The following is a 55,887-nucleotide window of genomic DNA, read 5'->3' on the forward strand; positions in this document are numbered from 1 at the left end:
AGGGATCGGTGTTGAACAGGTTGTCGCAGACGTCTTCCAGCACGTCCCTGATCTGGCCGCCGGTCATCTCTTGCACATAGGTCTCGGGATAGGTGATTGCGGTCTCCGTGAGCAGGTCCTCCATGCTCAGCGGCTGGCCGGCGAGCGTGGTGACGCCCCAGCGAAAACCCGGCGACAGCGCGATCTCGGCGTCGAGCTCGCGGCGCAACGCGCTGCAGATCAGATCGTCCATCGGCCCGGAGAAATTGCCGCGGCGGTAGAGCAGGCGGTCGGGGGTTGCGAGTTGGCCCGACCAGTCGGCCACGTGTGGCGCCCGCACCTTGCCGATCAGCTCGGCCATCGCAGGATCCGGCTTCAAGAGCTCGGAATAGACCGGCAGCAAATGGTAGCGGAAGTCGCCGACCTTGCCCTTGTCGAGCGCGAGATCGAGCACGGCCACGAATTTTCCGTTGGAGCCGGCGTTGGTGACGAGCGTGACGCCGCCGGCATTCTTCACCGGGATTGGCCGCGGCACCGCGTCATGGGTGTGCCCGCCCAGGATGACGTCGATGCCGCTGACGCGGCTCGCAAGCTTGAGATCGACGTCCATGCCGTTGTGCGAGAGCAGGACGACGGCGTCGACCTTGTCGCCGCCGCGCAAGGCCTCGACATGCTTCTGCAGCTCCTCCTCGCGGATGCCGAACGTCCAATCCGGCGTGAAGCGCCTGGGATGGGCGATCGGTACGTAAGGAAAGGCCTGGCCGACGATGGCGACGCGATAGTCGCCGAGCTGCTTGATGGTCGACGGCTTGAACACGCGGCCGGTGGCGGGATCGAAGGCGCGCGCGTCGTTGAAGGCGGCCTCCTCGGTCAGGAAGACGTTCTGCGCCAGGAACTCGCCCCTGAAGCGCTCGAGATTGTCGCGCAGCGCCTCCTCGCCATAGGTGAATTCCCAATGCCCGGTCATCGCCTCGATGCCGAGCAGGTTGGCGACCTCGACCATGTCGCGGCCTTGCATGGTGTTGGAGAGCCCGGTGCCCTGCCAGAGATCGCCGCCGTCGAGCAGCAGCGAATTTGCTTCGCCGGCCTCGCCGCGCAGCCGGTCGATCAGCGTTTTCAGATAGGCGAAGCCGCCGAGCCTGCCGAAGCGGGGCGCGGCCTTCTCGAACTCGAAGCAGGTGAAGGCGTAGGCGTCGGCGCTGTCGGGCCGGATGCCGAAATGATCGAGGAAGGCGCGTCCGACCAGGTGCGGCGGCCGGCCTGTCATCTCGCCGATGCCGAGATTGACGCTGGGCTCGCGGAAGAACACCGGATTGAGCTGGGCGTGCGTATCGGTGATGTGCAGGATGCGCGCGTTGCCGAAGCGCTCGATGTCGTAGATGCCGGCATTATCGGCGCCGCGCGCGAGGCGCGGCAGGCAGACTGATGCGGCGGCGGCACCGGTGCCCTTCAGGAAGTCGCGGCGGCGGATCGCCATGGTGAAGTTCCCGCGCTCCCACTAGCCCGACAACGAACAGCGACCGGAAAGGTCCCAGCCGCGGGATCAGTCTAGCGGATTTCCATGGCTTTCCAGGCCTGTTTTTCGCTGGTCGCCTGGAGGATCGAGGCCTTCGCCAGCGCTTCGGCTTCCTTGGCGGCGGCGACGGCGCGGTCGAAATCGCCGCCGTCCGCGGCCTTTTTGGCGGCCGCCAGCGTCGCAACCGTCGTGGTCCATTGGTTGCGCAGGGAGGCGGCCTCCTTGCTCGCGGCTTCCGCCGCGGCGTAAGCCGCCTTGAAGTCGGCGTCGCTCGCCGCGCGAGCGGACGGCACTGCGGCCGTCACGAGCAGCAGGGCCAGTGCAATTGACCGGATCACCGTCATGGCCGCGCTCCCGGTCCCGCAATCGGCAGGCCGTTGCTGACATAGGAGAGGAAATATTCGAGGTCGCGGTACTCGTCCGATTGCGGTTCCAGCGGAACCGCGCGGGTCTGGCTGTTGCAGGTCACGAAGCGGCGGCTGATCGTGCCCATGCCGTTCCATTCGGAACGGTAGATCGGCATCGCGTTGAGGATACCCAGCGCCGGAGCCAGGATCTCGGCGCGGATGCGTTCGCCCGGGCTCTGCACGTGGCAGCTCGCACAGGAAAAATTCAACTGCCCGCGACGGGTGTAGAAATAGCGCTTGCCGTTCTCGTAAGCCTCGAGCGCGCGAGGATCGTCGGGGATCCTGATGTCAAAAGGCTTGCCGCGCGAAGTGAAGGCCATGTAGGCGGTCAGCGAGGCCATCTCGTCCTTGACGTAGGAATAGGGTGCCTCGCCATTGGCCTCGCGGCAGCGGTTGAGCGCCAACTCCAGCGTGACGACCTTGCCTTCCTTGGCGTCGAAATGGGGATAATTCTGGCGAATGCCGACGCCGCCGTTCGGGAAGCAGTCGGCGTAGGTCTTGCCGTTCTTGAACGGCTTGGCGAACATCTCCTTGCCGGCGTCGACCGCGAATTCGTACGGCGGGAACTCCTCCTTCTCGACCCACTGCTTGCGCATGTCCGCATTCATCGAATAGGGACCGTTGACGAAGTCGTCGAGCTTCACCTTGGGGAACTTGGCGGTGAAGTAGTTCCGGAATGCCTTGGCCTCGGTGGCGGGGTCGATCTTGTCGGCCGCAACCACGCGCGGCGCAGCGAAGGCGAGCGCCGCCAGCGCGACGAACGCGGAGCCAATCAGGACGGAGCCGCGCCGCTTCATCATCCGACCTTCGCGGTGGTCGTATCCGACGCACCCTTGTTGTCGACCCAGCTGATCCTGAGGTCGTCGCCCTTCTTGCCGCCCTTGAAACTGAACTTCACGTAGGGGTCCTTGGAGACCGCCGGGCCCCAGTCGGCGACGAAGACGTCCTTGCCGTCATGCTCGAACTTGAGCTGCTGGATGAAATGCGGCGGGATGATCTCGCCCTTGGCGTCCTTGACGAAGCCGGAATCCATGGGGTGCTGGATCAAGGCCTGCACCTCGGTGATGTCGCCGCTGGACGTGGCGCGCACGCGAATGGTCGATGCCATCTGTCTCTCCTTCGCCTCAGCCGCCGCAGCCGCCGACGGTGACCTTCACTTCCTTCACCGCGCTGTAGAGCTTGCCGTCGGCCTCGACGATCGCGACCAGCTTCGTGGTCTTCGCCATCTTCAGGCGGTTGGCGACGCTCGGGATCGTGCCCTCGGGGATCAGGTAGGACGCCGCCAGCGCGTTGGGATTCTCGGTGACCAGGAACGAGATCGAGCTCACTTTCTCCAGCGTCGTGGTCACCGAGATCGGCACCACGGCGCCGTTCTCGGCGATCTCGGGCGCATCGACCTTGATCTTGTCGGATGGCTCGGCGGTCTTGCCGTAGAGCGCCTTGATCGCGTCCGCCTCGCTCTTCTGCCTGAAGGCCTGTTCCGGATATTTGTCGTTGGCCGCCGCGCGGGCCCGTTCGGCGGCGAACGGAAGATTGCCGAGGCCGATCAGCGCAACGGAGGCTGCGCCCTTCAGGATCAGGCGCCGCGTCGCGCTCGCGCCGGTGGTTGCAGTCATCGGAAGTCTCCTGGGCGTCATCGGCCGTTACAGGGTCTGCAGGAAATCGACGATCGCGTTGATCTCCTGCTCGGTCAAAATTCGGTTGCGCCCGAACGGCGGCATCACGGTCTGCGGATTGCGCTTCGGCTCGTCGGTCACGATCGCCACGAGCGTGTCGCGATCGGGATACTTGGCCTTGATATCCTTCAGCGCCGGTCCGATCGTGCCGGGCAGGTCGCCGCCCTTGATGACGTGGCAGGTCAGGCAGTTGCCCTTGCCGCGATCGAAGGCGAGCTTCTGGCCCTCAGTGGCGGCCGATTGCGCCAGCGCCGGGCTCGTCCAGGCGCCGGCCAGGACGGCCGTTGCGAATGCAACGATCAGGGCAGGCTTCTGCGGAAAGGCGGTCAAGGCGTCGTCCCGAAGCGTTGTGTCGAGGGCATCTCGAGCGGAAATATACTTGCTCAAAGCACAAACGACATGGGCTGACAATCGAGACGATCCGCGCAAGCGAGGTGAGATTTAATTTGCTTCCGCACCGCAACCGGAGAGATTATTCGTTCTGCAGAATCGGCTGGAACGAGTGACTTTTTGCCGTCCTTCTGTTGGCTTTGTCGTCGTGTTTTTTTGATCCCCATCCCATTTTTTCCCGGGAGCCTCAATTGGCTGAATACGTGGTCGAATTCGGCAAGGACGGACGGGTCGAGCCCGACGGCCGCCTCGATGCCCCGGCGTTCCATCGCAACCATGAGCCGATCTGGGCGGCAATCGAGAAACACCTCGCAGGGCTTTCGGGCGATGCAGTCGAGGTCGGCAGCGGCACCGGCCAGCATGTGGTGTACTTCGCGCGCCATTCGCCCGGCCTCGTCTGGTGGCCGAGCGACCTCAACCTGCGCCATGTGAAGAGCATCGAGGCCTGGCGCGTCCATTCGGGCCTGCCGAACGTCCGTCGTCCCCTGCGGATCGACCTGCTGGATCCCGATTGGTGTGCCGAGATGAAGGACGGCCAGGGGCCGCACGACGTCGCGATCGTGTTCTGTGCCAACGTCATCCACATTGCGCCCTGGCGTGTGGCCGAAGGCTTGTTCGCGGGCGTCGGCCGCTATCTGCGATCCGGCGGAAAACTGTTCCTGTACGGGCCGTTCAAGCGCGACGGCAAGCACACGGCGCTCAGCAACGCGGTGTTCGACACCAGCCTGCGCGAGGGCAATCCCGAATGGGGGGTGCGCGACGTTGCCGATGTCGAGGGGCTGGCGACGGGCGCGGGCCTCGCCCTGATCGAAACGACCGAGATGCCGGCGAACAATCTCACGCTTGTGTTCGCGCGGGCGTAAGGCAGCGCGGTCGCGCCAGCGCACTCCCATGTGCATCTCGGGCATGGCTTGCGTTCATTTGCGCCGGTTGCCCGCACTCTTGCATCCCGCCATAGTGCGGGGAATCAACGCACCCAATTCCGCCGGGAATACCGATGCTCGACACGACTGTCGCCGACAAGATTGCCGACGACGCCCGCGTGCGCGCCAATGTGGTGCGGCTCGCGGCGGCGCAGGCGCTCACCGGCGCCAACTCGGCCGTGATCTTCGCCACCGGCTCGATCGTCGGCGCGACGCTGTCCCCCGACATGTCGCTCGCGACCGTGCCGCTGTCGATGTACGTGCTCGGGCTGGCCGCCGGCACGCTGCCGACCGGCGCGATCTCGCGGCGCTTCGGCCGCCGCACGGCCTTCGTCATCGGCACCGCCTGCGGCACGCTCACGGGCCTGCTCGGCTGCTACGCCATCTTGCACGGCTCGTTCGCGCTGTTTTGTCTCGCCACCTTCCTCGGCGGCCTCTACGGCTCGGTCGCCCAATCCTACCGATTTGCCGCGGCCGACGGTGCCAGCGCCGCGTTCCGGCCCAAGGCGGTGTCGTGGGTGATGGCGGGCGGCGTGTTCGCCGGCGTGCTCGGTCCGCAGCTCGTGCAGTGGACCATGGATTTCTGGCAGCCCTATCTGTTCGCCTTCAGCTTCGTGGTGCAGGCCGCCGTTGCCCTGATCGCAATGGGGATCGTGGCCGGCATCGACATCCCGAAGCCCGCGCCGGCCGACATGCATGGCGGACGGCCGCTGCTCAGAATCGTGCGTCAGCCGCGCTTCATCGCGGCGGCGCTGTGCGGCGTCATCTCCTATCCCATGATGAACCTGGTGATGACCTCGGCGCCGCTTGCGATGAAGCTCTGCGGCCTCAGCGTCAGCGATTCCAATTTCGGCATCCAGTGGCACATCGTCGCCATGTACGGGCCGAGCTTCTTCACGGGCGCGCTGATCGGCCGCTTCGGCGCGCCGAAGATCGTCGCGGCGGGCCTGCTCCTGGAAGCAGGCGCCGCGTCGATCGGCCTGTCCGGCATCACCGCGATGCATTTCTGGGCCACCCTGTTCGTGTTGGGCGTCGGCTGGAATTTCAGCTTCATCGGCGCCTCCGCGCTGGTGCTGGAGACGCACCGCCCCCAGGAGAAGAACAAGGTGCAGGCATTCAACGATTTCCTGGTGTTCGGCATGATGGCGATCGCCTCGTTCTCCTCCGGCCAGTTGCTCGCGAATTACGGCTGGTCGACCGTCAACATGGTGGTGTTCCCGCCTGTGCTGCTCGGGCTCGCCGTGCTGTCCTTCGCCTCGTGGGCGCGGCGTCGCAGGGCCCGGCTGGAAGCGGCCATGGGCGAGTTCCCCGACCCGATCTGAAATGGCGGGAGACTGGCAGCAGCCCTGATGCTTCGATCGCCGTCGAAATGATTTTCCGGTCCGGCGTTGTTACATGATGTTCGTCATGGATAGGCGGGTATGACGCTAAAGCGCGATGAGATTGGATGAATCGTCATCGCGCTTCAGGTTAATGTTTGAGCATGATCTTTTCGGAAAACCGCTGCGCACTTTTCCGGATCGTGCTTTGGGTCGGCGCTCGCGGGGGAAATCAAGGAGAAGCGCAAATGCTCGACAATCCCCGGCAGGCTGCGCCCCTCGACGAATCTTCGCTGCGCTATGGGGGCTGGCGCATCGTCGCGGCGTGCTTCCTGCTGGCGACGTTCGGCTGGGGGCTCGGCTTCTACGGCCAGAGCGTCTATGTCGCCGAGCTGCAGCGGGAGCACGGCTGGCCGGCCTCGCTGATCTCCTCCGGCACCACGTTCTTCTATCTGTTCGGCGCGCTGATCGTCGCTTTCGTCGGCGAGGCCGTGCGCAAGTTCGGGCCGCGGCTCTGCCTGATCGCCGGCACGCTCGCGATGTCGGCGGCGGCTCTCGCGATCGGCGCGGTGCGCGAGCCCTGGCAGCTCTATCTCGCGGATGCCGTGCTCGCCTTCGGCTGGGCCGGCACCAGCCTTGCGATGATCACCAACACGCTCAGCCTGTGGTTCGACCACAAGCGCGGCATGGCGATCAGCTTCGCGCTCAATGGCGCGAGCTTCGGCGGCATCGTCGGTGTGCCGCTGCTGGTCACCGCGATCGGCCATGTCGGCTTCTCCGGCGCGATGTTTATGGCCGCCGGCGCCATGGTCGTGCTGCTCGTGCCGGTGATCCTGGTCGTGGTGGGCCGGCCGCCCGATCGCCCCGGCTGGCATGCGGCGAGCGCGGCGAAGCCGCAGTCCTCATCGCAAATCCGCAAACGCGCCTTGCGCGACATCGGCTTCCTCACGGTGACCACCGCGTTCGCGCTGGTGCTGTTCGCCCAGGTCGGCTTCATCGTGCACCTGATCTCGTTCCTCGATCCCGTGATCGGGCGCGAACGCGCCGCCGTCGCGGTCGCCGTGCTCACCGCGATGGCGGTGGTCGGGCGCGTACTGTTCTCCACCGTGATCGACCGGCTCAATCAGCGCCTCGCCTCGAGCCTGTCGTTCCTGAGTCAGGCCGTCGCGCTCGCCGTCATCGTCAATCTGCACAATGACTACGTGCTGATCGCGGCCTGCGCGCTGTTCGGCTTCTCGGTCGGCAACCTCATCACGCTGCCGTCGCTGATCGTACAGCAGGAGTTCGATCCGCGTTCGTTCGGCGTGCTGATCAGCCTCAATACCGCGATCAACCAGGTCACCTATGCGTTCGGCCCCGGCGTGGTCGGCCTGCTGCGCGATCTCTCCGGCGGCTATGTGCTGCCGTTCTACGTCTGCATCGCGCTGGAGGTGGCCGCGGCGGTGCTGATCATGATGCGGAGACGGCGCGTGCGGCGAATCGTAGAGTCGTAGAGTGGGCAAAGCGAAGCGTGCCCACCACTTCACGCGCAATATGGAAAAGTGGTGGGCACGTCGCTAGCGCTCCTTTGCCCACCCTACAAATCTCGCAATGACGGCCGCACGGCTCTGCACCCTCACTTCAGCTCCGACACCTCGCCCTCCGGCAGGTCGAACTCGAAGGTGTTCAGCGTCATCGACACCATCGTGTAGTAGCCGCACAGGCCGATCACCTCGACCAGCCCCCGCTCGGTCAGCACCTTCACGGCCTCGTCGTAGAGCCCCTGCGACAGGCCTTTGCCCTCGTGCAGGGACTTCGCCACGTCGTAGATCATCTTGGCCGTGGGATCGCCGAATTCCGGCGTGCGCCGATCGCGGATCGCGTCGATGATCGCGGGGGCCATGCCCCCTTGCAGGGCCAGGCGCTTATGCGCATACCACTCGTAATGCGAAGTCCAGTGCCGCGCCGTGACCAGGATCGCGATCTCCGACAGTTTCGCCGGAAATATCGTGTCGAAGCGCAAGACGGCGCCGAGGCGAGTGGCGTGGCGGGCCATCTCGGGGCTGTTGAGCCAGGCCATCATCGGCGGCGGCGGCCGGCCGCGCTTGGACGCAATCGACTCCTCATAGGTCCGGCGCTGGTCTTCGCTCATTTCGCCAGGCGAAAGCAACTTCAGGCGCATCGTCGTTTCCTCTTTATTTTCAATCATCGCCGCGGCGCCGACTATAACGCAATGCCGATCGGCGTCAGCAGGCCCGGACGACGGAATCGGTTGAATTCCGCGGTCGGGTGGCTAAGGTCGCCCGCAACGCGACGACTTTTGATGGAAGCGCTCCATGACTGATGCAGAGACGGCCGACCTCGAACGATTCCGCGCCGAGACGCGCGCTTGGCTGGAGGCCAATTGTCCGACGGAGATGCGCAAGCCCGCTACCTCCGACGCCGACGTGTTCTGGGGCGGCCGCAACGCCAAGTTCGCCTCCGAGCCGCAGCGCGTCTGGTTCGAGCGCATGCGCGACAAGGGCTGGACCGTGCCGGACTGGCCGAAGGAATATGGCGGCGGCGGCTTGAGTCCTGGCGAGCACAAGGTGCTGCGCGCGGAGTTGGCAAAGATCGGCGCGCGGCCGCCGCTCTCGAGTTTCGGCATCTGGATGCTTGGACCCGCGCTCCTCAAGTACGGCACCGAGGCGCAGAAGAAGGAGTACCTGCCGAAGATCGCGGCGGGCCTGATCCGCTGGTGCCAGGGCTACTCCGAGCCCAACGCCGGCTCCGATCTCGCCTCGCTGCAGACCCGCGCGGAGAGCGACGGCGACGACTACGTCATCAATGGCCAGAAGATATGGACGTCGTACGCGAACTACGCGGACTGGATTTTCTGCCTGGTGCGCACTGACCCGACCGCCAAGAAGCATGACGGCATCAGCTTCATCCTGTTCGACATGACCTCGAAGGGTGTCTCGACCAAGCCGATCCTGCTGATCTCCGGTTACTCGCCATTCTGCGAGACCTTCTTCGACAATGTCCGGGTGCCGAAATCGCATGTCGTGGGCACCGTCAACCGCGGCTGGGATGTCGCGAAATATCTCTTGCAGCACGAGCGCGCGATGATCTCCGGCATGGGCGAGCGCGGCGTCGGCCGGCCGCTCGGCCAGATTGCCGCCGATTCCATCGGCACCGATGCGCAAGGCAGGCTCGATGATGCCATGCTGCGCGGCCAGATCGCGTCGTTCGAAATCGACGAGGCGGCGCTGGCGGCCTGCGCCGAGCGCGCGGTCGATCTCGCGAAGGCGGGCCAGGCGCATCCGGCATTCTCCTCGGCGATGAAATATTACGGCACCGAGCTCAACAAGCGCCGCTACGAGATCCTGATGTCGGCCGGCGGCGTCGATGCCCTGGAATGGGAGAGCGAGCGCTCCAGGCAGGGCGCCCGTCCGCGCGCCTGGCTGCGCACCAAGGCCAACTCGATCGAAGGCGGCACCAGCGAAGTGATGCTCGGCATCGTCGCCAAGCGCATCCTCGACCTGCCGGGGGCGTGAGGTTGCACGAACTTTACCACACGTCATTCCGGGGCGCCGCTCTTGCGGCGAGCCCGGAATCCATAACCACCAGTCGGGAGTATGGATTCCGGGCCTGCGCCTTCGGCGTATCCCGGAATGACGAAGATCAGATAGATTTCAAATCGGAAGCACCACCATGGCCCTCGTCCTCACCGAAGAACAAACGATGCTCCGCGACAGCGCGCGCGGGTTGATCGGCGACAAGGCGCCGGTGTCGCATCTGCGGCACTTACGCGATTCCAAGGACCCGATCGGCTTCTCCAAGGAGCTCTGGCACTCCTTTGCCGAGATGGGCTTTGCCGGCCTCCTGGTGCCGGAGGAATTCGGCGGCTCCGGGCTCGGCTGCGTCGAGGCCGGCGTGGTGATGGAAGAGATCGGCCGCACGCTGATGCCGTCGCCGTTCCTTTCGACCAGCGTCGTCGCGGCATCGGCGCTCGGCCGCGGCGGCAATGCCGCGCAAAAATCGGAATATCTGCCAAGAGTGTCCAACGGCTCGCTGCTCGCGACGCTCGCGATCGATGAAGGCGCAAAACATCGTCCGTTGCAGACGGCCTTGCAGGCGGTGCGCTCCGGCAACGGCTTCAGGCTGTCGGGCGCCAAGGCGCTGGTCGTCGACGGCCATGTCGCCGACCTCCTGATCGTCGCCGCGCGCACGGCAGGAGCCGCCGGCGAGCGCGACGGGCTGACGCTGTTCCTGGTCGATCCCAGGGCCAAGGGCGTCGCGATCGAGCGCACCGCGATGGTCGACGCCCATAACGCGGCGCGCATCGAGTTCGCCAATGTCGAGGTCAATGCCGACGGCGTGCTCGGCGAGGTCGACCAGGGCGCCGCGCTGCTCGACGGCGTGCTCGATATCGGTCGCGGCGCGGTGGCATCCGAGATGGTGGGCCTGAGCGAAGAGGTGTTCGCCCGCACCGTCGACTATCTCAAGCAGCGCAAGCAGTTCGGCAAGCTCATCGGCGAGTTCCAGGCACTGCAGCACCGCGCGGCCCAGCTCTATGTCGACATCGAGATCACCCGCGCCGCCGTGATGAAGGCGATGCAGGCGCTCGATGACGATCTCGCCAAGGCATCCTCCACTGTCGCCGTCGCCAAGGCGCGCGCCGGGACTACCGCGACGCGCGCGGTGCAGGAAGGCGTGCAGATGCATGGCGGCATGGGCATGACCGACCAGTTCGACATCGGCTTCTTCATGAAGCGCGCCCGGGTCTGCGAGGAATTGTTCGGCGATGCCAACTACCACGCCGCGCAATTGGCGCGGGCGCGGGGGTATTGAGGCGAGGGGTCGTCACACACCTGCCGTCATGGCCGGACAAGCCTCGCCATGACGACTGAAAGCAGCCTGTAGCCCGGATGAGCGTAGCGACATCCGGGAATGTCGCTGGTGGTCCCGCATGTCGCTTCGCTCATGCGGGCTACAGCCGTCCCTCCGCTCCCCGCAATGACGACTGAGCAAGCCTACCGCATCGGCGGCGCGTACTGCACGCCGCCGGCGTTCCAGAGCTGGTTCATGCCGCGCGGGATCTTGAGCTTGGACTCGGCGCCGATGTTGCGCTCGTACATCTCGCCGTAATTGCCGACATGGCGGATGATGCGCGCCGCCCAGTCCTTGGTGAGGCCGAGCTGCTCGCCGTAATTGCCCTCGGTGCCGACCAGCCGCATCACCTCGGGCTTCTTCGACTTCAGCGCCTCGTCGATGTTCTTGGAGGTGACGCCCAACTCCTCGGCGTTGATCATCGCGTACAACGTCCATTTCACGATCATCATCCAGTCGTCGTCGCGCTGGCGCACGACCGGGGCGAGCGGCTCCTTGGAGATGACGTCGGGCAGGATGACGTGGTCGCCGGGCTTCGAGAGGTTCAGCCTCAGCGCGTAGAGCTGCGACTGATCGGCGGTGAAGGTATCGCACTTGCCGGCGTCGTAGGCTTTCACCACGTCCTCCAGCTTGTCGAACTTCACCGCCTCGTACTTCATGTTGTTGGCGCGGAAATAGTCGGCGAGGTTGAGCAGCGTCGTCGTCCCCGACTGCACGCAGATCTTGCTGCCGTTCAGGTCGAGCGCGTTGTCGATGTTGCGCGAGCGCGGCAGCATGAAGCCCTCGCCGTCATAATAGGCGACCGCCGGGAAATAGAGGTCGTACTCGAGCTCGCGCGCCATGCTCCAGGTGGTGTTGCGCGAGAGGATGTCGACCTTGCGGCTCTGCAGCTCCTTGAAGCGCTCGCTGGCGTCGAGCGGAACGAACTTCGCCTTGCCCGGGTCGTCGAAGATCGCGGATGCCACCGCGCGACAGAAGTCGACGTCGAAGCCGCTCCAGTTGCCCTTGTCGTCGGGAATCGAGAAGCCAGGCAGCCCCTTGTTGACGCCGCACAGGACCTCGCCGCGCCGAATCGTCCGCTTCAGCGTGCGCGTGTCGTACATCTCGTAGATCACGGCGAGCGCGCCGACCAGCACGGCGATCGCGAGCCCGATCAGCAGGCCGCCTCGAAAACTGCGCATGATGTCTCTCTCGAAAAAAACCGGAAAAAGGAATTTGGGCGGAAGGTCGGACCGGGCCTACAGTTCGGGCTTCTGCCGCACGACCACCTTGGTGCCGACCGGGACACGGTCATAGAGGTCGCTCACGTCGGCATTGACGAGACGGAAGCAGCCGGACGATACCTTGGTGCCGATCGTGTCCGGCCGGTTGGTGCCGTGGATGCGGTAGACGGTGGTGCCGAGATACATGGCGCGGGCGCCGAGCGGGTTGCCGGGGCCGCCGGCCATGAAGCGCGGCAGATAGGGCTGGCGCTGGATCATCTCGGGCGGCGGGGTCCAGTCCGGCCACTCCTTCTTCTGGGTGATGTTCAGCAGCCCCTGCCACTGAAAACCGTCGCGCCCCACCCCGATGCCGTAGCGGATCGCGCGCCCGCCGGGCTGCACCAGGTAGAGATGCCGCTCCGAAGTCGAGATGATGATGGTGCCCGGCGCTTCCGTCGTGCGGTAGTAAACGACGGTCTTGCGCCATTCCGGATCGAGCTCGTAGCCGTCGTCGGCGACCAGTCCGGGCTCGTCGCCTCGGTCGGGCTGCTGGGCGGAGGCGTGCGATGTGGACAGCATCAGGCCGAGCGCGGCCACGAAGATTCCGGTCAGGCGACGAAAATCGGTCATGCAGGCTCTCCCCAGCTGCCACGAGGCAATCATCTGACCCATCAAAACCCAGCGGCGATTTGATGGCAAGTTCCGGGCGGCCCAGCTACCCACGTCACGAGAAGGCTTCGGTATTTTGACGCCGATCGACGCCATGGCCAGGGGGGATGGCCCCCGGACACAAAACGACCCGGAGGGGGGCATCCCGTCCGGGTCGTTGGAGGTCCTTGGGAGGTTTAAGCAAAACCGTATGAGAGTGTTTATAGGAGGGAAGTTTTTCCGCCTGATGTTGTGGTTTGTTTCAATTGTTTCGTCGCCGGTAACGCCTTCGTGTCCAGGAGAGGGCCGTTTTCAGGCCATATCCCATTGAAATCAAAGGCTTTCAGGCAGCGAAGCGGTCGACGCCGGCGCCCTTAAGCAAATCGGCCAGCTGCTTGCGGGCATAGAACATCCGCGTCTTCACCGTGCTTTGGGGGATGCCGATGATCTGGCCCACCTCCTCCACCGACTTCTCGTGGTAGTAGACGAGGTCGATGATCTCGCGATGCGCCGGCGACAGCTTTGCCACGCAGGCGCGCAGGATGGCGCTGGTGTCGGTGCGGTCGAGCGCGGTTTCCGGCGTGTCGTGCTCGTCCGGAATCTGGCGCACGTCCTCCTGGTCGATGTCCTCGAAGCGGCGCTGGCGCATCGCGGTCAGCGCCTTGAAGCGGGCGATCGACAACAGCCAGGTCGAGACCTGCGAGCGGCCCTGGAACTGGCCGGCGGTCCGCCATACGTCCAGGAACACCTGGCTGACCAGGTCTTCCGCCGTGGTGGCGTCGCGCACGATGCGGAGTATGAAGCGATAGACGCGCACGTTGTGGCGGCAATAGAGGATGTGCATGGCCGGCCGGCTGCCGTCTGCAATGCTTTCGAGCAGCATTTCGTCCGAGGTCGCCTGAGCGGCAATGATGCCCTGGCTGGCTTGGGCGTTGATGGCGATGACGTTCGGCATGACGGGCTCCCCTTGGCGCCGCAACCGGCGGCGCGTCTCGTGGGCCAAAGTGTTAATGAGCCAACGTTTCGGGACGTCTGCACGACAAGCGGAAAATGGTTTCGTGCGGTGCCGAATTGTTTCGTCGCAATGCTCGCGACGAAACATTCGGAGTAAAAAGGCGAGCAATTTCAATATACGGATCGGAACGAATCGTGGGGCGTGGCGTTCGGGGGCGACCCAAATCTCCACCGTCGTCCCGGACAAGCGAGCGTCAGCGAGCGCTGATCCGGGACCTATAACCACAGGACTGCGTTTGACGAGGACTCGCAGTCCGGTACCAGGACCGTCCTCCATGGAGAGATTCCGCGGTATGGGTCCTGGCGTTCGCCAGGACGACACGGAGCTTGCCCCCTACGCTTTCTCGCCCGCCGGCGAGAACAGATAGCCGCCGCCGCGGATGGTGCGGATCACGGCGGGCTTGGTCGGATCCGGCTCGATCTTGCGGCGGATGCGCATGATGCGGAGGTCGACTGCACGGTCGAAGGCCTCGGCGTCGCGCGCATTGGCCAATTCCAGCAGGCGCTCGCGCGACAGCACGCGCTTCGGATTGGCCGCGAACACCTTCAAGAGCCCGAACTCGGACGCCGTCAGCGGGTGCTCGTTACCCTCGTCGTCGCGCAAGGCCTGCGCTTCGAGATCGAGCCATTTGGTGCCGAAGCGCACCAGCTGGTCCTTGGCCGCCTTCGCAGGCGCGGCTTCCGGCGCGGCCGCCTTGACCGGCGTACTCCGCCGCAGCACCGAGCGGATGCGCGCCATCAATTCGCGCAGCTCGCAGGGCTTTGCGACGTAGTCGTCGGCGCCGAGTTCGAGCCCGACGACGCGATCGATCGGGCTCGCGGTTGCCGTCAGCATGATGACGGGCACGTTGATGCGGCTCTTGAGGTCGCGGATGATCGACAGCCCGTCCTCCTCGGGCATGTTGAGGTCGAGCACGACGAGGTCGGGCATGCTGCCCTCGATCGCCGAGCGCAGGCTCTTGCCGCCGTCGCACAGCGTCACGGTAAAGCCGTGCATCTTGAGGTAATCGCCGACCATCTCCCGGGCCGGGGCCTCGTCGTCGACGATCATGATGTGCTGGCTTCGGGTCATGTCATTCGGGTCAGGTCATTCTGATCTTGGCATTCGGATCACGGCGTTTCGGTCGCGGGCAGCGTGATGGAGAACGTCGCCCCCTTGCCGGGGCCGTCGCTTTCCGCGGTCACCTCGCCGCCATGCATGTCGATAATACGCTTGACGATGGAAAGCCCAAGGCCCGTCGAGCTCTCACCGGCGGTCGGCTTGGCCGACAGCCGCTGGAACCGGCCGAACAGGCGGCCCAGATCCTCCGGCGACAGGCCCGCGCCCTCGTCGCTGACGCGGATGACGGTGTCGCCGCTGTCATGGCTCACCACCACCGCGATCCGGCCGCCGATCGGGCTGTACTTGATCGCGTTGCTGATCAGGTTGTCGATCGCCTCGCGGATGCGGTCGGTGTCGCACATGGTGACGATGTTGGACGGCGCCGAGACGGCGATGGTCTGCTGCTTGTTGACCGCGAGCGGCTGGTTGGCCTCCGAGACCTCGCGGACCAGGGCGGCGACGTCGACCGGCTCGCGGCGGATGGTGATGTCGAAGGCGTCGGCCATCGCGTCCGAGATCAGGTGATCGACCATCGTGGTCAGCCGCTTGGTGGCGTCGCGGATGTGATCGACCTGCGCGATCACGCCGCCCGCCGACGCGCCGGCCGAGATCAGCTCCTTCAGCATCTCGGTGCGGCCGAGGATGACGCCGAGCGGATTCTTCAGATCGTGGGCGACCGTGCCCAGAATCTCGTTCTTGAAGCCGTTGGCGCGCTGCAGCCGCAGCCATTGCGCCGAGAGGCGACGGTTGGCCTGCATCAGCGCGCGGGTGCGCTGGGCGACGCGGTCCTCGAGCTGGGTGTTGGCGTCCTGGAGCTGCTGGTAGAGGATGACGTTGTCGAAGGCGATCGACAGCCGGCTGGAGAAGATCTCGACCAGCGAGCGGTCGGTCTCGGAGAGATCGCGCTCGGCCTGCAGCAGCACCACGACCTCGCGGCCGCTTCCGGTGCGCAGGTAGATGACACTGCGATGGTCGGCGAACTCGTTCTTGCGGCGCTGGAACGCGGCTTCCACCAGTTCGCGCAGGTCGGGATCGAGCGCCTTCGAAGTGGTGGTGCCGATGAAGCGGCTGTAGCAGCCGCTGCCTGCGAGCACGGAGAGCTCGGCGCCTTGCGCGCCGCCGTTGTCGCGCAGCACCAGGATGCCGGCGCAGTCGGCATTGAGCAGCGAGGCGAGCTGGGTCAATACGCCTTCGGCCAGCCGCTGCATCGACTTGAAGTCGTAGAGCGTGGAGGCGGCGTCGATGATGATCTCGAGCCCGCGCCGCGTCTGCAGCATGCGCTCGAGCTGCTGGTAGGAGCGCAGCGCCGCGGTGAGCGAGGTGAACAGCTTGTCGGCGGTGAGTTCCGTCTTCGCCTTGTAGTCGTTGATGTCGTATTGCACGATCACGCGCCGCTCGGGCGCCTGGCCCGGCTGTCCCGTGCGCAGGATGATGCGCACGGTCTCGTTCTTGAGCTCGTTGCGGATGAACTCGACGAGCTCGAGGCCCGCGACGTCGGTCTCCATGATGACGTCGAGCAGCACGGCGGCGATGTCGCCGTTCTCGCGCATCAGCTTGCGACCCTCGGCGGCCGAATAGGCGGAGAGGATTTCGAGCCCCAGGCCGTTCAGAGAGTAGTCGGACAACGCGAAGCGCGTGCCGTCATGCACCGCGGGATCGTCGTCGATGACGGCAATCTTCCACTTGCGCGCAGTCGTCTCCTCCGCGGCGGCCCCGGTGTCGTCGATCAGGTGGAGGACATCGTCCTGTTCGGCCATTGAGAAGTCCCGTCAGCCTCTGAGCCCTGCGCGCCGCCCTTGGCGACCCGCGGCATGATAATGCGAAAAGTAGTGCCTTGTCCCAGCTTGGATTCCAGCATCATCCGCCCGCCGAGCTGCTGGGTGACCAGGTTGTAGACGATATGGAGGCCCAGCCCCGTGCCGCCTTCATTGCGCCGGGTGGTAAAGAAAGGGTCAAAGGCCTGGCGCTGGACGTCCGGCGTCATGCCCGCGCCGTCGTCGGCGAAGATGATCTCGATGTCGTCGGTCCCGCGCGGCCGTGCCGAGATCGAGATGGTGCCGGCGCGGCCGCCGGCGAAGGCGTGGGTGGCGGCGTTGAGGAACAGGTTGGTCAGGATCTGGCCATAGGAACCCGGATAGCCGTCGAGCAGCAGCCCCTCGGGCACGTCGACGGCCAGCGTGATCGGCGAGCGCTTCAGCACCGGCCGCAGGCTCGCGATGATCTGGTCGGTGGCCTCGCTCAGCGAGAACTGCCGCCGTTCGGCATGGGAACGGTCGACCGCGACCTGCTTGAACGACTGGATCAGCTCGCCGGCGCGCTGCAGATTGGCGACGAGCTGCTGGGAGGCGTCGCGCGAGGACTGCACGAACTCCTCGAGCTGCGAGCGGCGCAGGGCCCCGTCGCCCTTCAACTGCGCCTCGAACATCTCGCTGCGGCGCGCCAGGCTCGAGGCCACCGTCAGACTGATGCCGATCGGGTTGTTGACCTCGTGGGCGACGCCGGCGACGAGCCCGCCGAGCGCCGCCAGCCGCTCGGCGTCGATCAGGTTCTGCTGCGCGGCATTGAGCTCGAGCAGCGCGCTTTCGGCCTTTTCCTTCGAGGCGCGCAGCTCGTCCTCGGCCTTGCGCTTGGCGATGGCGTTCTCGCGGAACACCTCGACCGCGCGCGCCATGGCGCCGACCTCGTCGCGCGCCCTGGTGCCCTGCACCTCGCGGTCGAGATCGCCCATGGTGATCGCGCGCATCGCCGTCATGATCTGCTGTAGCGGCAGCCGGATCGACAGCGCGATCAGCACCCCGACGGTCAGGATGATGCCGAGGAAGATCACCGCGATCGACAGCACGCGTCGCGATATCTCCGACAGGGTGCGGTCGAACGTCTCCTGCGCCTTCTGCTCGCGCTGGCGCATCTTGGTGGAGAGGTCGTCGATGGCGCCGATTGCTTCGGCCTGGCTCGCGTCGATCGTATTGCGCAGGAGCTCGGTGCGGCTCGTGAGCTGCTCGGAGAGCTTTGCGAAACCCTCGCGCAAAGCGGCCGTACGGTCGGCGAGCCGCTGCAGCGCCATCTTCTGCAGATCGTTGTCGGCGAGATCGATCATCACGGGGATCGTCTTCTCGATCGTCTCGGTGTTGCGGCGGGCATCTTCGGCCGCGCTCGGCGCCAGCGACAAATAGTAGGAGTTGGCGGCGACCAGCATGCCCGTGAAGGCCTCGCGCGACTTGCCGAGCGAGGGCCAGATCAGTGCGTCGCGGTGGCCGGTCGCGCCTTCGATGATGGAGTAGAGTCCGGCCATGTCCTTTGCCGGTCCCTGCACCTGCTCCTGATAGGTCCTGGCGATGGTCGCCTGCACGCTGCGCAGGTCGCCGAAGCCGTTGAGGAAGCGTTCGGTGGTGCGCTCGAGCTCCTCGACCGAGCCCGCCAGCATCGGGTCGTTGGCGGCGCGGTTGGTCAGCGTGCCCAGCACGGCCTCGCGCAAGAGCAGGATCTCGGCGAACAGGTCCGGGCTCGGCTGGTTGATGTAGCGATGGATCAGGTTCTGCAGCCGCCCGGTTTCGCTCTCGAGCAGCGCCAGGATGGTGTCGGACTCGCGCACCTGGCGGACGTCGTCCCTGGCCGAGCCCAGCACCTGGGTCCCGTTCCAGATCATCGCCACCAGCACGACGACGACGGCGGAGTTCAGCGCCGCGATCGACAGGATGCGCCAGCGGATCGGCACTGCGCGCAACAGGCCGACCAGGCGCACGCGCAGCCGTCCGATCGGGCCAGGCGACCGTTCAGCGGCATCGCTGTGCAGGAACCCGGCCAAGACGCGTCACTCCACCGTGCGCAGGTCGAGGATGATCCCGTCGACGGGGCCGTCCAGCACCTTTTGCGCGACGAAACGCACTCCGGTCCGCGATCGTTCGGCACGGCTCAACACAGGCACACTCAACCCCTTGGTGATGGAGTCTATGGCGGGACGAAAAGGTTCAATGCAATCTAGCAGAAGGTCGGGGGAAGGCCATCCGCCGGCGGCTGCGCCGATTGTGCAGTGCGACCACCGTTTCCCGATTGAAACCGCAGATATCGCGGCTTAAGCAGGACTTTTCTGCGGCGGGCCGACCAACGTTCGCATTGGCCGTTGCGACACGGGAAGATCGCGGTGAGTTCAGCATTGCGCCTCATGCAGGTCGTTGCCGCCGCGGCGGTCCTTGCGCTCGCCTCTCCGGTGCGCGCCGCCACCGACATCATGCTGTGGCACGCGATGTCGGGCGAGCTCGGCCGGCAACTGGAAAAGCTCACCTCCGACTTCAACACCTCGCAGTCCGACTACCGCATCGTGCCGAGCTACAAGGGCAACTACACCGAGACGGTGACGGCCGCGATCTTCGCCTTCCGCTCGCGCAGTCAGCCGGCGATCGTCCAGGTCAACGAGGTCGCGACCGCCACCATGACCGCCGCCAAGGGCGCGATCTATCCGGTGTTCGAATTGATGCGCGACCAGCACGAGCCGTTCTCGCCCGGCGCCTATCTGCGCGCGGTCTCCGGCTATTATCAGGACGCTGCCGGCAATCTCCTGTCGTTTCCGTTCAACGCGTCGACGCCGATCCTCTACTACAACAAGGCGATGTTCCGCGACGCGGGCCTCGATCCGGAAACGCCGCCGAAGACCTGGCCCGAGCTCGGCGCGGCCGCAAAGCGGTTGCGCGAGCGCGGCACGGCTTGCGGCTTCACCACGTCGTGGCCGTCATGGATCCACGTCGAGAATTTTTCTGCCTTCCACAATCTGCCGCTCGCGACCCGCGCCAACGGCTTTGCCGGGCTGGATGCGGAATTGACCATCAACAATCCGGGGGTGGTGCGCCACGTCGCCCGGCTTGCGGAGTGGCAGAAGGACAAGGTGTTCGACTACAGCGGCCGCGGGCAGGCGGCCGAGCCGCGCTTCCAGAACGGCGAATGCGGCATCTTCGTCGGCTCGTCGGCGACGCGGGCCGACATCAAGGCGAATTCGAAATTCGAGGTCGGCTACGGCATGATGCCCTACTGGCCCGATGTCGCCGGCGCGCCGCTGAACTCGATCATCGGCGGCGCCACGCTGTGGGTGCTGCGCGACCGGCCGCGCGACGAATACAAGGGCGTGGCGCGGTTCTTCGCCTATCTGTCCCAGCCCGGAGTGCAGGCCGCCTGGCACCAGAACACCGGCTATCTGCCGATCACCCGGGCCGCCTTCGAGCTGACGCGGTCGCAGGGATTCTACGAGCGCAATCCGGGAGCGGCGATCTCGTTCGAGGAGATCACGCTGCATCCGCCGACGGAGAACTCGAAAGGCATCCGGCTCGGCTCTTTCGTGCTGATCCGCGGCGCCATCGAGGACGAGTTGGAGCAGGCGTTCTCGGGCGAGAAGCCCGCGCAGGCCGCGCTGGATGCCGCAGTCGAACGCGGCAACAAACTGCTCCGCCAGTTCGAGCGCGCGAGCCCCGATCGGTAACGATGCCGACGAATTTGCCGAAGGTCGACGGCAGCCGGCAGCGCGCCCTGGTCAGGTGAAATCGGCGAGGATCTGCAGCAGCCGCGCCCGGTTCTGCTTGCCGAGCTTCTCCTCGACGTGACGCTCATGCTCGGCGGCCAGCCGCTTGAACTGGTCCAGCGACGCCTCGCCTTGCGCGGTGAGATGCAGGGCGTGCGAGCGGCGGTCCGATTTCGACTTGATCCGCTTCACGAGCTTGCGGCGCTCGAGGCTGTTCAGGAGATGCACGAGCCGCGCGCGCTCGATCCCGAGGCGTTTTGCCACCGCCATCTGCGTCAGCCCCGGATTGGCGCCGATCACCGTCATCACCGAATACTGCGTCGGTCGGATGTCGACCGCCGCCAGCGTCCGGATGAAGTCCTGGAAAATCCAGATCTGGAACCGCCGCACCGCGTAGCCGGCGTGACCGATCAGCGCGTCGAGCCCGATCTCGTCGCCGGCGGGCCTGGCCGCACCGTTGCCGGGTCGCTTGCGCATTGGCTTTGCGGTTCGCTCTGCAATGGCTGGCAAATTGGTCTCCGGTGTCACCGTACTAGTAGCGCCTCTCGGGCGTCGTGGAAAGAATGTTGTTGACGACAACAATTGTCGTGCCCAACATCATGGGAAAGGCGGCCCGGAACGAGGCCGATCCCGGCATGGGCCGCGCAAGGAGGAAACCATGATGATCGCCGCCCCCAGCGGAGCCGTCTCCGGCGATCTGTTCGCCGTGCCCAGGACCGTGGCCGAGCGTCGCGCCGACGGCAGCATCGTGCTGCGCTCGTCCGAGCGCTTGCGCGACGGCGCGCGCTGCATCGGCGACTGGCTGGAGCAGTGGGCAAGCCGGACGCCGGACAGGATATTCCTCGCCGAGCGCGGCAACGTCGAGGCGTCCTGGAGCACGGTGAGCTATGCGCAGGCCCTGCAGCAGGTGCGGTCGATCGCATCCTGGATTCTCGCGCACGGCCTGAGCGCGGAGCGTCCGCTGGTCATCCTGTCCGACAACAGCGTCGATCACGCGCTGCTGGCGCTCGCCGCCCAGTACGTCGGCGTGCCCTCGGCCGCGATCTCGCCTGCCTATTCGCTGATGTCCAGGGATTTCGACAAGCTGAAAAGCATGATCGCGCTGCTCGAACCCGGTGCGATCTATGTGTCCGGCACGAAGCCGTTCGCCGCGGCGCTCGCCGCCATCAAGCCGCTGCATCGCGCAACGATCATCAGCGGCAATCCCGACGACGCAGATGCTCTGTCCTTCCGCACGATCGCGGCGACGCCGGAAACATCGGACGTCGCAACCGCCTTCGCCGCGGTGACGCCGGACACCATCGCAAAATTCCTGTTCACCTCGGGCTCGACCGGCACGCCGAAGGCCGTCATCAACACCCAGCGCATGCTGACCTCGAGTCAGCAGGCCAAGGCGCAGACCTGGCGCTTCCTCGAGGAGGCGGGCGACGATCTCGTGATTCTCGACTGGCTGCCCTGGAGCCACACCTTTGGCGCCAACCACAATTTCAACCTCGTGCTGCGCAATGGCGGCTCGCTCTACATCGACGGCGGCAAGCCCGCCCCCGGCCTGTTCGCAACCTCGCTTGCGAACTTGCGGAGCGTAGTGCCGACTGTCTATTTCAACGTGCCGCGCGGCTTCGACATGCTGATCGCGGCGCTGCGCGACGACGCGGAATTGCGCCGCCGCTTCTTCGGCGAGGTCAAGTTCGCCTTCTATGCCGGGGCCGCGCTGCCGCAGAACCTGTGGGACGCGCTCGAACAGCTCTCGGTCGAGACCATCGGCCGGGCGCTGCCGATGGTCTCGGCCTGGGGCTCGACCGAGACCTCGCCGCTTGCGACCGACTGCCATTTCCTCGCCGAGCGCTCCGGCAATATCGGCGTTCCGATTCCCGGCACCGAGCTGAAGCTCATCGCCTCCGGCGACAAGCTCGAGGTGCGGGTGCGCGGTCCCAACGTCACGCCGGGCTACTGGAAGGCGCCCGATCTGACGCAACAAGCCTTCGACGAAGAGGGCTTCTACCTGATCGGCGACGCCGTGAGATTCGCAGATGCCGACAGACCCGAGCGCGGCCTGTTCTTCGACGGTCGCGTCGCCGAGGATTTCAAGCTCAATTCCGGCACCTGGGTCAGCGTTGGCACGCTGCGCGTCGCCGGCATCGCCGCACTGGCGCCGCTGGCGCAGGACATCGTGGTGACCGGTCATGGCGGCGACGAAGTGCGCTTCCTGGTGTTCCCCAACATCCCCGCCTGCCGCGCGCTAGCCGGCCTGATGGAAGGCGCGGACGTCGCTGAAATCATCGGCCACGATAAGGTCGGGAGCGCGATCGCGCAGGGCCTCGCGAAGCTGAAGGCGCAGAGCGCCAACTCTTCCGGCCACGCCACGCGCGCGCTGCTCTTGGCCGAGCCGCCCTCCGTCGACGGCGGCGAGATCACCGACAAGGGCTACATCAACCAGCGCGCCGTGCTGACGCGGCGCGCCGATGCCGTGGCGAAACTGAACGACGACGCGTCGACAGAGTGGGTCGGTCTTGATTGATCGCCTGCGACGCGCTGTTCGTCACCTCCGGCGGACAGCGCTCGGGGCCCGGCCGATTCCATCAAGTCCATCTTCCCGGCGGCCGTACGAATTAAAATCCCGTAAGCCGATTGACGCCACGAGGAGGGTTCCCCACGTGCCCTGCCGTGACCTATAATCCGGGCGAATCCCCGCGAGGAGTGTTGAGCGATGGCCAACGACGTCAGAGACTTGCCGGCAGGCTCCAGTGACGGCCTGTCCCGCTTCCTCGGCGGCTCGCCGCTGGCCGTCGCGTTCCGGCTGATCCTGCTGTCGATCCTGGTCGGCGTCGTGCTCGCCGCGATCGGCTTCGATCCCTGGAATATCATCGAGAGCATTCGCCTCCTGTTCCGGCGGCTCTGGGATCTCGGCTTCGACGCCGTCAACTGGCTGTGGCGTTATTTCCTGCTCGGCGCGGTCATCGTGATCCCGATCTGGTTGCTGTCGCGCATCTTCGGCGCGCCGCGCGGCCGGTAGGCCGCCTGAGGGGAGCTCGCAGCCGATGCAATTGCGCTTTATCGGCTGCGGCGACGCGTTCGGCTCGGGCGGCCGTTTCAACACCTGCTTCCATCTCACCGGCGAGCACACCAATCTCCTGATCGACTGCGGCGCGTCGTCGCTGTCGGCGCTGAAGCGGCTCGGCATCGTGCGTGACGCCATCGATCTGGTCCTCGTCACGCATTTCCACGGCGACCATTTCGCCGGCCTGCCGTTCCTGCTGCTCGACGCGCAATTCTCGCGGCGGACGCGCCCGCTCACGATTGCCGGCCCGCAAGGCATCGAGACGCGGCTCGCGCAAGTGATGGAAGCGCTGTTCGAGAATTCCTCCAGAACGAAGCAGCGCTTCGAGCTGTCGGTCGTCGAACTCGCGCCGGAGCAGCGCCGCAGCTTCGGCGCGGCGACGGTGACACCCTACCCGGTGGTGCACGGCGAATCCGGCGGGCCGTTCCTCGGCTACCGCGTCGAGGCCGAGGACCGCACGGTCGCCTATACCGCGGACACCGAATGGACGGAGAGCCTCATTCCGCTGGCGCATGGCGCCGACCTTTTCATCGCCGAAGCCTACATGTACGACAAGGTGGTCAAGAACCATCTCAGCCTGAAGACCCTGGAACAGCATCTGCCCGAGATCGACGCCAAGCGGCTCGTGCTCACCCATATGAGCGACGACATGCTGTCGCGCGTGGGCATGCTGCCCTACACCGCGGCCGAGGACGGCATGTCGATCGAATTCTGACCATGCACGCCCCCGCCCATCCCAGGGTCACCACGCGGCAGGTCTTCGCCATCGCCGGTCCGGCGATGGTCGCGAACATCACCACGCCCCTGATCGGCATCGTCTCGACCACCGTGATCGGACGGCTGAACGATGCGGCGCTGCTCGGCGGCGTCGCCATGGCCTCGGTGATCTTCGACTGCCTGTTCTGGCTGTTCGCCTTCCTGCGCATCTCGACGCTGGCCTTCACCGCGCAGTCGATCGGCGCCGGCGAACCGAAGGAATTGAGCGCGATCCTGATGCGCGGCTTCATCGTCGCCGGCCTGATCGGCACAGCCCTGATCGCGCTGCAGCTGCCCTTGGCGGCCGCGCTACTCGGCGTCATGGGCGGCAGCGAGGGCGTCACCCGCGCCGCAAAGACCTATTTCATGATCCGGATATGGTCGGCGCCCTTCGCGCTCGGCAACTACGTCGTGCTCGGCTGGCTGGTCGGGCAGGCCCGCGCCAACCGGGCACTGATGCTGCAGATCGCGATCAACCTGATCAACATGGCCGCCACCGTGCTGCTGGTGCTGGTGCTCGATCTCGGCATCGCCGGGGCCGCGATCGCCGCGGTGATCGCGGAGACGACCGGACTTGCGCTCGGCGTCGTCGCCTGCCGCAGTCTCGCGCAGGACGGCTTCGCCGTGCCGCGCACGCGCCTGTTCGACCGCGCCCGGCTGACACGCATGCTCTCGGTCAACCGCGACTTCATGGCGCGCACCGCGGCGCTGATCACCGTGTTCCTGTTCTTCACCGCGAAGGGTGCGCGCGCCGGCGACGTGACGCTCGCGGCCAACGCCGTGCTGAACAACTTCCTGCTGGTCAGCGCCTTCTTCCTCGACGGTTTCGCCAATTCCGCGCAGCAGCTCTGCGGCCGCGCCTATGGCGCGCGCGACGCCTGCGGCTTTGCCGATTCGACGCGGCTGGTGCTGTCATGGGGCACGGGCTTTGCGCTCGCCGTCGCCGCGCTGTTTGCGCTGTTCGGCCCGCTGCTGATCGACCTGATGACGGCGAGCGAGGAGGTGCGGCGCGCGGCGCGCGACTTCCTCATCTTCATCATCCTGGCGCCGCTGCCCGGAGCCTTCGCCTTCGGCTTCGACGGCATCTATGGCGGCGCGACCTGGGCGCGCGAGATGCGCAATCTGATGCTGCTCTCGCTGCTGATCTTCCTCGGCACCTTCTGGGCGCTGAGCTCGTTCGGCAATGCCGGGCTGTGGACGGCGATGCTCGCCTTCTACGTCGCCCGCGGCGGCCTGCAGGGCGCGCGCTATCCCGCGATGTTCAGGGCGTCGTTCGCAGAAATGTAGCCCGGATGGAGCGCAGCGAAATCCGGGTCCCTCGCCACGCGGGGACACTTTCCCGGATTACGCTGCGCTCCATCCGAGCTACGAAGATGATCACATCCCCGGCCAGTCCTCAGCCGTGAGTGTCGCCGCATCGGCGCCGACGATCTCGGACAGAGAGTCGCGCCCGGTGCGCAGCAGCGTGGCGGCGAGATCGCGCTTGATGTCCTCGACGAGGCCGAGGCCCTTGTAGACCAGCGACGAATAGAGCTGGATCAGGCTGGCGCCGGCGCGGATTTTCGTCAGGGCCGCGCCGGCCGAGTCGACGCCGCCGACGCCGATCAGCGGGAACGCGCCCTCGACCCGGACATAGGTCTCCGCCACCATGCGCGTCGACAGGCGGAACAACGGCCGGCCGGACAGGCCGCCCGCCTCCTTGGCGCGCATCTGCTCGCGCAGCGTCGAGGGCCGCGCGATCGTGGTGTTCGACACGATCATGCCGTCGACCTTGCGCGAGCGCGCCACCTGCACGACGTCGTCGAGCTGGGCGAGGCTCAGATCGGGCGCGATCTTCAACAGCACCGGCGTGTCGCCGGCCCTCTCGCGCACGCGATCGCGCGCATCGATCACCTGGGCGAGCAGATCGTCGAGCAGCGCGCCCTCCTGCAGATTGCGCAGGCCCGGCGTGTTCGGCGAGGAGATGTTGACGGTGAAATAGCTCGCGACCGGCGCAAAGGTCTCGATCAGCCTGACGTAGTCGCCGACGCGGTCGGGCGAATCCTTGTTGGCGCCGACATTGACGCCGACGATGCCGCCGTTCTGGGCGCGCGCGGCCAGCCGCCGCAGCACGATGTCGGCGCCGTCATTGTTGAATCCCATGCGGTTGATGACGGCTTCGTCGCGCTCGAGGCGAAACAGCCGCGGCCGCGGATTGCCGCCCTGCGGTTTCGGCGTCACCGAGCCGACCTCGACGAAGCCGAAGCCGAGTCGCAGCAGCGCGTCCGGCACCTCCGCATTCTTGTCGAAGCCCGCCGCCATGCCGACCGGATTGGGGAAGTTCAGCCCGAAGGCGCGCACCGCGAGCTTGGGATCGTCCGGCCGCGACCTGGCCGGCGGCAGCAGGCGCAGTCCCTGGATGGCGAGACGATGGGCATCCTCCGGATCCAGCCAGCGCAGGACCGGCAGCGAGATGGCGTCGAAGGCACGGATCACGGTTCGAGCTCCGGAATGTCGTGATAGCCGTCGGAACGCATGTTGAGATTGATGACCCTCACGACGGCACCGAGATCGAGCTCGCCGTAGAGATGCGGAAACAGCTCCTCGTTGCGCGAACGCTCCCAGCGCAGCGCATCCCCGAGCGCGTCGCCGTCGACCTCGACCAGGAACAGCGCGCGCTGACCGAAGAAATGTCTTCGCGCGGTTTCCGCGACCTGGGAAGCGGTGGAGAAATGGATGAAGCCGTCGCGTGCGTCATCGGCGCTGCCGCGATAGACGCCCTGCCGCTCCGCCTCCCGCCAGGCCGAGGCCGCACAGATTTTGTAGATCTTGACCACCTGATCCGGAGTCCTGCCTGATCCCTGCCCTAAAGCGCGATGAGATTGGGATCAATCGTCATCGCGCTTTAGGTTATTGTTTGAGCATGACCTTTTCGGAAAACCGCTTCGCACTTTTCCGGATCATGCTTTAGCTTGGTTTCGAGTGTTCCCGTTGAGTCTCTTGGAGTTTTTCAGACGGGCCAACCCGATTTGCGGCCCGCGCGACCGTAATGGCCACCTTGCGCGAACTCAAGACTTAGCCGTCGCCCCTTGCGCGGAAAACGGAAAACCGGTTGATTTGAGGCGGAAATTCCACCTTGCGACGGGGCCGGATCGAAGATGGTCAGGCATGCCAAAGCGCAGAGGATGCTGACCCACGATCAGATCTGGGGCGCGCTGGATCGGCTTGCGGCGCGTTCCGGACTGTCGCCGTCGGGACTTGCCAAGCGGGCGGGCCTCGATCCCACCACCTTCAACAAGTCCAAGCGCGTGACCTCCGACGGCCGCGAGCGCTGGCCCTCGACCGAATCGATCGCCAAGGCGCTCGCCGCCGCCGGCTCCTCCATCGAGACCTTCGTGAAGCTGATCGGCGATGGCGCCCGCGACGGACGCTCGGTGCCGCTGATCGGCTTCACCCAGGCCGGGCACGACAGCCATTTCGACGAGCTCGGTTACCCCTCCGGAAAGGGCTGGCACGAGATGGCGCTGCCCTCGGCGGACGACCATCACGCCTTCGCGCTGGAGATTTCGGGCGACGCGCTCGTGCCCGCCTATCGCGACGGCGACGTCATCCTGGTGTCGCCGGGCACGCCGATCAAGCGCGGCGACCGCGTGGTGGTGAAGACGAGGACGGGCGAGCTGATGGTCAAGGTCTTGAAGCGCCGCACCGTCAAGGCGCTGGAACTGCAGCCGCTCGTCACCGCGCAGGCCGACCGCACGCTCGCAATCGCCGACATCGCCTGGATCGCGCGCATCGCGTGGGCGAGCCAGTAGCGGCGCAAGCCTGCACCAAAGCGCGATGAGATTGAGATGAATCGTCATCGCGCTTTACGGCCTCGCCGAGATTCAGCCCGCCGCGGTCAGATGCTTCTCGATGTCGCCCACCGGATGCCGGGTGAGATCCTTGTGGATCTCGGCGACGATGACCGCCTTGACGTCGGCGTGGAAGGCCGCGCGCAGATCGGCCAGCGTCCGCGGCGGCGCGACGACGACCAGCGCCGGCGCCCTGCGTTCGCGTACGACCTTTTCCATCGCGGCGGCGACCCGGTGCGCGAAGCGATGCTCCTCCAAATCATGCCAGTCGACCGGCTCGACGGCGCTGCGGCCCGACGCCTTGCCGAGCCGGCCCGGACGGTCGCTGCCCTGCTCGTGGGTCGGCGGATTGTCGTCCTCGAACACCTGCTCGGTCTTCAGGTTCGGAAACTTCTCGTTGCCCTCGTTGCGCAGGAACAGCGCCTTGCGGCCGTCGCCGACAAAGACGAAAGCATTGTGCGGGATCTTCAGGCTGCTCATCTCGACGCTCCAGACTTCTGTTCCATTCGAACCTCCGCGCGCGGATAGAACTTGATTCAAGTCAACGCGGGCCGGGGTCGCATGGTCGTGCGAGCCAAACGGGCCGGCATAATAACGCCGAGCCGGCAAGATATGTCCCGCGGAAAATCGGTGCGCAATGCTTACCGATCTCGTGACGTCCCACCCGGAACGCATCTTGAGGAATATCAACGACAGGGTGCACCGGCCGGTGGACGTTCCGTCGCGTCAACTCCGGCCAGAAAGGAGAGAGATCATGGCCAATGAAACCAAGCTCCCTGTGACCAAGCAAGCCAGCCCGCCCGCCTTCGCGCCGGAAGCCTGGCATCCGTTCGAATCGCTGCGCAAGGAGGTCGACCGGCTGTTCGAGGATTTCGGCCGCGGCGACTTCTGGGGCCGGTCGTTCCCGACGCTTGCCGGCTTCGAGAAGAACCTGACCCGGAAGTTCGCGGCCGCGCCGGCCGTCGACGTCGTGGAGAACGACAAGGCCTACGAGATCACCGCCGAGCTGCCCGGGATGGAGGAGAAGGACATCGAGGTGAAGCTCGCCAATGGCGGCCTCACCATCAAGGGCGAGAAGAAGGAGGAAAAGGAGGAGAAGCAGAAGGACTACTACGTCTCCGAGCGCCGCTACGGTTCGTTCGAGCGCTACTTCGCCCTGCCGGACGGCATCGACGCCGACAAGATCGGTGCCTCCTTCAAGAACGGCGTGCTCAAGGTGACGCTGCCGAAGACCGCCGAAGCCCAGAAGCCCGCCAAGACGATCGAGGTCAAGGCAAGCTGAGCATCGGCCGTCGAACGCGAGCCGCCGAACCGGCGGCCTCGCGTTCTCGTCACGGCGCGCAGAAGAAGCTCGCGGCCTCCGTCACCGGGCCCGCCTTGTAGTGCGGCCAGGCGGGCCAGCGGCACAGCGGCAGCGCGCGCATGACCGGAAACGCGGGCGCCTCGACCTTCTGCTCGGTGACTTCGAGATCGCCGGGCGCCTTGCCCTGCTCCACCCAGTCGACCAGCACGCTCAGCATGTCGACATTGGCCGGCGCGCCGGAGCCGACATGGTCGACGCCGGGCGCGGTGTAGAGCCGGGCGAACTCCGCGGTCTCCGCCTTGCCGAGCTTGTTTTCGACGCTCTCGAAATAGCGGATGCCGGCATAGGGGCTCTGCGCGTAGTCGGCCATGTGCTCGAGCATGATCAGCCTGCCGCCATGGGCGCGGAAACGGCCGAGATCGGGATCGGTGGAGTCCATGAGCTGCGAGACCTGCAGCACGCGCTCCTTGTGCTCCTCGACCCTGTAGGTCGTGACGTCGAGTCTTGGATCGCGCGCGAACACGTATTGAATTCCGAAGGCACCATAGACCCACGCAATGCCATTGTTCGGCGCCGGAGGGTTGGCGGGGGCCGCCGTGCCGAGCCACCACGCCGTCCATCCGCCGGTCGGGCCGAACGACGCCGTATCCTCGCCCGACACGCCCCAGCCCGGATAGTCGTCGAGGCCGTTGGCGAGCGGGAACGGGAACCTGAAGGTCGCATGCAGCGTGTCGATCGCCTTGATCTGCGCCTCGGTGAGGCACGCATCGCCACTCTGGCCCGCCGCGCAGCGCAGCGTCTCCGGCTTGAACTGCGCCTTGCAGGACACGGCATCCTGCACCAGCGCGTCGTCGGAGCCGTCGGCCTTGTCGCAGGCGGCGCGCACCGCGTCGGCCACGAGCTTGACCTGGGCCGGACGAATCCAGCCCTCGCCCATGGTCACGAGCCCCGAACGCAGGCCGGCGTGCTGCAGGCCGGCCCAGTTGATCACCGGCACGCGCGCCAAAATGCCGTCGAAATCATCGGGATAGCGCTGCGCCATGGTCAGGCCTTCGCGACCGCCTTCCGAGGAGCCCATGAAGTACATCTTCGCGGGCTTCCTGCCGTAGGCTCGCTCCATCAGCGTCACGGCGACGTCGCGCACCTTCTTGTAGGCGCGGTGCGAAAAGTTCTCGAAGGCTTCGTCGTTCAGCGCGAAGGCCGGCGGCGGCTCGCCGGGTTTGGTCTCATGGCCGGAATCCGTGCCGTAGGTGACGAAGCCGCGCGCCAGCGGCGACGGCTTGTCGAAGGGATAGGCCGGCGGCAGCGCCAGTCCGGTGATCAGCACGCCGTTGAAGCCGCCGCCGCCATATTGCAGCGAACGGCCGTTCCACTCGATCGGCAGGTTGACCTCAAACTTGATCGGCGGCGCCTTGGGATCGGTGGGTTCGATATGGCCGAGCAGCTTGCAGAAGCCGGGATTGGCCGGCGTGATGCGGCCCGACGGTGTCGGCCCGCGTTCGGTGACGGCGAGCGGGGACGGGGCCTGCAGCGTCGCGGAATCGATCTTCACGGCGTCGGCGCCGCCGGCGAGACCCTTGCACACGGTATCGGCATCTTCGGCCAGCGTCGCGGCGAGCGCGGCGCCGGGACTTGCCAGCCCGATCACGAGGATTGCGATGCAGAGATGCAGGTTCGCTGGTGCGCGCGCCATCGTTTCCCCCGGGTCTTGTTCGTCGTCGCTGGCGGTCCGCATTCAATGCGGCCAGCCGCCGGCCGTCAACCGCCGGCAGGCGGGCGGCGCGATCGAACCTACTCGTGCTCGTAGACCAGCCGCGCGCCGATGGTGCCGTCGAGCGCGCGGATCTGCCGCAACAGTTCGCCCGAATCCTGGCCGGCGAGGTCGGCGTCGAGCACGACATAACCGAGGTCGCCGGCGGTCTCCAGATATTGCGCGGCGATGTTGACGTCGCGCTGCAGGAAGACCTCGTTGAGCCGCCGCAGCATGCCCGGCACGTTGCGATGGACGTGGCTGAAGCGCGCGCCGGTCGGGCGTAGATGGAGCTGCACCTCCGGAAAATTCACCGCGCCCATGGTCGAGCCGTTGATGAGGTAGTCGACCAGCTTGCGCGCCACCTCGCCGCCGATCCGCTCCTGCGCCTCCTCGGTCGAGCCGCCGATATGCGGGGTCAGGATCACGTTGGCGAGGCCCTGCAGCGGACTGTGGAAGCGGTCGGAGTTCGACGACGGCTCGACCGGAAAGACGTCGACTGCGGCGCCCGCGATGTGGCCGTCGCGAAGGGCGGCCGCCAGCGCCTCGAGATCGACGACGGTGCCGCGGCTGTTGTTGATCAGGAAGGAGCCCTCCTTCATCAGCCGCAATTCCTTCGCGCCGATCATGCCTGACGTCTCCGGCGTCTCCGGAACGTGCAGACTGACCACGTCGCTCTGTGCCAGGAGCTCTTCCAGCCTGTCGACCGGCTCGGTGTTGCCGTGACGCAGCTTGTCGGTGCGGTCGAAATAGATCACGCGCATGCCCATCGCCTCTGCGAGCATGGAGAGCTGCGAGCCGATATTGCCGTAGCCGACGATGCCGAGCGTGCGGCCGCGCACCTCGCGGCTGCCGGTGGCCGACTTGTCCCAGCCGCCCTCATGCGCCGCCACCGAGCGCGGAAAGATCCGGCGCAGCAGCATCACGATCTCGCCGATGACGAGCTCCGCCACGCTCCTTGTGTTGGAAAACGGCGCGTTGAACACGGGCATGCCGCGCTTGCGCGCGGCCGCAAGGTCGACCTGGTTGGTGCCGACGCTGAAGCAGCCGACGGCGAGAAGCTGGTCGGCCGCATCGAGCACGTCGGCGGTGATCTGGGTGCGCGAGCGGATGCCGAGCAGCGAGACGCCTTTGACCGCCTGCCGCAACGCCTCGCCGTCGAGCGCCTTGGTCAGCCGCTCGACATTGGCGAAGCCCGCGCTCCTGAACAGCTCCACCGCGCTGTCGTTCACGCCTTCGAGCAGCAGCGCCCTGGCTTCGATGCGTTGGCCCTTGGCTGACATGGAGTCTCCGTCGAATGCCGACGCCGCCCGCAGCCGAGAGCGGCGGGGCGACCGGCAACACACTCCGATTCGGACGTGGGGACAAGATGGCAGGTCAGCCGTTTCGTCCCGAAAGTTCTTCGAAATGCCCCGCGAACGCCGGCGAGGCGATCCGCCGCTACTTGCCGGCCTCGATCTGCGCCAGCGCGGCCTGCGTGTATTCCTGCATCCGGTCCGCGACCTGCTTCCGCGAGACGCCCTTGGCGGCGAGGTCGCCCGCGACCTTCTGCAGGACGTCGTCAATGGTCTGGGTCTCCAGATGCGTCGTCACGACGTCGTTGGCGTAGGCGGTCGCCTGCTCGCCGGCGAGGCCGAGCTGCGCCGCTGCCCAGTTGCCGAGCAGCTTGTTGGCACGCGCCATGACCTTGAACCGCAGTTCCTCGTCATGGATGAACTTGGCTTCAAATCCCTGCTCGCGCTTGTCGAAGGTCGTCATCATCGGATTCCGTCTTGGGGTGAAGGTCGCGAAGCTCAGAACGCGTTGGTCACGGTGAGCATGGCGTGGATGGACTTGTAGTGGTCGAGCCGGGCCACCGCCTGGTCGAGCTCGTCGCCGGCCGGCTGTTGCGCCAGCGTCTGTTGCATCTCCTCGATCCGGCCCTGCAGCTCGGCGACATCGAATTCTTCCGCCGTGGCCGCGTTCTCGGCCAGCACCGTCAGCTCGTCGTTGGAGAATTCGGCGAGCCCGCCGAGCACGACGAACCGCCGGCGCTCGCCGCCACTGATTGCGGTGACGATGCCCGGACGGAGCTCGGCGACGATCGGCGCGTGGCCGGACAGCACGCCGAAATCGCCTTCCATGCCGGGCAGGTCCGCCTGCTCGACCGCTTCGGTGAACAGCAGCCGCTCCGGCGATACCAGGCTCATCGGGAAGGTCGCCATCGCGGCTCCGCTCGCTTCGCTCGATCCGCCGGTTACCTGCGCCGGCGCACCGGCGGCGGGGCCGGAATGTCGCGCTGCCAGATCGTGCCGTTGTCGAACTGGATCAAAACACCGTCCGGCGAATAGACCGCTCCGAGATTCATCGCGTCGACATAGATCCGCGTCGCCGGCGAGAACCAGTCCGGCCAGGCGCGATAGGCCTCGCCCGCTTCGGTCAGGAGATTGAGGTCAGGGCCGTTCTGCGTGATGTAGGCGGGATAACCGACCAGCCCGCCGCGGCAGGCCTGAACGCATTTGTAGGTGCCGGTCAGATTGACCGACTGGGCATAACCCGGCGTCGCGGCGAGGGCGGCAAGGAGACCGGCGGCTAGCAGGATACGCGTCATGACGGCCTCGACTGCAGACGGGAAATCATAGGAACATTTGTACGATCCGTCCATGACGCGCCATTGATCCAGGTCAAGCGCGCCGCATCGGACGCCCGCCCTGCGACTGCATTGGGATTGCCGGACCTGGGTCGTCCGGAAGGGCGAGAATGTTGCGTCCTGCCATCTTCTTCGACTGCGACGACGACGCAGGAACCCGGGAACCCCGGCTGCGTTGATCACGGCGTCAACCCTCCCGGCCAGAAAGCATGCGCGGCACCCTTCCCGTTTCGTCCACCACCAGCTCGGGCGGCCAGCACGCCCATTGGTTCACCCGCTTCGCGACCGTCACCGCGGAGTGGACCGGGACGACGTCGGCCTTCATCCTGGCCCTCCTGACCATTATGACCTGGGGCGTGACCGGTCCGCTGTTCCACTACAGCGACACCTGGCAGCTCGTGATCAACACCGGCACCACGATCGTCACCTTCCTGATGGTGTTCTTGATCCAGAACACCCAGAATCGCGACACCAAGGCGCTGCAGATCAAGCTGTCGGAATTGATCCTGGCGCTGGAGACGGCGAACAACCGGATGGCGGCCATCGAGCACGCCAGTCCCGAAGAGCTGAAAGAAATCCAGGAAGAGATCCAGCACAAGGTGGACGACGAGGCGGCCTGACGCTGCCGCCCGCCTCGACGCTCAGATCACGCAGAACCCGTGCGTGCCGTCGCCGCGGAGCTGGTCGACGAGACCGTTTCGCGTAGCGCGAGTTGTCGCACATGCGTCCAATTCCGAACTCGGTCGAAGCCCGCGACGTCTCGCGAATGGCGAAGGCCCGCAGGATATAGCTGCGCCGGGCGCGACAAATTCGCACTCCACCGTACATCTACGGTCTCGGCCGCCCACTCGGATAATCAATTCGTAAGCGGACTCTCATACGAAGGAACTCGCAACAGAACCAGCAACGCGCCATCCTCCGGCTCCACAAGGAACTACCATGCAGACTTCCTCCGTCGCCAGTCGCATCAGTTCATTCCGCTCGCTGCGCACGATCCTGATTGGTGCAATCGCGGTCCTGTCGATCCTTCAGATATTCGCGTTCGGGCGGGGCAGCCTCGAGTCCTGGCAGGCCTACCGCCAGACCCAGACCACCGAAGTCTTCGACCACGCCACCAACCAGTTCATTGCGGGACTCTACGAAATCTTGCTCGAGCGGCTGGCCACCAACAACGCGCTGCAGGCCGCCGATCGGGCGAGCGACGCGACGCGGCAGGCGATCGACGCGAGGCGGAAGGCGGCGCACGAGAGGTACGAGCCCGGGCTTGCTGCGCTGCGCGCCCAGCACTTCGCCAATCGGGATGCGCTCCTCGGCGCGCTCGACGCTGCGCTGGCCAAGGCCAACGAGGCGCGCGCCCAGGCGGACAAAGCCTTGACGCTGCCGAAGCAGGAGCGCCCGGAGGCTCTGCTCAAGACCTTCGTTCCGACGCTGACGGCATCGGTCAATGCCTCGCTCAATCTCTGGTACGCCACGCTCTATGCGGCCGCCTCGACCGACCCGACACTGACGACGCTTGCCGCGATCAAGGAGACCGGATGGCGCATGCGCGAAGTTTCCGGGTTCGAGCGCGCGAACGTTGCGGGCGCGATCGCGGCAGGCACCGCGATCCCCGCCGACCGCCTGGCCTTCAACGCCGGAACGCGGGCGCAGGTAGATGTGCTCTGGGGCCTGCTCAAGAACCTCACGGCGGATGCCGCGACGGATCAGCAGATCCGGCAGGCGATGACGGGCGCCCAGGAACTCTATTTCGACAAGTTCCGCAAGCTCGCCGACGACATGAAGAAGGCCGGCGACGAGGGCAAGTATCCGGTCACGGCCCCCGACTATGTCGCGACGACCAATCCGCAAATCGACAGCCTGCTCGCCGTCATGCAGGCCGCCTCCAGGGCCAGCGAGAGCCATACGGCAAAGCTGCAGGCGGCAGCGTTCCGCAGCATGGTGACGGCAATCATTCTTCTTCTGACCGGCGTCGGAATTTCAGTCGCGACCGTCCTCCTGGTGTTGCGCCGTGTGATCGCGCCTCTCGCATCCCTGTCGGCTTCGATGCACCGCCTTGCCGGCGGTGACCATGAAAGCGTCGTGCCTTACATCGGCCGTGAGGACGAGATGGGCGTCATGGCCGGCTCGGTCGAGGTCTTCCGCAAGGCCGCGCTCGAAATGGATGCGCTGCGGACCCAGCAATTGCAGGCTGCGCAGCACGCCGAGGCGGAAAAGAAGGCGGCCATGGCCGAGCTGGCCAACTCGTTCGAAGCCAGCGTCAAGGGCGTCGTGCAGGGGGTGGCGGCCGCCGCTCACCAGATGCAGACGTCGGCCAATGCCATGACGCGATCCACGGATGAGACCAATCAGCAGTCGAGCGTCGTGGCGGCTGCCGCCACCCAGGCTTCGATGAACGTGCAGACGGTCGCCGCGGCCGCGGAGGAACTCTCGGCATCGATCGCGGACATCGGCCGCCAGGTCACGCAGTCGGCGAAGATCGCCGAACGCGCCGCCGACGAGGCCGGAAGGACCGACAATCTCGTCCATGGCCTCGCCGAAACGGCACAGAAGATCGGAGACGTCGTCAAGCTCATCAATGCGATCGCGGGGCAAACGAACCTTCTCGCGCTCAACGCCACCATCGAGGCGGCGCGCGCGGGCGAAGCGGGAAAGGGTTTTGCGGTGGTCGCATCCGAGGTCAAATCCCTGGCTGCGCAGACTGCCAAGGCCACCGAGGAGATTGCATCCCAGGTCGGCGCCATTCAGACCTCCACCGCCGATGCGGTGACGGCGATCAAGCGGATTGCCGGAACGATTACCGAGGTCAACACCATTGCCGCCGCGGTCGCGACGGCGATCGAACAGCAAGGCGCAGCGACCGGCGAGATCGCCCGCAACGTGCAGCAGGCGGCAACGGGAACGGCCGAAGTATCCTCGAACATCGTCGGTGTGACGGATGCGGTCGTCGAGACCGGACGCGTGTCGAAGGATGTCCTGTCGGCCGCAGGAGCCCTGTCGCAGCAGGCCGAGCAGCTTCACCGCGAGGTGGACCACTTCCTCGGATCGGTTCGCGCCGTCTAAAGCCGTCGGCTTCAGATCACGTAGAACCCATGCGTGCCGTCGCGGCGGAGCTGCTCGACGAGACCATATTCCCAGTCGAGATAGGCCTGCATCGCGGCGGCCGGGGCGTCGGTGCCTTCATAGGGACGCTGGTAGCGATGCGCGGGATCGGGCCGCGGCAGAATGAGCGGCGGGCCGACCTCCAATGCGCCATCATAGCCGCCCTCGAGCACGTAGACTTCCCAGCCCATCTGCGCGAGCCAGGACGCGGTCATGTCGGCGCGCACGCTCCTGTCGTCGGTCAGCACGATGCGCGCCCCGCGCACGGGTGCGGCCATGTCGATCTCCTGGACGAGCTGGCCGCCGGCATAATGGCGAAAGCCTGCGAGATGGCCCTTCGCGTAGTCTTCGGCGTCGCGCACGTCGAACCGATAGAGCGTCCGATCCGCCTGCGCCGCGAGCGCTGCCATCTCGCTTGCGCCGATGCGGCGGACGCCGGCGCGATAGGCGACGTCGCAGGCCTTCGCCTCCGCGCCGTCGAACGGCCCGATCTCGCCGCGCCTGGTGGCGCCGTGCTCGAGCCGGTGGCTTGCCAGCGTCCAGCCGATGGTGCCGTTGCGCAGCGCGCGCACCTCGTTCGGCACGCCCGCATTGATCAGCGATTGGGCGGCGATGATCGATCGCGTCCGGCCGGCGCAATTGACGATGATGGTGGTGTCCGGATCTGGCGCAGCGCGGCCCGCGCGTAGCACCAGCTCCGCACCGGGCACGCTGACCGAGCCCGGGATGTTCATGGTGGCGTATTCGTCGAAGCGGCGGACGTCGAGAATGGCGATGTCGGCCTTGTCGGCGATCAGGGCCGCGACCTCGTCGGCGCCGAGAGAGGGCGTGTGACGGCGCGCCTCGACCAGCTCGCCGAACGCCTTCGCATAGGAATTGACGTCCTGAAACACCTCGTAGCCGGCGGCCCGCCAGGCCTGCAGGCCGCCCGCGAGCGCGCGAACGTCGCCGTAACCGAGTTCCGCGAAGCGCTCTGCTGCGGATGCGACCAGGTCCTCGCCGTCATCGTAGAGCACGATCGGCACGTCCTTGCGCGGCAGGCGCAGCGCGGCCTCGATCGCGATGCGGTCGGCCGCCATGTTGGCCGCGAACAGCGGATGGCCGGTGGCGAAAGCGGCCTCGGACCTGACGTCGAGCAGCGCGATCTCCTCCCGCAGCAGCAGCGCGCGACGGATGTCGGCGGGCGTGACGGTGGTCATAGTCATGACGTCAGGGAGCCCCAGCGGAACGCCCGCGTCAAGCGCTGCTTCAGGCCGCGCGGATCCTGGCGAGGAAGCCTTCGACGTTGCTCCGCAGCGTCTCGGCCTGCGTTCCCAGCTTGTCGGCGAGACCCTGGACCTGGCCGGCCGCCGTGCCGGCCTCGCCGGCTGCCCGCGTCACCCCGCCGATCGAACTCGACATCTGGCTGGTGCCGGTCGCGGTGGCATGGACGTTGCGGGCGATCTCCCGCGTCGCCGAGCCCTGCTCCTCCACCGCGGCCGCGATCGTGGTCGCGATCTCGTTCATGGCGCCGATCGTGCCGCCGATATGCTTGATGGCCTCGACGACCTCGGAGGTGGCCGACTGCATCGCGGCGACCTGCGCCGAAATATCCTCCGTCGCCTTGCCGGTCTGGCTGGCGAGCGACTTGACCTCGCTTGCCACCACCGCAAAGCCGCGCCCGGCCTCGCCGGCGCGCGCGGCCTCGATCGTGGCATTGAGCGCCAGCAGATTGGTCTGGCTGGCGATGTCGCTGATGAGATTGACGACGTCGCCGATCTTCTGCGCGGCGGCGGAGAGGCCCTGCACCGTCGCGTTGGTCCGGTTCGCCTCCTCGACGGCCTGGCTCGCGATCTGGGTCGACTGCGTCACCTGGCGCCCGATCTCGGAGACCGACGAGGACAATTCCTCGGTCGCGGCCGCCACGATCTGCACGTTGCTCGAGGCCTCGCCGACCGTCGACAGCACGCCGCTCGCCTGCGTGCTGGCGTCCCGCGCGGTGGCCGACATCGTCTGCGAGGTGGTGCGCATCTCGCCGGCGGTGGCGGCGAGCGACTGCACGAGGCCGCCGATGGTCGTCTCGAAACCCTGCGCGATCTGACGGGTCTGTTGCCGCGCCTCGTCGGCGATGCGGACCCGCTCGCTGGAATCCACGAGATAGCAGAGCACCGCGGGCTCGCCATGGAACCTGGTCGGCACCCAGTAGAGGTCCACGAAGAGGGTCTTGTGCGTGTCGAGCGTGAGACCGGCCAATCCCTGGTACTGGAAGGTCCTGCCCTGCTGGAGTGCGTCGGCGCACTCCTTGAAGATATCGGCGGTCAGCCGGCCGTTCGGCTGCCGCTCCGCGGTGACCTTGGCCGGCCCGACCTCCAGCACGTGCTTCTTGTCCCTGGCGCCGAGGATGCGAATGCAGGCGTCGTTGCAGTGGACATAGACGCCGTTCTGCCGGATCAGCATCGCGATCGGACTGGATTCGAAGGCCACGCGCCAGAGCTCGACGATGTCGGCATCGGCATGCGCCGGCCCGCGCCGGCGAAGCAGGATGAGGATCGTCGCCGCCATGGCCACGAGGGCAAGCAGTCCGGCGATGTCGAGCGCGCTCATGTCTTGGGCCTTCTATGAGGTGGGATCGCCGGCCTCGCAGATTCGCACGTGCCGTCGAACAGATTGCGTCGCGTTCGACCACATCACCTCATGGTTTCCAAATCCTTAAGGGCGGGACGAATGCACCTACCCCGTCACGCGGCGCACCGCGGCGCGGGTCAGGAAGCGCAGCTTTTCCCTGAGCGGGAAGCGGCCGAAATTGGTCTTCACCGTCCCGAGCGTAAAGGCCGTCTTCTTCGAATAGTCGATCCGCACCCGTACGATGACGGGCCGGCCCGTCCCGGCGATCCCGTTGGCCTCGGCGATGACGCCGGCGATCGCCGCATTGTCGTCCATTGCAAGATAGGCCGCACCCGTCGCCAGCGCGACGCCCTCGAGGTTCAGCATGCCGAGCTGGGTGCAGGGCTTGCGTCCATACGGGATCGACTGGGCCTGGGCGATCTGGGCGAGCTCGCCGTCGTTGAACACGTAGTAGACGATGCCGAGCCCGTTGGTCGACGCGGTGAGTATCTCCATGCAGGTCATCGTGAAGGCGCCGTCGCCGACGATCGCCTGCACCGAGCGGCCCGGCAGCGCGAGCTTGGCGCCGATCGCCGCCGGCACGGCATAGCCCATGCAGTTGAAGTCGGTCGGCAGGATGACGCTCTTCGGCGCATGGAACGGCATCAGCTCGGCGGTCAGGAAGGTGTGGTTGCCGTCGTCGATCGCGACGATGCCGTCGTCGGGCATCAGGCGGCGCAGTTCGTCGAAGAAGCGCGCGGGGTTGACGATGCCCGCAGCGTCGTTGCGATACCAGCTCTCGCGATAGTCGGCCTTGTCGCGCCTGATCTGCTCGCGCAGCCCGGTCCGCGTGGTCGGGCGCGGCCCGCGCGCCTCCAGCGCACGCGACAGTGCCTTGAGCGCAGTGGCCGCATCGGCCGCGATCCCGACCTTGGCCGGATAGTTGGTGCCGATCGCCGCGGGATTGATGTCGATGTGGATCAGGTTCTCCGGCACGCTGGCGCCGTAGCTGCCGGTCGCGATCTCGGCGAAGCGCGTGCCGATCGCCACCATGCAGTCGCAATCCCGAAAGGCGTTTTGCGCAGCCGGCACGGCGGAGGTGCCGAAGCCGAAACCGGCATGCAGCGGATGGTTGCCCGGGAAGACCGACAGGCCCTGCAGCGTCGTCGTCACCGGCGCCTCCAGCCATTCGGCAAGCCGCACCAGCTCGGCCGTCGCATCGCGTGCGCCCCAGCCGGTGAAGATGCAGGGCCGGCGGGCGGCGGCGAGCAGCTCGACGGCGTGTGCGATGTCCGCCGCGCCATCGAGTTGCGGCGCGGGGGGCCGCTGCAATTGCGGCAGTTCGGCGACCTCGTCGGTCAGCAGCAGGATGTTGGCCGGAAGCTCGACATAGACCGGGCCCGGCTCGCCGGAGACCGCGATCTCGTAGGCCTCGAACAAGGTCGGCACGACGTCCTCATGCCGCTCGACGCGGAACGTCGCCTTGGTCAAGCCGCCCATGAAGCGGTGGGTGTCCATCTGGTGCAGCTGATAGCGATGCGGCGTGTCGGTGCGCGGGCCGCCCGACAGCACCAGCATCGGCACGCCGTCGAGGAAGGCCTCGCCGATCCCGCTCGCCGCATGCGTCAACCCCGCCGCCGGCACCACGGTCAGGACGCCGATCGAATCGGTCAGGCGGCCGACCGCGTCGGCCATGAACGAGGCGCCGCCTTCATGGGTGACCAGCACCTGGCTGATGCGGTTGGAATTGTTCAAGGCATCGTAGAGTTCCGTGGTGTGGACGCCGGGGATGCCGAAGGTGAAGCGCGCGCCGATCTGCTCGAGCGCATAGGCCGTCAGCCAGGCTCCGGTTCTCTTCATGTGATGCCCTCAATTTCAAAGGAATGCGGTTCTACCATCGATCGCCGCCGCGGCGATGCGCCCCGACAGGATGCAGCCGCCGAGGAACGTTCCCTCCAGCGCGCGCAAGCCATGGACGCCGCCGCCGCCGAAGCCGGCCGCCTCGCCCACGGCATAGAGGCCCTCGATGGGCCGGCCGGCCGCGTCGAGCACCCGGCTCTGCAGGTCCGTCACGATACCACCGAGGCTCTTGCGGCTGATGATGAATTCACGAACCGCGATCAGCGGCAATGCCTTGGCGTCGTCGATCGGCTGAAACTTGCACAGCCGGATGCGGTCGCCGCGATACTGGCGCAGCGCCGCGATGCGGCGGAGCTGCTCGTCGTTCATCAGGCTCGGCCCGCGGGCGATGGTGGCGTCGTAATGCGCAACCGCATCCTCGACCAGGTCGCGCTGCACCGCCTGGTCGCCCTGCAGGGCGTTCATCTTCTCGACCAGCTCCGGTAGCGTCCGGGCCGTCACGAAGTCCTGGCAATTTTCCAGCATCTCGGTCACCAGCCAGCGGTTGCCGAGCAGGACGTCGCGCAAGAAGCCGAGCCGCCTCTTCTCGCGGATCGAGGGATTGTGCTCGGCGCCGGAGACCGCGAGCTCCTTCAGCGCGATGCGCATGTTCATGAGCTGCCAGGAGTATTGCCGCTCCTGCGCGCAGATGTCGGTGACCAGCCGCCGCGTGTCGAAGCCCGAGACCAGCGGCTGCGGCCCGATGCGCTCGCCGCGCCAGTTGAGCCAGAGCGCCGAGCGCGGCGGCACCAGCGACAAGCCGTGGTTGGCCTTGCGCGGGCGGGGATGATGCACGCCCGCGGCATAATTCCACATGTTGTCCAGATGCGTGAGCACGCCGCCGGCAGCCGCCACCGCGTCGTGCAGGCGACCGTCGGCAAAGCGATGCGAGCCGTTCAACAGCTCGGCGGGCGGCTTGCCCCAGTCGCGGTGCCAGTTCTGCCTGACGCGGTCGAGATCGCCGTTGATGCCGCCGGCCGCCACCACGATCTGCTCGGCATGCGCCTCGAACGGGGCGCCGCTCTCCTCGTCCAAGCCGGCCGCACCTTCGATCCGGCCGCCGCGCGTGAGAAGCCGCTCGACGCGGCGGTTGAAGCGCAGCGTGAGGCGACCCGCATTGCGGTGTCCGCGCAGCGCAGCGATCAGAGCATCCGCCAGCCCCTTGCCGGTGCCCCAGGCCACGTGAAAGCGGGGCACGGAATTGCCGGGACAGAATTCGCCGCGCTCGACCCAGTTGACGACAGGCAGGAAGCTGACGCCAAAACCGCGCACCCAGCGATGGACGTCGGCGGTGCAGCGCTGCACGTAGGCCTCGGCCCAGGCCTTCGGCCAGCGATCCTCCGCCCCGAAGGCGGCAAAGCTGAACCAGTCGCGCCTGGCGAGATCGACGGAATCGCGGATGCCCTGCCGGCGCTGCTCCGGCGAATCCACGAAGAACATGCCGCCGAAACTCTCGCGGGCGAGCCCGCCGAACACGCTGTCGCGGTCGCGATCGACGAGCAGCACGGATTTTCCGCCGTCCAGCAGGTCGAGCGCAGTCGCGATCCCCGCGATCCCTCCGCCGATGACCAGTACATCGCTGCGATCCTGCTGCATCCGATCAAGCCCCCCTGTGCGACCGGGTTTGGTATCATGGCCGGGGGGACCGGGAAATTGGTCCAGATCAATCACGGCGGCAGAGAACCCGCGCTTCTGGTGTTCCGGACGCGCCGCAGCGCTCGCGGCGATGCGAAGCATCGTCCGGCGTGCTGCTGCACAGAGCCGGCCGCAACGCTCCGCAAATTTGGCGTGGCGTGCTTCTCGTGACATGTTTCTCGTGACGTGCTTCTCGCGACATGGGTCCCGGCTCTGCAGCGCCCCGCCGAAGAAGCGCTGCGCTGCGTCCGGGGCACGCGATCGTGGTTCGGGCGATGAAGGAGGAGTTCGGGACGTCGCTTCTACGGTCGAATTCGGAGGCTCTGAGTCCTATGCGTCAGGCCACGGCCGGTGCGACGCGGAGGACGGACGCAGCGTTTCAGCACAAAGGGTCTGCCGTTCGGCAAGTGAACATTTGCGCCATGCACGCTGCCGACCTGGCGTCGATACGGCGGGTCCTTGAGAACTATCTTACCGCATGGACCGGCGGCCCCAGGCTTTTCGAGAATTGAATTCGGCCCCGGGCGCCTGCTAAGCTCTCTCCATGACCGAGATTCTTCCCGACGCGCTCCGGCGGCTCTACACCGCTCCCGGCGAATATATCGACAGCGACCATCCCGCCGTGCAGGATTTTGCCAGGGCCGCGGTGCCGGCCCAGGCGACCGACCGCGAGAAGGCGAGCCTGCTTTACAAGGCGGTGCGCGACGGCGTCCGCTACAATCCCTACGTCGACACGAGCGCGCCGGAGACGTTTCGCGCCTCCGACGTGCTGGCGGCCGGGCAGGGCTATTGCGTCGGCAAGGCGGCGCTCTACACCGCAGTCTGCCGGGTGCACGGCATCCCGGCCCGTGTCGGCTTCGCGGACGTGAAGAACCATCTCACCACCGAGAAGCTGCGCCAGAGCATGGGCACGGACATCTTCTCCTGGCACGGCTTCACCGAGGTGTTCGTCGACGGCGCCTGGCGCAAGGCGACCCCGACCTTCAACGACACGCTCTGCGCCAAGCTCGGCGTGGCGCCGCTCGATTTCGACGGCCACAGCGACGCGCTGCTGCATCCGTTCGACGGGGCGGGCCGCACCTACATGCAATACGTCAACGACCACGGGACCTATCACGACGTGCCCGCGAAATTCATCATGCGGGAGATGGCGCGTGACTACGCGCAGATGCAGGGCGAGGATCTTTCGGGCCGAGACATGGAGAAGGAAGCGGCGGAAGGCTGATGTTTTGAGGCACGCCGTCATTCTCCTCACGTCGCCGTGAAGCTGCTTCGTCGGACCCGTTCCGACGAAACCCCCGGTCCGTGCGACGAAGCCATTTTCCGCGCCGCACGACAACCGCCGGAAAGACGGCGCGCCTATCATGGCTGCATTGGTCGACAATGGAGTTTGATCATGTGGGATTATCTCTTCAGCGTGCTCTACCGCCTGTCCCGCCGCGCCACCCTGATGCAGATCGGCGCGCACAGCCTCGGTTGAGACTATCTATTTAGGTAAGATGGACTGACCAATAGATGGGGTTTGACGTGCGCAAGCTGGTCCTGATCGCCGCAATGTCCCTGCTTGCCGGCCAGGCCTTCGCCGGACAACCGCGGAGCCTCAGTCTGGCGTCGTCTCCTGCGACGCAGGCGACCGAACAATCGGCGGCGCAACCGGCCGGGCAGACGACGGCGGACACGGCGACGACTGGTCCGGCCGCCGCTGCCACGACCGTGGCGCCCGCCACCGCCGCGCCGGCGCCGGCGGCAGTGCCGCGGCCCGCGATCGTGCCGTCGCAGACGACGACAGCCGCGGCTCCCGCCGCAACGCCGGTTGCGACGACCGAGCCGGTCAAGCCGGCGGTCACGCGCAGGCCGAAGCGGCGCGAGCCGTCCCTGGAAGCGCGCGTGATCCGCGAATTGCATCGCAACGGCATCTATTGGTGATTGGGAAGCGATGATCTCGTCAGAAATGTCGTCCCGGCGAAAGCCGGGACCCATATGTGGAAGCTATCGATCGCGAATGGTGCCAATCCCGAACGACGAATCTTCGCCAAACTTCTTCCTGGGGTTATGGGTCCTGGCGGTCGCCAGGACGACACCGTGGAATTGGCACCCTAAATCCCGAGATAGCGGTGCTGCAGCTCCGGATCGGCCATCAACTGGTCGGATGTGCCGCTCCACACGGTCTTGCCGCGCTCGATGATGTAGTGGCGGTCGCAGATGCGGGCGAGGTGGTGGACGTTCTTGTCGACCACCAGGATCGACTGCCCGCGCTTCTTCAGGAGCGACAGGCAGTTCCAGATCTCCTCGCGGATCAGCGGCGCCAGCCCCTCGGTGGCCTCATCGAGGATCAGGAGCTTTGGATTGGTCATCAGCGCGCGGCCGATCGCGAGCATCTGCTGCTCGCCGCCGGAGAGCTGCGTGCCCATGTTGGCGGCGCGCTCGTCGAGCCGCGGGAACAGATCGTAGATCGCCGCGAGCGTCCAGGGATCCTTGCTGGCGAAGCGGTCGGCGGCGGCCGCCATGAGATTTTCGCGCACCGTGAGATTGGGGAAGATCTGGCGCCCCTCCGGCACGAGGCCGAGGCCGAGCTTTGCGATCCGGTACGACGGCAGCGTGCGCACCTCCTGGCCCGCGACGCGGATCGCGCCCGACCGTGCCGGCGTCAGCCCCATGATGGAGCGGATGGTGGTGGTCTTGCCCATGCCGTTGCGGCCCATCAGCGAGACCATCTCACCCGACTTGACCGACAACGACAGTCCGAACAGTACTTGGGAGAGCCCGTAGCAGGTCTCGATGTCCTCGACCTCGAGAAGCGCGGTGTCAGCCGATTGATCAGCCAATCGATCAGCCATGGCGTGTCACCACGTGCTGGTCGCCGAGATAGGCGCGCCTGACCTCCTCGTTCTGGCGGATCGCGGCCGGATCGCCCGATGCGATGAGGCGGCCGTAGACCAGGACCGAGATGCGATCGGCGAGCGCGAACACCGCCTCCATGTCGTGCTCGACCAGCACGATCGAGACCTCCTTGCGCAGCTCCTGCAGCAGCTTCACCATGCGCTGGGATTCGGTGGCGCCGAGGCCGGCCATCGGCTCGTCCAGCAGCAGGATCTTCGGCCGGCTCGCCAGCGCCACCGCAAGCTCGAGCTCGCGCCGCTCGCCATGGCTGAGCCTGGACACCACGATGTCGGCGCGATGCGACAGCCCGACGCGGTCGAGCGCGGCGTGCGCGGCCTCACGCAGGCCCCTCTCCCTGCGCGCATCGGCGAAGAAGCGGAAGGAGGTGCCGGCATGCGCCTGCGCGGCGAGGGCGACATTGTCGGCCGCGGTGAAATCCAGCAGCAGCGAGGTGATCTGGAACGAGCGCGCCAGCCCCAGTGCGCAGCGGCGATGGGCCGGCAGATAGGTGATGTCGAGGCCGCCCAGCGAGATGCTGCCGGCGTTCGGCGGCAGATGCCCGGTGAGCTGGCTGATCAGCGTGGTCTTGCCGGCACCGTTGGGGCCGATGATGGCGTGCAGTTCGCCTTGCGCGACGTCGAGCGAGACGTGGTCGGTCGCGACGATGCCGCCGAAGCGGCGCACCAGTCCTTCGACGCGGAGCAGCGGTTCAGCCACGGTCGAGCCTCCCGAGCAGACCCATGATGCCGCCGCGGCCGAACAGCACGATCACGAGCAGCAGCGGGCCCATGATCAGCGCCCAGTATTCGGTGACCTGCGACAACAGCTCTTCCAGCACGAGATAGACCACCGCGCCGATCACCGGGCCGAACAGCGTGCCCATGCCGCCGAGGATCACCATCACCATGAGATCGCCGGAGCGGGTCCAGTACATCACGGCGGGGCTGACGAAGTCGGTATTGTTGGCGAGCAGCGCCCCGGCAAGCCCGCACATCGTGCCCGAGATGACGAAGCAGACGAGCCGGTAGCGTCCGGCCGGAAAGCCGATCGCCTGCATGCGCTGCTCGTTCGAACGCAGCCCCTGCACCACGAGGCCGAAGCGCGAATTGACGATGCGCCAGATCAGCGCGATGACACCGAGCAGGCAGGCGAGGCAGAGATAGTAGAACTGCACCCGGTTCGACAGGTCGACGAGACCCGCGAAGGCGCTGCGCTTGTAGACGGTCAGCCCGTCGTCGCCGCCGTAGCGCGCGAGTCCCGAGGCGACGTAATAGGCCATCTGCGCGAAGGCGAGAGTGATCATGATGAAGTAGACGCCGCGGGTGCGCAAGCTGAGCGCGCCGATCACGAGCGCATAGATCGCGGACGCCGCGAGCGCCACCGGCCACTGCACGAAGCCCGAACCGATGCCTTCCTGCGCGAGGATGCCGACCGCATAGCCGCCGATGCCGAGATAGGCGGCGTGGCCGAAGCTCGTCATGCCGCCATAGCCCATGATCAGGTTGAGGCTGGCCGCGGCCAGCGCCAGGATGACGATGCGGGTGAACAACGTGAGGATGAAGAGGTTGCCGGAGAGCTGCGAATAAAGCGGCAGCAGCAACAGGCCCGCCAGCATCAGCGCCGTGACCGCCCGGCTCGCGCTGAACGCCTTGCTCATCGGCGGTTGGCTGGAAACAGCCCCTCCGGCCGCACGACGAGCACGATCGCCATCAACAGATAGATCAGCATCGAGGATAGCGCGGGTGCGGCGGTGGACGCCGCCGTGGAGCTCAGCACCTGCCGCAAGAGATTGGGCAGGAAGGCGCGGCCCATCGTGTCGATCATGCCGACGAAGATTGCGGCCAGGAACGCGCCGCGGATCGAGCCGATGCCGCCGATCACGATGATGACGAAGGCGAGGATCAGGATGTTCTCCCCCATGCCGATCTGCACGGTCAGGATCGGCGCCTGCATCAGCCCGGCAAGGCCGGCGAGCGCGGCACCCAGGCCGAACACCAGCGTGTAGAGCAGCTTGATGTTGATGCCGAGCGCGCCGATCATCTCGCGGTTGGAGGCGCCGGCCCGGATCAGCATGCCGATGCGGGTGCGCATCACGCCGACATAGAGCAGCAGCGCCACGACGAGCGCGACCGCGATGATGGCGAGACGATAGGCCGGATAGTAGATGCCGGACAGGATCGGCACCGGCACGGTGAGCCAGGCCGGCAGCGGCAGTGCCAGCCCCGCCGGGCCCCAGATCAGCCGCACCGCCTCGTTGAAGAACAGGATCAGGCCGAAGGTCGCGAGCACGTGGTCGAGATGATCCCGCCCGTAGAGCGGCCTGAGCGCCGTGACCTCGAGCACGATGCCGAGCAGCAGCGTCGCCCCCAGCGCCAGCAGCGCACCGAGCAGGAAACTGCCGGTCCATGCGGCGAAGGTCGCGGCGAAATAGGCGCCCATCATGTAGAGCGAGCCGTGCGCGAGGTTGACGAGATCCATGATCCCGAACACCAGCGTCAGCCCCGCGGCGAGCAGAAACAGCAGCAGCCCGAACTGCAATCCGTTCAGGAATTGTTCGACGACGAGCAGCATGAACGCTCTTTCAGGCGCGCCTGCGGTCGCGCCGATGTTCGGTCGCCGACGACATCAATGAAAGAGCTCCCCTGCCTCTTCAAGGCAAAATCGGTACCGGCAGTATCGTTCCGACGCAAGACCGATTTGGTGCCGCGCGTGCACTTTGTTGCATCCGCGGTGCCGAGCGATGCGGCGGAATGGATAGCGGCGCTGATTGGGTCAACCTGCCGCCCCCGTCCTCATCCGGTCGGAATGCCCGTGATGGTGACGGGTACCATCGGCGGGGCGGCAAAACTGTGTTAGGCGGAGGACAAGCTATCGTCGCGTCTGGAATCGCGGCGACGTTCGCGCAAGACCGTGTCAGGAAACATCCCGCGAGACGACCGAGAGCCATGTCGACGCGCCGGCCCGCCGCCAAGAAACTCCTCACCGGCCTGATCGGTGCACCGATTGCGCACTCCGCCTCCCCAGCGATGCACGAGCGGGCCGCCGAAGCGCTCGGACTGCGCGGCCACTACCAGCTCGTCGAGGTCGCCGGCGCCGACGCCGCCGGGCTGCGCATGATGCTCGAGGGAGTGCGGCGGCTCGGCTTTGCCGGCGTCAACGTCACCTATCCCTACAAGGAGGCGGTCGTTCCGCTGCTCGACGAGCTCGCTTCCGGCGCGGCCGCCATGGGCGCGGTCAACACCGTCGTCGTGAGGGACGGCCGGCTGGTCGGCCACAACACCGATACCACGGGATTTGCGCGCGCCGTGACGCCGCTGCTCGGCGCTTCCGGGAACCGCATCGCGGTGATCGGCGCCGGCGGCGTCGGCAAGGCGATCGCCTTCGCGCTTGCCGGCCTGAAGGTCGAGGACATCCGCATCGTCGACAGCGAACCGGCGCGGGCCGAAAATCTCGCCGCCCTGCTGCAGGCGACGGATGGCGTCATGGCGGCAGCCAGCGTCGAGGACGCGCTGCGCGGCGCCACGGGCCTCGTCAACGCCACGCCGGTCGGCATGCTGCCGAACCGGGCGACGCCGGTCCCCGCAGCACTGCTGCATGACGGATTGTGGGTCGCCGACGCCGTCTATTCGCCGCTGATCACGCCGCTGCTCGCGGCGGCGCAAGGCAAGGGCGCGCGCATCATGACCGGGCGCGCGCTCGCGATCTACCAGGCCGCCGACGCCTTCGAATTGTTCACCGGCCTCGCACCATCGATCGAGGTCATGGGCGAGGCCTTCGACGAGGTAATGGCGGCGCGAAGCTCCGCCTATCACGCCGCCGAGCCCGTGATCGGTGCGTAGCGCCGGATGAGGGGATACTCTCCGCAAATCCGGGTCTCACCGTGTCCGCGGATACAGCCCCCGACCCTCTCCCCGCGAAGATGTTCAGAGCGGGAAGAGGGAGAGGAGAGCGCTCACTTCATCGGGCACTTGTCGTGGAAGTGGTCCTGGTCGTCCTTGACGATGGTGGCCATCGTCTTGAGCGAGAGCTGGCCGTTGGCATCCTTCACCACGTCCTGAAGATAGAAGTTCTGGACCGGGATGTGGTTGTTGCCGAACTTGAACGGGCCGCGGACCGACTTGATGTTGGCCTTCTCCATCGCGGCCTTCATCTCGTCCTTCTTGGAGGTGTCTCCCTTGACGGCGATCACGGCGCTGTTGATGAGCTGGGCCGCGTCATAGGACTGCGCACCATAGAAGCTCGGGCGCACGCCCGGATATTTCTTGCGGTAATCCTCGACGAACTTCTTGTTCTGCTCGTTCGGCAGGTCGTTGACCCATTCCTGCGCGCCGGGAACGCCGAGCGCGTTCTCCTTCTGCAGCGGAAGCGTCGTCTCGTCGATGGTGAAGGCGGTGTAGAGCGGCATCTGCTGCTTGAGACCGGCCTGCGTGTACTGATTGAGGAACTGCACGCCGGCCGCGCCCGGATAGAACGCGAAGATCGATTGCGCGCCCGATGCGCGCGCCTTGGAGAGCTCGGCGGAGAAGTCGAGCTGGCTCGGCCAGACCGTGTATTCCTCGCCCTTGACCTCGCCCTTGAACGTGCTCTTCACGCCGGCCAGCATGTCCTTGCCGGCGGCATAGTTCGGGCCGATCAGGAATACCGACTTCACGCCCTTCTGGTTCATGTAGAGGCCCATCGCGGCGGGAGTCTGGTCGTTCTGCCAGGACACCGAGAACACATAGGGCGAGCATAATTCGCCGGCGAGCTGCGAAGGACCGGCATTGGCGACGACCATCATGGTCTTCGAATCCATCACGGGCTTCAGCGAAGCGAGCAGAACGTTCGACCAGATATAGCCGGTGATGAAATCGACCTTGTCGGACAGGATCAGCTTCTCCGTCTTCTGCTTGCCGACGTCGGGCTTGAAGGTGTCGTCCTCGTAGATCACCTCGACCGGCTTGCCGCCCATCTTGCGCCCGAGATGGTCGAGCGCGAGCTCAAACGAATTGCGCATGTCGTTGCCGATCACGGCGGTCGGGCCGCTGAACGTCGAGACGAAGCCGATCTTGATGGTGTCGCCGGCGAAAGCCGGGCTCGCCAGCGCGAGCGCGGCCGCTCCCGCAAGCCAGAATGCCGTCCTCATGACTATCCCTCCTCATTGTTCCCGCCGCACGATGCGGCGGCCCCGGTTCGGGAAGCTGTCGCTTCGATCGCCGGTTTCTCCGTTGTTACGGCTTCCCGCGCAGAAAGGTGAGGCAACGGCCTCTAAGACCTTCGACGCATGCAAACCTCTATGCACCATAGTTCGTCCTGTTCGTCCATTGCAAGAATTATAGTGCCGGTGAGACAGTCCGCCCTCTGCGACGGAAAGGCGAGCGGCCACAGCACATTACGGGAAAACCCGGCAATCCGCCGTCGCTGTGCTCCGCGTGGTGCGCCGGCGCATTCACGGGCACTTAACGCGGTTCCGGCCAGGATGACGGTCCTGGAGGGGGGACATGTCATGCTGATGAACGAAAAGACCGCGCGCACCAAATGGTGCCCGATGGTGCGTATCGAGGGCGGCAACCGCCACTACAACACCATGACGGACGGCTTTGCGAATTCCGAGAACACCTATCATTGCATCGCAAGCGATTGCATGGGGTGGCGGCAATTCCACATCTCGTTCATGAAGGGCGGCGCGGACGGCATGCAGCCGCACGGCTATTGCGGCTATGCCGGCAAGCCGGAGCTCGACTGAGGCGCAGGAAGAACCGGAACACGATACGCTTCGTCTATCGATCGGCAAACCGCTATTGGACCCAAGGCGCCGCGGCGCCATTATCGGGAGCACGCCAGGTGCTCGAACCAGGGGTCCATCGCATGACGCCGCATCCGCCGGAATTGCATCGCATCGTGATCGTCGGGGCCGGCTTCGGCGGGCTGGAGGCGACCTATCGCCTGGCGGGCGCGCCGGTCGCGATCACGCTGATCGATCGCCGCAACCATCATCTGTTTCAGCCATTGCTCTACCAGGTCGCCACCGCTTCGCTCGCGACCAGCGAGATCGCCTGGCCGATCCGCTACCTCCTGCGCGACCGGCGTGAGGTGACGACGCTGTTTGCGACCGTGACGGGCGTCGACGCCGCGAGGCGCCGCGTGTTGCTGGAGGACGGCAGCGAGGTCCCCTACGACACGCTGGTGCTCGCGACCGGTGCACGCCACGCCTATTTCGGCCATGACGAATGGGAGAGATGGGCGCCGGGCCTGAAGACGCTGGAGGATGCCACCACGCTGCGGCGTCACATCCTGGTCGCCTTCGAGCGCGCCGAGCGCGAGACCGATCCGGAGCGGCGCGCGGCGCGGCTGACCTTCGTCATCGTCGGCGCGGGGCCGACCGGCGTCGAACTCGCCGGCACCATCGCCGAGATGGCCCATCACACCCTGCCGTCCGACTTCCGCAACATCGACACCCGCAAGGCGCGCGTGGTGCTGATCGAGGCGGGCCCGCGCGTGCTCGCGGGCTTCGGCGACGATCTCTCGGCCTACGCACAACAATCGCTGGAGAAGATCGGCGTCGAGGTAGTGCTGGGCCAGCCGGTCACCGAGATCGACCGCGACGGCGTGGTCTATGGCGGCCAGCGGCTGGATGCGAAGACCAAGATCTGGGCCGCCGGCGTCCGCGCCTCGCCCGCCGCCGAATGGCTGGGCGCGCCGGCCGACCGCGCCGGGCGCGTGCAGGTCGAGGCCGACCTCACCGTCGCCGGCCATCCCGAGGTTTTTGCGATCGGCGACACCGTCACGATCGACGCCTGGAACGGCAAGCCGGTGCCCGGCATCGCGCCGGCCGCCAAGCAACAGGGGCGCTACGTCGCCGAGACCATCAAGGCGCGCCTGCGCGGCAAGACCACGCCGCCGTTCCGCTACAAGCACGCTGGCAGCCTCGCGCAGATCGGCAAGCGGCTCGCCGTGATCGATTTCGGCAGCATCAAGCTGCGCGGCGCGATCGCCTGGTGGATCTGGGGCATCGCCCACATCTACTTCCTGATCGGCCTGCGCCACCGCATGGCGGTGGCGCTGAGCTGGCTGTGGATCTATGTCCGCGACCAGCGCGCCGCGCGCCTGATCACGCAGGGCTCAAGCAAGGTGGTGGGGTGATTTTCCTCTTCCCTTCTCCCTTTGCGGGAGAGGGAGCACCTCCACCGGGACGATAATCGTGGCTCATCGCTGCACGGCTGAGGCCTCAATCTCCGCTGTTTCCGCCTTCAGCATCCGCTCAAGCGTCTCCAGCCGGTCCGCCTCGCGCGGCGGCTTGTCCCAGCGCAGCCGGCTGATGCGGGGAAAGCGCATGGCGACGCCGGACTTGTGCCGCGGCGAGCGCTGCAGGCCCTCGAAGGCCACCTCCAGCACCAGCCCCTTGTCCGGCTCGTGCACGACATGGCGCACGGGGCCGAATTTTTCCGTGGTGTTGCGGCGGACGAAGCGGTCGATCTGCAGCAGTTCCTCGTCCGTGAAGCCGAAATAGGCCTTGCCGACCGGCACCAGTTCGTCGCCGCTCTCACCCATCGTCCAGACCCCAAAGGTGTAGTCGGAATAATAGGACGAGCGCTTGCCGTGGCCGCGCTGCGCATACATCAGCACGGCGTCGATGACGTGCGGATCGCGCTTCCACTTCCACCATTGGCCCTTCGGCCGGCCCGGCAGATAGGGCGCCTCGCGGCGCTTCAGCATCACGCCTTCGACCGCGTCGGCATCCTCGCCCGCGCCGGCGGCGGCCGGATTGGCGCGCGCGGCCGTGAGTTGATCCCAGGTCGCGAAAGGAATCGTCGGCGACAGATCGATCCTGACGTCGCCGAGCTTCTCGACGAAGGTCTCGAGATGCTTGCGCCGCGCTTCGAACGGCAGTTCGCGCAAATCGTTTTCGTCGTCGCCGAGCAGATCGTAGGCGCGCAGATGGATCGGAAACTCCCTGACCAGTTTCGGCGAGACGACCTTGCGGTTGAGCCGCTGCTGCAGCACGTTGAAGCTCTGCACGCGGGCCTCGCGCACGACCAGGAGCTCGCCGTCGATCGCGCCGGGCAGGTGCAGCGACGGCAGCAAATCCGGAAAGCTCTGCGTGATGTCCTCGCCGCTGCGCGAATAGAGCCGCGCCACGATGTGGCCCCGCGCGTCGCGCCCGGCGACCGCCTGTACGCGGATGCCGTCCCATTTCCACTCGGCGATGTAGTCGCTCGCGTCCATGCCGGCGAAGTCGGTGTTTTCGACCGCATGCGCCAGCATCACCGGGCGGAACGGCGCGGGATCGCGGTTGACCGGCTTCTCGCCGCGGCCTTCCAGCCAGGCGAACAGGTCGAGATAGGGCGGGCTGAGCCCTGGCCAGATCAGCTCGACGTCGTGCGGGTCCTCGTCGCCCAGCGCAGCCGCCGCGGTCTTCGCCAGCCGCGCGGAAACGCCGATGCGCATGGCGCCGGTGACGAGCTTCAGGAGCGCCCAGCGGCCGGTCTCGTCGAGCTCGTCGAGCCAGCGCGAAAGCTGTTTCGGTAGCTCGGTCTTGCCGAGCGTACGCAGCCTGGCGACGACCTCGGTCAGCGTCGGCGGGGGAGGATTGTTGTGGGCGATCAGCTCGGTCTTCGGCCACATCAGCGCTACCGTCTCGGAGAGATCGCCGACGTAGTCATATGACAGCCCGAACAGGACGGGATCGGTGCGCGCGGCGATGAGGTCGCGGATCAGCGCCGGCTTTGCGTGCTTGAAGCTGAGCGCGCCGGTGAGCGCGGCGAGCGCATAGCCGCGGTCGGGATCGCTGGTCTCGCGAAAATAGCCGGTGACCAGCCGCAGCTTGTTGGTGCGGCCGGGTTCGTAGGCGAGGCGGTCGAGCAGCTCGGCGAAGCGGTTCATACCTCGGCCTCGCTTGCGAGCGCCGTCTCGCTCTCCTCATCGCCATAGCCGACGAGGTCGAGCGGCTGCGCCCGCAGGCCCTGGGCCTTACACCAATGCACCAGCGCGTCCTCCTGGCCGTGGGTGACCCAGACCTCGCCGGCGCCGGTCGCCGCGATGGTCGCGGTCAGGCCGTCCCAATCGGCGTGATCGGAGATCACGAGCGGCAGCTCGACGCCGCGCTGCCGAGCCCGCGCGCGCACCCGCATCCAGCCCGAGGCGAAGGCGGTGACGGGGTCGGGGAAGCGGCGGGTCCAGAGATCGGAGGTGGCGGACGGCGGGGCGAGGGTGATGGTGCCGGCGAGGTCGGCCTTCTTCATGCCGCGCGCGGGGCGCAGTTCGCCGAGGCTGACGCCGCGGCTCGCATAGTACTGCGTGATCGCCTCCATCGCGCCGTGCAGATGGATCGGAGCGTCATAACCTTGCTGGCGCAAGAGCGCGATGACGCGCTGCGCCTTGCCGAGCGAATAGGCGCCGACCAGATGCGCCCGTTCCGGAAACAGCGCGACGGAGGCGAGCAGCTTCTTCACCTCGTTCGCCGCGTCGCCGTGCCGGAACACCGGCAGGCCGAAGGTTGCCTCCGTGATGAAGACGTCGCAGGGCACGAGCTCGAACGGCGCGCAGGTGGGATCGCGGGCCTCCTTGTAGTCGCCGGAGGCGACGATGCGGGTATCCCCGCATGTCACCGCGATCTGCGCCGAGCCCAGCACGTGGCCGGCCGGATGAAAGGCGACGCCGACGTCGCCGAGCCGGATCTCCTCGCCGTAAGCGATCGCCTGCGTCGAGCCGGCAAAGTCCTCGCCGTAGCGCAGCCGCATCATGTCCAGCGTTTCCCGCGTCGCCAGCACCGCGCCGTGGCCGGCGCGGGCGTGGTCGGAATGGCCGTGGGTGATCAGCGCCCGCGCAACGGGGCGCACGGGGTCGATATGGAAGCCGCCCGGCTTGCAGCAGAGGCCGGCGGCAGTTGGCAGCAGGATGTCTTGCGGGCGCATTTCTGTCATATAGGCTGCGCTCCGCTTCATTCGAGTCAT

Annotated in this window: 52 protein-coding genes and 1 pseudogene; 20 read left to right on the forward strand and 33 right to left on the reverse strand. The window is 66.5% G+C overall.

Annotated features, from left to right (window positions below; genetic code table 11):
* From soxB to soxX, 6 genes are all read right to left on the reverse strand, one after another.
* Positions 1-1,456: thiosulfohydrolase SoxB (gene soxB / locus KGM94_RS00830; protein ID WP_300253920.1), on the reverse strand; the 1,456-nt coding region annotated here is incomplete at its 3' end.
* A 71-nt stretch (positions 1,457-1,527) separates the two neighbouring features.
* Positions 1,528-1,833, reverse strand: coding sequence for a hypothetical protein (locus tag KGM94_RS00835; protein WP_300253995.1), 306 nt, complete (start codon positions 1,831-1,833; stop codon positions 1,528-1,530).
* A gap of 2 nt (positions 1,834-1,835) precedes the next feature.
* Entirely contained in the window at positions 1,836-2,699 is an 864-nt protein-coding gene (gene soxA, locus KGM94_RS00840) for a sulfur oxidation c-type cytochrome SoxA (protein ID WP_300253996.1), read from the reverse strand.
* Positions 2,699-3,010, reverse strand: coding sequence for a thiosulfate oxidation carrier complex protein SoxZ (soxZ, locus tag KGM94_RS00845; protein WP_300253922.1), 312 nt, complete (start codon positions 3,008-3,010; stop codon positions 2,699-2,701). Before soxZ ends, soxA begins: the two co-directional genes overlap by 1 nt.
* A gap of 16 nt (positions 3,011-3,026) precedes the next feature.
* Positions 3,027-3,518: a thiosulfate oxidation carrier protein SoxY gene (gene soxY / locus KGM94_RS00850; protein WP_300253924.1), complete on the reverse strand. Its 492-nt coding sequence runs from the start codon at positions 3,516-3,518 to the stop codon at positions 3,027-3,029.
* Between the two features lie 27 nt (positions 3,519-3,545).
* Positions 3,546-3,878, reverse strand: a complete 333-nt coding sequence (gene soxX / locus KGM94_RS00855; protein WP_300253998.1) for a sulfur oxidation c-type cytochrome SoxX — start codon at positions 3,876-3,878, stop codon at positions 3,546-3,548.
* A gap of 281 nt (positions 3,879-4,159) precedes the next feature.
* Here soxX and KGM94_RS00860 point away from each other — a divergent pair, with 281 nt between their 5' ends.
* The 3 genes from KGM94_RS00860 to KGM94_RS00870 all read left to right on the forward strand — a co-directional run bounded on the left by KGM94_RS00860 (position 4,160) and on the right by KGM94_RS00870 (position 7,703).
* Complete coding sequence (locus tag KGM94_RS00860; RefSeq protein WP_300253926.1) at positions 4,160-4,831, forward strand: DUF938 domain-containing protein; 672 nt, start codon at positions 4,160-4,162, stop codon at positions 4,829-4,831.
* Between the two features lie 134 nt (positions 4,832-4,965).
* The gene (locus tag KGM94_RS00865; protein ID WP_300253928.1) at positions 4,966-6,213 is read left to right on the forward strand and encodes an MFS transporter; all 1,248 of its coding nucleotides are present in this window, start codon (positions 4,966-4,968) and stop codon (positions 6,211-6,213) included.
* 245 nt (positions 6,214-6,458) lie between these two features.
* Complete coding sequence (locus KGM94_RS00870; RefSeq protein WP_300253930.1) at positions 6,459-7,703, forward strand: MFS transporter; 1,245 nt, start codon at positions 6,459-6,461, stop codon at positions 7,701-7,703.
* Between the two features lie 122 nt (positions 7,704-7,825).
* On the opposite strand, the gene KGM94_RS00875 is transcribed toward KGM94_RS00870, so the two are convergent.
* Entirely contained in the window at positions 7,826-8,371 is a 546-nt protein-coding gene (locus KGM94_RS00875; protein WP_300253932.1) for a carboxymuconolactone decarboxylase family protein, read from the reverse strand.
* 154 nt (positions 8,372-8,525) lie between these two features.
* On the opposite strand from KGM94_RS00875, the gene KGM94_RS00880 reads away from it, so the two are divergent.
* Both KGM94_RS00880 and KGM94_RS00885 read left to right on the forward strand, forming a co-directional pair.
* Entirely contained in the window at positions 8,526-9,725 is a 1,200-nt protein-coding gene (locus KGM94_RS00880) for an acyl-CoA dehydrogenase family protein (RefSeq protein WP_300253934.1), read from the forward strand.
* Between the two features lie 157 nt (positions 9,726-9,882).
* Positions 9,883-11,022 (forward strand): acyl-CoA dehydrogenase family protein, encoded by a 1,140-nt coding sequence (locus KGM94_RS00885; RefSeq protein WP_300253936.1) that lies wholly within the window; start codon positions 9,883-9,885, stop codon positions 11,020-11,022.
* Positions 11,023-11,204: 182 nt separating this feature from the next.
* Here KGM94_RS00885 and KGM94_RS00890 read toward each other — a convergent pair whose 3' ends face one another.
* From KGM94_RS00890 to KGM94_RS00915, 6 genes are all read right to left on the reverse strand, one after another.
* The gene (locus KGM94_RS00890; protein WP_300253937.1) at positions 11,205-12,242 is read right to left on the reverse strand and encodes an amino acid ABC transporter substrate-binding protein; all 1,038 of its coding nucleotides are present in this window, start codon (positions 12,240-12,242) and stop codon (positions 11,205-11,207) included.
* A 57-nt stretch (positions 12,243-12,299) separates the two neighbouring features.
* Positions 12,300-12,893, reverse strand: a complete 594-nt coding sequence (locus KGM94_RS00895) for a L,D-transpeptidase (RefSeq protein ID WP_300253939.1) — start codon at positions 12,891-12,893, stop codon at positions 12,300-12,302.
* Between the two features lie 361 nt (positions 12,894-13,254).
* The gene (locus tag KGM94_RS00900; RefSeq protein WP_300253941.1) at positions 13,255-13,866 is read right to left on the reverse strand and encodes a sigma-70 family RNA polymerase sigma factor; all 612 of its coding nucleotides are present in this window, start codon (positions 13,864-13,866) and stop codon (positions 13,255-13,257) included.
* Positions 13,867-14,259: 393 nt separating this feature from the next.
* A complete protein-coding gene (locus KGM94_RS00905) occupies positions 14,260-14,997 on the reverse strand; it encodes a response regulator (RefSeq protein ID WP_300253943.1) in 738 nt (245 codons plus the stop codon).
* Positions 14,998-15,035: 38 nt separating this feature from the next.
* Positions 15,036-16,784: a DUF3369 domain-containing protein gene (locus tag KGM94_RS00910; RefSeq protein WP_300253945.1), complete on the reverse strand. Its 1,749-nt coding sequence runs from the start codon at positions 16,782-16,784 to the stop codon at positions 15,036-15,038.
* On the reverse strand, positions 16,754-18,784 hold the full coding sequence (locus tag KGM94_RS00915) for an ATP-binding protein (RefSeq protein WP_300254000.1): 2,031 nt from the start codon (positions 18,782-18,784) through the stop codon (positions 16,754-16,756). Before KGM94_RS00915 ends, KGM94_RS00910 begins: the two co-directional genes overlap by 31 nt.
* A 405-nt stretch (positions 18,785-19,189) precedes the next feature.
* On the opposite strand from KGM94_RS00915, the gene ugpB reads away from it, so the two are divergent.
* Positions 19,190-20,494, forward strand: a complete 1,305-nt coding sequence (ugpB, locus tag KGM94_RS00920; protein ID WP_300254002.1) for a sn-glycerol-3-phosphate ABC transporter substrate-binding protein UgpB — start codon at positions 19,190-19,192, stop codon at positions 20,492-20,494.
* A 51-nt stretch (positions 20,495-20,545) separates the two neighbouring features.
* Here ugpB and KGM94_RS00925 read toward each other — a convergent pair whose 3' ends face one another.
* Complete coding sequence (locus tag KGM94_RS00925) at positions 20,546-21,010, reverse strand: MarR family winged helix-turn-helix transcriptional regulator (protein WP_300253946.1); 465 nt, start codon at positions 21,008-21,010, stop codon at positions 20,546-20,548.
* 184 nt (positions 21,011-21,194) lie between these two features.
* Between KGM94_RS00925 and KGM94_RS00930 the strand changes: the two genes are divergently transcribed.
* From KGM94_RS00930 to KGM94_RS00945, 4 genes are all read left to right on the forward strand, one after another.
* Positions 21,195-23,051, forward strand: coding sequence for a feruloyl-CoA synthase (locus KGM94_RS00930; RefSeq protein ID WP_300254004.1), 1,857 nt, complete (start codon positions 21,195-21,197; stop codon positions 23,049-23,051).
* A gap of 189 nt (positions 23,052-23,240) precedes the next feature.
* On the forward strand, positions 23,241-23,546 hold the full coding sequence (locus tag KGM94_RS00935) for a DUF6460 domain-containing protein (RefSeq protein ID WP_300253947.1): 306 nt from the start codon (positions 23,241-23,243) through the stop codon (positions 23,544-23,546).
* 25 nt (positions 23,547-23,571) lie between these two features.
* The gene (locus KGM94_RS00940; RefSeq protein WP_300253949.1) at positions 23,572-24,306 is read left to right on the forward strand and encodes an MBL fold metallo-hydrolase; all 735 of its coding nucleotides are present in this window, start codon (positions 23,572-23,574) and stop codon (positions 24,304-24,306) included.
* Positions 24,307-24,308: 2 nt separating this feature from the next.
* Positions 24,309-25,634: an MATE family efflux transporter gene (locus KGM94_RS00945; protein ID WP_300253950.1), complete on the forward strand. Its 1,326-nt coding sequence runs from the start codon at positions 24,309-24,311 to the stop codon at positions 25,632-25,634.
* Positions 25,635-25,724: 90 nt separating this feature from the next.
* Here KGM94_RS00945 and KGM94_RS00950 read toward each other — a convergent pair whose 3' ends face one another.
* Entirely contained in the window at positions 25,725-26,822 is a 1,098-nt protein-coding gene (locus tag KGM94_RS00950) for a quinone-dependent dihydroorotate dehydrogenase (protein WP_300253951.1), read from the reverse strand.
* Entirely contained in the window at positions 26,819-27,163 is a 345-nt protein-coding gene (locus KGM94_RS00955; RefSeq protein WP_300253953.1) for a DUF952 domain-containing protein, read from the reverse strand. The genes KGM94_RS00950 and KGM94_RS00955 overlap by 4 nt, the downstream gene beginning before the upstream one ends.
* A gap of 321 nt (positions 27,164-27,484) precedes the next feature.
* Here KGM94_RS00955 and KGM94_RS00960 point away from each other — a divergent pair, with 321 nt between their 5' ends.
* Positions 27,485-28,138, forward strand: a complete 654-nt coding sequence (locus KGM94_RS00960) for a helix-turn-helix transcriptional regulator (protein ID WP_300253955.1) — start codon at positions 27,485-27,487, stop codon at positions 28,136-28,138.
* 72 nt (positions 28,139-28,210) lie between these two features.
* On the opposite strand, the gene KGM94_RS00965 is transcribed toward KGM94_RS00960, so the two are convergent.
* Positions 28,211-28,657, reverse strand: a complete 447-nt coding sequence (locus KGM94_RS00965) for a host attachment family protein (protein WP_300253956.1) — start codon at positions 28,655-28,657, stop codon at positions 28,211-28,213.
* A gap of 274 nt (positions 28,658-28,931) precedes the next feature.
* On the opposite strand from KGM94_RS00965, the gene KGM94_RS00970 reads away from it, so the two are divergent.
* Positions 28,932-29,459: an Hsp20/alpha crystallin family protein gene (locus KGM94_RS00970; RefSeq protein ID WP_300253958.1), complete on the forward strand. Its 528-nt coding sequence runs from the start codon at positions 28,932-28,934 to the stop codon at positions 29,457-29,459.
* Between the two features lie 49 nt (positions 29,460-29,508).
* Here KGM94_RS00970 and KGM94_RS00975 read toward each other — a convergent pair whose 3' ends face one another.
* From KGM94_RS00975 to KGM94_RS00995, 5 genes are all read right to left on the reverse strand, one after another.
* Positions 29,509-31,173 (reverse strand): tannase/feruloyl esterase family alpha/beta hydrolase, encoded by a 1,665-nt coding sequence (locus tag KGM94_RS00975; RefSeq protein WP_300253960.1) that lies wholly within the window; start codon positions 31,171-31,173, stop codon positions 29,509-29,511.
* Between the two features lie 98 nt (positions 31,174-31,271).
* On the reverse strand, positions 31,272-32,513 hold the full coding sequence (gene serA, locus KGM94_RS00980; RefSeq protein WP_300253962.1) for a phosphoglycerate dehydrogenase: 1,242 nt from the start codon (positions 32,511-32,513) through the stop codon (positions 31,272-31,274).
* Positions 32,514-32,670: 157 nt separating this feature from the next.
* The gene (locus tag KGM94_RS00985) at positions 32,671-32,988 is read right to left on the reverse strand and encodes a DUF1476 domain-containing protein (RefSeq protein WP_300254005.1); all 318 of its coding nucleotides are present in this window, start codon (positions 32,986-32,988) and stop codon (positions 32,671-32,673) included.
* A gap of 35 nt (positions 32,989-33,023) precedes the next feature.
* Positions 33,024-33,434 carry a F0F1 ATP synthase subunit epsilon gene (locus tag KGM94_RS00990; protein ID WP_300253964.1) on the reverse strand — a complete coding sequence of 137 codons (411 nt, stop codon included), beginning with the start codon at positions 33,432-33,434 and terminating at the stop codon, positions 33,024-33,026.
* Positions 33,435-33,466: 32 nt separating this feature from the next.
* Positions 33,467-33,820: a hypothetical protein gene (locus KGM94_RS00995; protein WP_300253966.1), complete on the reverse strand. Its 354-nt coding sequence runs from the start codon at positions 33,818-33,820 to the stop codon at positions 33,467-33,469.
* Positions 33,821-34,068: 248 nt separating this feature from the next.
* Between KGM94_RS00995 and KGM94_RS01000 the strand changes: the two genes are divergently transcribed.
* Both KGM94_RS01000 and KGM94_RS01005 read left to right on the forward strand, forming a co-directional pair.
* A complete protein-coding gene (locus KGM94_RS01000) occupies positions 34,069-34,479 on the forward strand; it encodes a low affinity iron permease family protein (protein ID WP_300253967.1) in 411 nt (136 codons plus the stop codon).
* Positions 34,480-34,798: 319 nt separating this feature from the next.
* Positions 34,799-36,919: a HAMP domain-containing methyl-accepting chemotaxis protein gene (locus KGM94_RS01005; RefSeq protein WP_300253968.1), complete on the forward strand. Its 2,121-nt coding sequence runs from the start codon at positions 34,799-34,801 to the stop codon at positions 36,917-36,919.
* 11 nt (positions 36,920-36,930) lie between these two features.
* Here KGM94_RS01005 and KGM94_RS01010 read toward each other — a convergent pair whose 3' ends face one another.
* The 4 genes from KGM94_RS01010 to KGM94_RS01025 form a co-directional block, all read right to left on the reverse strand.
* Positions 36,931-38,163: a rhodanese-like domain-containing protein gene (locus KGM94_RS01010; RefSeq protein WP_300253969.1), complete on the reverse strand. Its 1,233-nt coding sequence runs from the start codon at positions 38,161-38,163 to the stop codon at positions 36,931-36,933.
* A 43-nt stretch (positions 38,164-38,206) separates the two neighbouring features.
* Positions 38,207-39,541 (reverse strand): methyl-accepting chemotaxis protein, encoded by a 1,335-nt coding sequence (locus tag KGM94_RS01015; protein WP_300253970.1) that lies wholly within the window; start codon positions 39,539-39,541, stop codon positions 38,207-38,209.
* A 126-nt stretch (positions 39,542-39,667) separates the two neighbouring features.
* The gene (locus tag KGM94_RS01020; RefSeq protein ID WP_300253971.1) at positions 39,668-41,401 is read right to left on the reverse strand and encodes a thiamine pyrophosphate-binding protein; all 1,734 of its coding nucleotides are present in this window, start codon (positions 41,399-41,401) and stop codon (positions 39,668-39,670) included.
* Positions 41,402-41,416: 15 nt separating this feature from the next.
* Positions 41,417-43,036 (reverse strand): FAD-binding dehydrogenase, encoded by a 1,620-nt coding sequence (locus tag KGM94_RS01025; RefSeq protein WP_300253972.1) that lies wholly within the window; start codon positions 43,034-43,036, stop codon positions 41,417-41,419.
* Positions 43,037-43,488: 452 nt separating this feature from the next.
* Between KGM94_RS01025 and KGM94_RS01030 the strand changes: the two are divergent.
* The 3 genes and pseudogenes from KGM94_RS01030 to KGM94_RS01040 form a co-directional block, all read left to right on the forward strand.
* Positions 43,489-43,578: pseudogene (locus KGM94_RS01030) on the forward strand (globin); the annotation flags it as partial.
* A 41-nt stretch (positions 43,579-43,619) separates the two neighbouring features.
* Positions 43,620-44,300 (forward strand): transglutaminase family protein, encoded by a 681-nt coding sequence (locus tag KGM94_RS01035; RefSeq protein ID WP_300253973.1) that lies wholly within the window; start codon positions 43,620-43,622, stop codon positions 44,298-44,300.
* Between the two features lie 302 nt (positions 44,301-44,602).
* Positions 44,603-45,001 (forward strand): hypothetical protein, encoded by a 399-nt coding sequence (locus KGM94_RS01040; RefSeq protein WP_300253974.1) that lies wholly within the window; start codon positions 44,603-44,605, stop codon positions 44,999-45,001.
* Between the two features lie 170 nt (positions 45,002-45,171).
* On the opposite strand, the gene KGM94_RS01045 is transcribed toward KGM94_RS01040, so the two are convergent.
* From KGM94_RS01045 to KGM94_RS01060, 4 genes are read right to left on the reverse strand one after another with little or no spacing between them, the layout of a single operon-like run.
* Complete coding sequence (locus KGM94_RS01045) at positions 45,172-45,912, reverse strand: ABC transporter ATP-binding protein (RefSeq protein ID WP_300253975.1); 741 nt, start codon at positions 45,910-45,912, stop codon at positions 45,172-45,174.
* Positions 45,905-46,672, reverse strand: a complete 768-nt coding sequence (locus KGM94_RS01050) for an ABC transporter ATP-binding protein (protein WP_300253976.1) — start codon at positions 46,670-46,672, stop codon at positions 45,905-45,907. Before KGM94_RS01050 ends, KGM94_RS01045 begins: the two co-directional genes overlap by 8 nt.
* On the reverse strand, positions 46,665-47,612 hold the full coding sequence (locus KGM94_RS01055; protein WP_300253977.1) for a branched-chain amino acid ABC transporter permease: 948 nt from the start codon (positions 47,610-47,612) through the stop codon (positions 46,665-46,667). Before KGM94_RS01055 ends, KGM94_RS01050 begins: the two co-directional genes overlap by 8 nt.
* Positions 47,609-48,526, reverse strand: a complete 918-nt coding sequence (locus KGM94_RS01060; RefSeq protein WP_300253978.1) for a branched-chain amino acid ABC transporter permease — start codon at positions 48,524-48,526, stop codon at positions 47,609-47,611. The genes KGM94_RS01055 and KGM94_RS01060 overlap by 4 nt, the downstream gene beginning before the upstream one ends.
* 374 nt (positions 48,527-48,900) lie before the next feature.
* Here KGM94_RS01060 and KGM94_RS01065 point away from each other — a divergent pair, with 374 nt between their 5' ends.
* Complete coding sequence (locus KGM94_RS01065; protein WP_300253979.1) at positions 48,901-49,794, forward strand: shikimate dehydrogenase; 894 nt, start codon at positions 48,901-48,903, stop codon at positions 49,792-49,794.
* 113 nt (positions 49,795-49,907) lie between these two features.
* Here the strand turns inward: KGM94_RS01065 and KGM94_RS01070 are convergent, their stop codons facing one another.
* Entirely contained in the window at positions 49,908-51,080 is a 1,173-nt protein-coding gene (locus tag KGM94_RS01070) for an ABC transporter substrate-binding protein (protein WP_300253981.1), read from the reverse strand.
* A 360-nt stretch (positions 51,081-51,440) separates the two neighbouring features.
* Between KGM94_RS01070 and KGM94_RS01075 the strand changes: the two genes are divergently transcribed.
* Positions 51,441-51,680 carry a hypothetical protein gene (locus KGM94_RS01075; RefSeq protein WP_300253983.1) on the forward strand — a complete coding sequence of 80 codons (240 nt, stop codon included), beginning with the start codon at positions 51,441-51,443 and terminating at the stop codon, positions 51,678-51,680.
* Positions 51,681-51,802: 122 nt separating this feature from the next.
* A complete protein-coding gene (locus KGM94_RS01080) occupies positions 51,803-53,077 on the forward strand; it encodes an NAD(P)/FAD-dependent oxidoreductase (RefSeq protein ID WP_300254006.1) in 1,275 nt (424 codons plus the stop codon).
* 63 nt (positions 53,078-53,140) lie between these two features.
* On the opposite strand, the gene KGM94_RS01085 is transcribed toward KGM94_RS01080, so the two are convergent.
* Positions 53,141-54,817, reverse strand: coding sequence for an ATP-dependent DNA ligase (locus KGM94_RS01085; protein ID WP_300253985.1), 1,677 nt, complete (start codon positions 54,815-54,817; stop codon positions 53,141-53,143).
* A complete protein-coding gene (locus KGM94_RS01090; RefSeq protein ID WP_300254008.1) occupies positions 54,814-55,848 on the reverse strand; it encodes a ligase-associated DNA damage response exonuclease in 1,035 nt (344 codons plus the stop codon). The genes KGM94_RS01085 and KGM94_RS01090 overlap by 4 nt, the downstream gene beginning before the upstream one ends.
* Positions 55,849-55,887: the final 39 nt, after the last annotated feature.

The sequence above is a fragment of the Bradyrhizobium sp. genome (assembly GCF_028868675.1).
In the GTDB taxonomy this organism is placed as follows: domain Bacteria; phylum Pseudomonadota; class Alphaproteobacteria; order Rhizobiales; family Xanthobacteraceae; genus Bradyrhizobium.

Excerpts from the sequence above, each read along its gene's own strand:
- KGM94_RS00945 (WP_300253950.1), top strand. The coding sequence starts at position 24,309 with ATGCACGCCCCCGCCCATCCCAGGGTCACCACGCGGCAGGTCTTCGCC.
- KGM94_RS00985 (WP_300254005.1), bottom strand. The coding sequence starts at position 32,988 with ATGACGACCTTCGACAAGCGCGAGCAGGGATTTGAAGCCAAGTTCATC.
- KGM94_RS01045 (WP_300253975.1), bottom strand. The coding sequence starts at position 45,912 with ATGGCTGATCGATTGGCTGATCAATCGGCTGACACCGCGCTTCTCGAG.
- KGM94_RS01085 (WP_300253985.1), bottom strand. The coding sequence starts at position 54,817 with ATGAACCGCTTCGCCGAGCTGCTCGACCGCCTCGCCTACGAACCCGGC.
- KGM94_RS00905 (WP_300253943.1), bottom strand. The coding sequence starts at position 14,997 with ATGACCCGAAGCCAGCACATCATGATCGTCGACGACGAGGCCCCGGCC.
- KGM94_RS01060 (WP_300253978.1), bottom strand. The coding sequence starts at position 48,526 with ATGCTGCTCGTCGTCGAACAATTCCTGAACGGATTGCAGTTCGGGCTG.
- KGM94_RS00865 (WP_300253928.1), top strand. The coding sequence starts at position 4,966 with ATGCTCGACACGACTGTCGCCGACAAGATTGCCGACGACGCCCGCGTG.
- KGM94_RS01010 (WP_300253969.1), bottom strand. The coding sequence starts at position 38,163 with ATGACTATGACCACCGTCACGCCCGCCGACATCCGTCGCGCGCTGCTG.
- ugpB (WP_300254002.1), top strand. The coding sequence starts at position 19,190 with ATGCAGGTCGTTGCCGCCGCGGCGGTCCTTGCGCTCGCCTCTCCGGTG.
- KGM94_RS00970 (WP_300253958.1), top strand. The coding sequence starts at position 28,932 with ATGGCCAATGAAACCAAGCTCCCTGTGACCAAGCAAGCCAGCCCGCCC.
- KGM94_RS01025 (WP_300253972.1), bottom strand. The coding sequence starts at position 43,036 with ATGCAGCAGGATCGCAGCGATGTACTGGTCATCGGCGGAGGGATCGCG.
- KGM94_RS01065 (WP_300253979.1), top strand. The coding sequence starts at position 48,901 with ATGTCGACGCGCCGGCCCGCCGCCAAGAAACTCCTCACCGGCCTGATC.
- KGM94_RS01090 (WP_300254008.1), bottom strand. The coding sequence starts at position 55,848 with ATGCGCCCGCAAGACATCCTGCTGCCAACTGCCGCCGGCCTCTGCTGC.
- KGM94_RS00890 (WP_300253937.1), bottom strand. The coding sequence starts at position 12,242 with ATGCGCAGTTTTCGAGGCGGCCTGCTGATCGGGCTCGCGATCGCCGTG.
- KGM94_RS01005 (WP_300253968.1), top strand. The coding sequence starts at position 34,799 with ATGCAGACTTCCTCCGTCGCCAGTCGCATCAGTTCATTCCGCTCGCTG.
- KGM94_RS00910 (WP_300253945.1), bottom strand. The coding sequence starts at position 16,784 with ATGGCCGAACAGGACGATGTCCTCCACCTGATCGACGACACCGGGGCC.
- KGM94_RS00975 (WP_300253960.1), bottom strand. The coding sequence starts at position 31,173 with ATGGCGCGCGCACCAGCGAACCTGCATCTCTGCATCGCAATCCTCGTG.
- KGM94_RS00885 (WP_300253936.1), top strand. The coding sequence starts at position 9,883 with ATGGCCCTCGTCCTCACCGAAGAACAAACGATGCTCCGCGACAGCGCG.
- KGM94_RS01055 (WP_300253977.1), bottom strand. The coding sequence starts at position 47,612 with ATGAGCAAGGCGTTCAGCGCGAGCCGGGCGGTCACGGCGCTGATGCTG.
- KGM94_RS00965 (WP_300253956.1), bottom strand. The coding sequence starts at position 28,657 with ATGAGCAGCCTGAAGATCCCGCACAATGCTTTCGTCTTTGTCGGCGAC.
- KGM94_RS00960 (WP_300253955.1), top strand. The coding sequence starts at position 27,485 with ATGGTCAGGCATGCCAAAGCGCAGAGGATGCTGACCCACGATCAGATC.
- serA (WP_300253962.1), bottom strand. The coding sequence starts at position 32,513 with ATGTCAGCCAAGGGCCAACGCATCGAAGCCAGGGCGCTGCTGCTCGAA.
- KGM94_RS00900 (WP_300253941.1), bottom strand. The coding sequence starts at position 13,866 with ATGCCGAACGTCATCGCCATCAACGCCCAAGCCAGCCAGGGCATCATT.
- soxA (WP_300253996.1), bottom strand. The coding sequence starts at position 2,699 with ATGAAGCGGCGCGGCTCCGTCCTGATTGGCTCCGCGTTCGTCGCGCTG.
- KGM94_RS00940 (WP_300253949.1), top strand. The coding sequence starts at position 23,572 with ATGCAATTGCGCTTTATCGGCTGCGGCGACGCGTTCGGCTCGGGCGGC.
- KGM94_RS00895 (WP_300253939.1), bottom strand. The coding sequence starts at position 12,893 with ATGACCGATTTTCGTCGCCTGACCGGAATCTTCGTGGCCGCGCTCGGC.
- KGM94_RS00925 (WP_300253946.1), bottom strand. The coding sequence starts at position 21,010 with ATGCGCAAGCGACCCGGCAACGGTGCGGCCAGGCCCGCCGGCGACGAG.
- KGM94_RS00880 (WP_300253934.1), top strand. The coding sequence starts at position 8,526 with ATGACTGATGCAGAGACGGCCGACCTCGAACGATTCCGCGCCGAGACG.
- KGM94_RS00990 (WP_300253964.1), bottom strand. The coding sequence starts at position 33,434 with ATGGCGACCTTCCCGATGAGCCTGGTATCGCCGGAGCGGCTGCTGTTC.
- KGM94_RS00995 (WP_300253966.1), bottom strand. The coding sequence starts at position 33,820 with ATGACGCGTATCCTGCTAGCCGCCGGTCTCCTTGCCGCCCTCGCCGCG.
- KGM94_RS00935 (WP_300253947.1), top strand. The coding sequence starts at position 23,241 with ATGGCCAACGACGTCAGAGACTTGCCGGCAGGCTCCAGTGACGGCCTG.
- soxZ (WP_300253922.1), bottom strand. The coding sequence starts at position 3,010 with ATGGCATCGACCATTCGCGTGCGCGCCACGTCCAGCGGCGACATCACC.
- KGM94_RS00875 (WP_300253932.1), bottom strand. The coding sequence starts at position 8,371 with ATGCGCCTGAAGTTGCTTTCGCCTGGCGAAATGAGCGAAGACCAGCGC.
- KGM94_RS01075 (WP_300253983.1), top strand. The coding sequence starts at position 51,441 with ATGCTGATGAACGAAAAGACCGCGCGCACCAAATGGTGCCCGATGGTG.
- KGM94_RS01000 (WP_300253967.1), top strand. The coding sequence starts at position 34,069 with ATGCGCGGCACCCTTCCCGTTTCGTCCACCACCAGCTCGGGCGGCCAG.
- KGM94_RS00870 (WP_300253930.1), top strand. The coding sequence starts at position 6,459 with ATGCTCGACAATCCCCGGCAGGCTGCGCCCCTCGACGAATCTTCGCTG.
- KGM94_RS01035 (WP_300253973.1), top strand. The coding sequence starts at position 43,620 with ATGACCGAGATTCTTCCCGACGCGCTCCGGCGGCTCTACACCGCTCCC.
- soxY (WP_300253924.1), bottom strand. The coding sequence starts at position 3,518 with ATGACTGCAACCACCGGCGCGAGCGCGACGCGGCGCCTGATCCTGAAG.
- KGM94_RS01020 (WP_300253971.1), bottom strand. The coding sequence starts at position 41,401 with ATGAAGAGAACCGGAGCCTGGCTGACGGCCTATGCGCTCGAGCAGATC.
- KGM94_RS00930 (WP_300254004.1), top strand. The coding sequence starts at position 21,195 with ATGATCGCCGCCCCCAGCGGAGCCGTCTCCGGCGATCTGTTCGCCGTG.
- KGM94_RS01070 (WP_300253981.1), bottom strand. The coding sequence starts at position 51,080 with ATGAGGACGGCATTCTGGCTTGCGGGAGCGGCCGCGCTCGCGCTGGCG.
- KGM94_RS01015 (WP_300253970.1), bottom strand. The coding sequence starts at position 39,541 with ATGAGCGCGCTCGACATCGCCGGACTGCTTGCCCTCGTGGCCATGGCG.
- KGM94_RS01080 (WP_300254006.1), top strand. The coding sequence starts at position 51,803 with ATGACGCCGCATCCGCCGGAATTGCATCGCATCGTGATCGTCGGGGCC.